Raw genomic sequence first — 51,285 nt, forward strand, 5'->3', positions numbered from 1 at the left:
GTGGGGGCGCGGGTGCGGGCGGCGCGGGAGGCGGGGTGTTTCCAGCGGTGGCAGCGGCAGTTGTCGGGGCGGGGTCCGGGGCCGGGGTGGGGGACGGAGCGGGTGCTGGCCTGGGCGGGGGAGGAGCCGGGGCGGGTGGCGGCGGCGGTGCGGTTGCTGGGTGCGGTGGCCGAGGAGGGCGAGCGCGCTGTGGTGCGGGGGGCGGCGGTGTCGGGGCCGGTGGGGGCGCGGGCGGCGGCGTTGCAGTATCTGGCGGCGGTGGGGGACGGGGCGGTGCTGGAGTTGATCGAGCACGCCTGCGCGGAGGCGGGTCCGGAGGGGGAGGAGGCGGCGTTGGCGGCGGTGGCGCGGCTGCGGGGGGAGGGCGCGTTGGCGCGGATGCGGGTGTGGGCGCAGGGGCGCGCGGATGGGTTGGGGGTGGCGGCGGCGGGGTGGCTGGGCCGCTGGGGCTTGCGGAGGGACGGGGGGTTGGTGGCGTCGGTGTTGCGGGAGCGCGTGCGCACCGCGGGGGTGGATGCGGTGGGGGTGGGGTTGTTGGTGGAGGGGGTGGGGCGGTTGGGGGTGGTGTCGGCGGCGCCGGTGGTGCGGCATGTGTATCGGGAGGCGGTGTCGTCGGTGGTGCGGGGTGGGGCGGCGCAGGCGTTGGCGTTGGTGGATGAGGGGTTTGGGCGGGGGTTGGCGGTGGAGTGTTTGTGGGATTGTGAGGAGGCGACGCGGGAGTTGGGGGCGGTGCGTGCGGTGGGTGGGGATGCGCGGGTGGAGGAGCAGTTGCGGTTGCTGGCGGCGGATCCGGCGGAGCGTGATGGGGTGCAGAGCGCGGTGCGCAGTCGGTTGGCGCCGGGGGCGTCGGCGGGGTGAGGTGGCGGCGTGGGGGGCGGGCCGGGGCCGGTCCGCCCCCTTTTCGCTTGTGCCGGGCCGCCTCTTCGCTTGTGCCGGGCCGGGCGGGCGGCCCGCCCCTTCGCGTGCGCGAGGGGTGCCGGTGACCGGTCCGCCCTTTCGCTTGCGCCGGTCCGGGCGGCGGGTTGTGGTGGGCTGGCACGGCCCCGTCGTCTTCGCGGGTGGGTCGTCGTGAACCGGCTCACCGCCTTTGCCTGTGCGGGCGGGTTGCCGTGGACCGGCTCGCCGCTTCCCTTCGCGGGCAGGTCATCGTGGCCGGTCCGCCCCCTTCGCCTTCGCGGGCGGGCGGCGTGCCGGGCCCGCCCCACTCGTTTTCGTACGGCTGCCCAAGGCCCCTGGAGGGCCCAAGCCTCCAGGACGCGCCCCGGCCCGGCACCCGCCCCGTCCCGGGCGCCGCTGCCACAATGGGCGGATGACCGGACGCTGGGAGTTCTGGATCGACCGCGGCGGGACGTTCACCGACATCGTGGGGCGGCGGCCGGACGGCCGGCTGGTCACCGGAAAGCTGTTGTCGCACCATCCGGAGCGCTACCGGGACGCGGCGGTCGCCGGTATCCGCGGGATGCTGGGGCTGGCGCCCGGCGAGCCGGTGCCGGCCGACCGCGTCACCGTCGTCAAGATGGGCACCACCGTCGCCACCAACGCCCTGCTGGAGCGCACGGGCGAGCGGACCGTGCTGGTGATCACCGAGGGGTTCCGGGATGCGCTGCGCATCGCCTACCAGAACCGGCCGCGGATCTTCGACCGGCGGATCGTTCTTCCCGAGGCGCTGTACGAGCGGGTGATCGAGGTCCCGGAGCGGGTGGACGCGCGCGGCGGGGTGGTCCGGCCGCTGGAGACCGAGGAGCTGTACGCGTCCCTCGTACGGGCCCGGCGGGACGGCCTGCGGAGCGCGGCTGTCGTCCTGTTGCACGGCTACCGCCACGCCGCGCACGAGAAGGCCGTCGCGGAGCTGGCACGGCGGGCCGGTTTCGCGCAGGTGAGCTGTTCGCACGAGGTCAGTCCGCTGATGAAGCTCGTCCCGCGCGGGGACACCACCGTCGTGGACGCCTACCTGTCGCCGATCCTGCGCCGGTACGTGGACGAGGTGGCGGCCGAGCTGCCCGGTATCCGGCTGATGTTCATGCAGTCCAACGGGGGGCTGCGGCGGGCCGAGCGGTTCCGGGGGAAGGACGCGGTGCTGTCGGGACCCGCGGGCGGGGTGGTGGGCATGGTCCGGTCGGCCGCCGAGGTGCGTACGGCGGACGGGTCCGGGCACGACCGGGTGATCGGCTTCGACATGGGCGGCACGTCCACCGACGTGTCGCACTACGCCGGGGAGTTCGAACGCCTCTTCGGCAACGAGGTGGCGGGCGTCCGGATGCGCGCGCCCATGATGAACATCCACACCGTCGCGGCGGGCGGCGGTTCCGTCCTGCACTTCGACGGGCGGCGCTACCGGGTCGGCCCCGACTCGGCGGGCGCGGTGCCCGGCCCCGCCTGCTACCGGCGCGGCGGCCCGCTCACCGTCACGGACGCCAACGTCATGCTCGGCCGCGTCCAGCCGGACCACTTCCCCGCCGTCTTCGGGCCGCACGGCGACCAGCCGCTGGACGCGGAGGCCGTCCGGGCCGGGTTCGCGCGGCTCGCCGAGGAGACGGCCGCGGCGGCGGGGGACCGGCGCGGTCCCGAGGAGGTGGCGGCCGGGTTCCTGGACATCGCCGTGCTGAACATGGCCAACGCCGTCAAGAAGATCTCCGTGCAGCGCGGCTACGACGTCACGCGCTACGCGCTGACCAGCTTCGGTGGCGCCGGCGGGCAGCACGCCTGCGCGGTCGCCGACGCGCTGGGCATCGGCACGGTCATCGTCCCGCCGCTGGCCGGTGTGCTGTCCGCGTACGGCATCGGCGTCGCCGACGCCACCGCCATGCGGGAGGAGGCGGTCGAGGTGGAGCTGAGCGCGGCCACCGAGGGCCGGATCCGCGAGGTCTGCGACCGGCTGGCGGCGCGGACCCGGAGCGAACTGGTGGCGGAGGGCGTGCCCGAGGAGAGCGTCACCGTCCGCGCGCGCGTCCTGCTGCGGTACGCGGGCACCGACTCCGCCCTCGCGGTGCCGCTGGACGGCGCCGGGGCGATGGCGGCGGAGTTCGAACGGGCGCACCGGGCGCGCTACGCCTTCACGATGGACAAGCCGCTGGTGGCGGAGGCGGCCTCGGTCGAGGCGAGCGGCGCGGCGGGGGGCGTCTCCGGCCACGAGGCGCCGACCGGCGCCCGCGAGGGCGCGCTGCGGCCGGTGGCGACGGTCCGGATGTTCGCCCAGGGCCGGTGGCAGGACACCCACCTGTACGAGCGGGCCGGGCTGTGCCCCGGCGACACGCTCACCGGTCCCGCGATCGTCGCGGAGGACGACGCGACCACGGTCGTGGACCCGGGCTGGCGGGCGACGGCGGGCGAGCGGGGCCACCTGCTGCTGACGCGGGTGCGGGAGCGGACGGGGAAACCGGCGGTGGGCACGGACGCCGACCCGGTGATGCTGGAGGTGTTCAACAGCCTCTTCATGGCCATCGCCGAGCAGATGGGCGTCCGTCTGGAGAACACCGCGCACTCCGTCAACATCAAGGAGCGGCTGGACTTCTCCTGCGCCCTCTTCGACCACGAGGGCAACCTGATCGCCAACGCGCCGCACATGCCCGTCCACCTCGGCTCGATGGGCGAGACGATCAAGGAGGTGCTCCGGCGGCGGCGCGACGCGGGCGAACTGCGGCCGGGCGACGTGTACGCGATCAACGACCCGTACCACGGCGGGACGCACCTGCCGGACGTCACCGTCGTCACGCCCGTCTTCGCCGAGGAGGGTGCTCCGGGGGTGGCGCCCGAGCTGCTGTTCCTCGTCGCCTCGCGCGGGCACCACGCCGAGATCGGCGGGATCACGCCCGGCTCGATGCCCGCCTTCAGCCGCACCATCCAGGAGGAGGGCGTCCTCTTCGACAACTGGCTGCTGGTCCGCGACGGCCGGTTGCGCGAGGAGGAGACGCGCGCGCTGCTGGCGAGCGGCCCGTACCCCTCGCGGGCGCCCGAGGCCAACCTCGCCGACCTGCGCGCCCAGATCGCCGCCAACGAGAAGGGCATCCGCGAACTGCGCCGGATGATCGGCGAGTTCGGGCTCGACGTCGTCCGCGCCTATATGGGGCACGTGCAGGACAACGCCGAGGAGTCGGTGCGGCGGATCATCGAGCGCCTGAAGGATGGCGCCTGCCGGTACGAGACCGACAGCGGCGCGGTCATCCGGGTGGCGCTGACGGTGGACCGCGCCGCGCGCAGCGCCGTTCTCGACTTCGCGGGCACCTCGCCGCAGCAGCCCGGCAACGCCAACGCCCCGAGTTCGGTGGTGATGGCGGCGGTCCTGTACGTCTTCCGGACGCTGGTCGCCGAGGACATCCCGCTCAACAGCGGCTGCCTCAAGCCGGTAGAGGTGCGCATCCCGCCCGGCTCGATGCTGGCGCCCGCCTTCCCGGCCGCCACGGTGGCGGGCAACGTGGAGACCTCGCAGGCGGTCACCGGCGCCCTGTACGCCGCGCTCGGCGTCCAGGCCGAGGGCTCCGGCACGATGAACAACGTGACCTTCGGCAACGACCGGGTGCAGTACTACGAGACGGTGGCCAGCGGCTCCGGCGCGGGCGACGGGTTCGACGGCGCGGACGCCGTGCAGACCCACATGACCAACTCCCGGCTGACCGACCCCGAGGTGCTGGAGTGGCGCTACCCGGTGCGGGTGGACTCCTTCGCCGTACGGGAGGGCAGCGGCGGGCGCGGCCGGTGGCGGGGCGGCAACGGCGTGGAGCGGCGGCTGCGGTTCCTGGAGCCGGTGACGGTGGCCCTGCTGTCCGGTCACCGGAGGGTCCCCCCGTACGGCATGGCGGGCGGCGAGCCGGGGGCGCTCGGCGCCAACCTGCTGGAACGGGCGGGCGGCGGACCGGTGGAGGAACTGGGGGGCTGCGACGCGGCGTCGGCCGAGGTGGACGACGTGCTGGTGATCAGGACGCCGGGGGGCGGGGGGTACGGGGAGCCGAGCGGGGGCTGAGGGGGCGCGTCCGTTCGCTGCCTGCGCTTCCGCGGGCCGGGACGGTGGCCCGCCCGTATGCGAGCCGCCGTCTGCGGATCTTCGTCGCTACGAACCACCGTCGCTACGAACCACCGCCCCTACGAACCACCGCCCCTACGAGTCCGCGCTACCGCCCCCCGCCCCGCGCCCTCCGGGGGACGAACCGCACCGGTGTGCCCGGGACCGCCTGGGCGGTGGCGGGCAGGAAGCGGGGCGGGACCACGCCGATGACCGGGTAACCGCCGGTCGTCGGGTGGTCGTTGAGGAAGAGGACGGGGCGGCCGTCCGGTGGGACCTGGAGGGCGCCCAGGGGCATTCCCTCGCTCGGCAGCTCGCCGTCCTTCAGGCGCTCCAGGGACGGGCCCTCGGTGCGCAGGCCGATGCGGTTGCTCGCGGGGGAGACGCGGAAGCGGCCGGTGGCCAGGGTGCGCAGACCCGTCGGGGTGAACCAGTCGTCGCGCGGGCCGAGCACCACAGGGAGGACCAGTTCCGTCACCGGGCCCGGGTGGGGGACGGCGTCCACCGCCGGCGGCGGCCCGTACGGCCGGCCGAGCGGCAGCACCGCGCCCTCGGTCAGCGGCGCGGGCCCCAGGCCGGAGAGCAGGTCGCCGGCCCGGCTGCCGAGCACCGGGTCGACCGCGACGCCGCCCGCGAACGCCAGGTGGGAGCGGAGGCCGTGGGTGGCGGGGCCCGCTTCCAGGACGGCGCCGGCGGGGACCCGTACCGCCGTTCCCCAGGGCGCCGGACGGCCGTCGACCGTCACCGGGCAGGGCGCGCCGGTGACCGAGGCGAGCGTGGCCGTGCGCACCCGTACGGCGCAGCCGTTCACCGTGGTCTCCAGGGTGGCGGCGTGCTCCGGGTTGCCGACGAGGCGATTGGCGAGGCGGTGCGCTGGCTCGTCCAGCGCGCCCGCGCGCGGCACCCCGACGTGGGCGTGCCCGGGACGGCCCAGGTCCTGGACGGTGGTCAGGGCGCCCGCCCGGACGACGTGGACGGCGCGGTCGGTCATCGCGCGTCTCCCGAGGGGCGCGGCTCCACCGGGACGAAGCGCACGGTGGTACCCGGGGCGAGCAGGGCCGCCGGGTCGCGCTCCGGGTCCCACAGGACCGCGTCGCTGGTGCCGATCAGTTGCCAGCCGCCGGGGGAGGAACGCGGGTAGACGCCGGTGTACGGGCCCGCGAGGGCGACCGCGCCGGCCGGGACCTTGGTGCGCGGGGTCGCCCGGCGCGGGACGTGGTAGCGCTCGGGGAGGCCGGTCAGGTAGCCGAAGCCCGGGGCGAAGCCGCAGAAGGCGACGTGGAAGACGGTGCCGGAGTGGAGCCCGGCGACCTCTTCGGGGCGCACGCCCCACAGGGCCGCGACGTCGGCGAGGTCCGGGCCGTCGTAGCGGACGGGGATCTCCACGGTGGGCCGGTCCCCGGCGGCGGGCGGCGCGAGGTGCCAGGACGGCAGCTCGGCGGCCAGCCGCGCCGGGTCCGCCAGGCCGTCGAGCAGGACGGTGCGGGCGGCCGGGACGATCTCGCGGACGGGCGGCAGGGTGCCGGCCGCGGCGCGGCGCAGCAGTTCGGCGTGCAGCGCCTCGACGGCCGGGGCGTCGTCCAGTTCGATCAGCAGGCCGTGGTCGCCGACGGGGAGCGGTCTCATACGGGGGATACGGGGGAGGGCGCGGGTGCCGGGGGCCCCTTCCGTACGCGTCACGCGAAGCTCCGGACCTCGATGCCCGCGGCCGTCAGTTCGGCGTGCACCCGGCGGGCCAGGGCGACCGCGCCGGGCGTGTCCCCGTGGAGGCACAGGGAGCGGGCGGCGATCTCCACGCTGCTGCCGTCGACGGCGGTGACGACGTGGTCGCGGGCCATGCTCAGGGCGCGCTTGACGACCTCGTCGGGGTCGTGGACGACGGCGCCCGGCTCGGTGCGGGGGACGAGGGTGCCCTCGGGGGTGTACGCGCGGTCCGCGAACGCCTCGGTGACGACGGGGAGTCCGGCCCCGGCGGCGGCCTCGTGGAGGCGGGAACCGGGCAGGCCGAGGACGGGGAGCGGGGTGCCGAAGGCCAGGACGCCCTCGATGACGGCGGCGGCCTGGGACGCGTCGCGCACGCAGCGGTTGTAGAGGGCGCCGTGCGGCTTCACGTAGGACACCCGGGTGCCGGCGGCCCGCGCGAAGGCCTCCAGGGCGCCGATCTGGTACGTCACCTCGTCGGCGAGCTCGCGCGGCGGGACGTCCATCGCGCGGCGGCCGAAGCCCGCCAGGTCGCGGTAGGAGACCTGGGCGCCGACGGTGACCCCGCGCTCGGCGGCGGTCTCGCACACCCGCCGCATCGTGCTCGGGTCGCCCGCGTGGAAGCCGCAGGCCACGTTGGCGCTGGTGACGACGGACAGCAGGGCCTCGTCCTCGGTGAGCCGCCAGTGGCCGAAGCCCTCTCCGAGATCGGCGTTCAGGTCGACGGGGGCAGGGCTCACCGGTTGGCTCATGCGGTTCCGTTCCAGGGGGTTCCGGGAGGGACGACGGCGCGTACGACGTGCCACGCGCACGGGTGCGGGACCGGTCGGCCCGTATCCGTAGTGGCTCTCCTCATGAAGGGCACTCGGGCCGACCGGCGTTGCGCACAACGTACGGGATCGTTGAACGATCCGACAAGAGGTGTGTTGTCTCGTCCTCTCATCTGAGATTGACTTCCGCTGACAACCAGGGGCGGGGCGCCTGAACCAGGGCGGGCGGGACCCGAACCGAAGCGCGCGAGGACGAGGTGCGGGATGACGGGCGGAATGACGCGGGACGGCCGGCGGCGGCCCCCCGAGTTCGCGGTGCTGGAGGCGGACCGGGCGCTGCTGAACCGCGCCAGTACGGCGGAGCGGGTCGCCGACATCCTGCGGGACCGCATCACCGAAGGCCACTTCCCGCCCGGCGCCCGGCTGTCCGAGGAGAGCATCGGCGGCGCGCTGAAGGTCTCCCGCAACACGCTGCGCGAGGCGTTCCGGCTGCTCACGCACGAGCGGTTGCTGGTGCACGAGCTCAACCGCGGGGTGTTCGTCCGCGTCGTGACGGTGGCGGACCTGGACGACATCTACCGGGTGCGCACGCTCGTGGAGTGCGCGGCCGTACGGAACCTGGGCGAACCGCCCTACGACGTGGCGGCGCTGGAAGCCGCGGTGTTCGCGGGGGAGCAGGCGGGACTGGAGCGCTCCTGGCGCGACATGGGGACCGCGAACCTCCGCTTCCACCAGGCCCTGGTGGCCCTGGTGGGCAGCCCGCGCACGGACGAGCTGATGCGCGGGGTCCTGGCCGAACTGCGGCTGGTCTTCCATGTGATGGACGATCCACGCCGGTTCCACGCGCCGTACCTGACGCGCAACCGGCAGATCGTCGAGGCGCTCCAGGCCGGGGACCCGGTGGAGGCCGAGACGCTGCTCCGGGCCTACCTGGAGGACTCGCGGGCGCAGTTGTCCGGGGCGTACGCGCAGCGCATGTCGGAGGGGTGAGGTCCGCCTTCGCCGCCGGGCGGTAGGCCCCGGCCCGGGCGGTGTCTTCACAGGGCGCGCGGGCGTGTCTTCGGGGGTGCGCGCGGGCCTTGGCCGGGCCGTCTCTTCGCGGGTGCGGGCGGGCCTCGTTCGGGCTGTGCCTTACGGGCCCAGGCCGGGCCGCTGCCCCGCGAGCCCTGGGCCCGGTGCGCGCCCGCCTCCCCGCCGCCTCGTGCCTCAAGTGACCCCGGAACATGCGCCCCAACCCTTGTCGGATCGTTGAACAATCCTCTAAGGTCCACGGCATTCTCCTCACGGTCCCCGTGGGGTCCCGGAGGTGAAGGCGGACCCATGATCGTGCTTCTCGGTGTGCTCCTCGTGGTGGTGGGTTTCGCCACCAAACGTCATCCACTGCTGGTGGTGGGCGTGGCGGGCATCGTGACCGGCCTGCTCGGCGGGCTGTCGCCCGGCGAGATCCTGGCGGCGTTCGGCAACGGCTTCGCGGGCAGCCGGGCGGTGACGATCTTCGCCATCACCCTGCCCGTCATCGGCCTGCTGGAGCGCTACGGCCTCCAGGAACAGGCCCGCAACCTGATCGCCCGCTTCGGCCGGCTCACCACCGGCCGGTTCCTCGCCCTGTACCTGGGACTGCGCCAGCTCGGCGCGGCGGCCGGGCTGACCACCGTCTTCGGGCACGCCCAGACCGTGCGTCCGCTGGCCGTCCCGATGGCCGAGGGCGCGGCCGAGCGCAAGCACGGGGCGCTGCCCGCCCCGGTGCGCGAGCGCGTCCGGTCCTTCTCCGCCAGCGCGGACAACGTCGGGCTGTTCTTCGGCGAGGACGTCTTCCTGGCCGTCGGCTCGATCCTGCTGATCACCGGGTTCGTCAACACCACGTACGGCACGCACCTGGAACCGTTGCACCTCGCCCTGTGGGCCATCCCCACCGCGGTCTGCGCCTTCCTGGCGCACGGCTGGCGGCTGCTGCGGCTGGACCGCCGTCTGGAGCGGGAACTGCTCATCGCCGGCGTCGAGCCGGCCGTCGCCCCGGAGGCAGCCAAGTGATCAAGGCGGAGTGGTTCTACTGGCTCGTCGGCCTGAGCTTCCTGGTCATGGCCGCGCAGATGTACACCGACCGCGGCAACCCCCGGCGCCGGGGCACCGCCGCCTTCTGGGGGCTGATCGGCGCCGGTTTCATCTACAGCACCTGGGTGGTGGAGAAGAAGGCGCCGGCCGAACCGCTGGGCGCCGCCGTCCTGGTGATGGCCGCGCTGGCCGGGTTCGGCCGCACCGGACGCGGCACGCCGCGCACCACCACGCCCGAGGAGCGCGCGGCGAGCGCCCGGCGGCTGGGCAACCGGCTGTTCGTCCCCGCTCTGACGATCCCCGTCGTGGCGATGGCGTGCGCCGTCGGAGTCAAGCACCTCTCCATCGGCGGCCAACCCGTCCTCCAGGAAGGCAGCGAGACCATCCTGGGGCTCGGCATCGGCGCGGTCTGCGCGCTGGTCGTCGGCATGGTGATGCTGCGGGAGAGGCGGGTCTCGGTGCCCGTGCAGGCGGGGCGTTCGATGCTGGAGGCGATGGGCTGGGCGATGCTGCTGCCGCAGATGCTCGCCACCCTGGGCAACATCTTCCAGGTCTCCGGCGTCGGCGACCAGGTGGGCCGGATCGCCACCGCCGTCCTCCCGGAGGACTCCCGCGTCGTCGCGGTCCTCGTCTACTGCGTCGGCATGTTCGCGTTCACGACCGTGATGGGCAACGCGTTCGCCGCCTTCCCCGTGATGACGGCGGCGGTCGGCTGGCCGGTGCTGATCGAGCACTTCGGGGGCAACCCCGCGGCCGTCCTCGCCGTCGGGATGCTGGCCGGGTTCTGCGGGACGCTGGTGACCCCGATGGCCGCCAACTACAACATCGTCCCGGCGGCGCTGCTGGAGCTGAAGGACCAGTACGGGCCCATCAAGGCCCAGGCCCCCACGGCGGTGGTGCTGCTCGGTTGCAACGTGGCCATCATGGCGTTCTTCGCGTTCTGACCACGCCGCGTGACCCGGATTCCGGGGCCCGGCAAGCCGCGACGGCCCACCCCTTGACTCGACTTGGGCCAGCCGCGTAAGTGTGGGACAGCGGTGTCGTCGACTGCGTCGTCACTCTCCGTGCGCGGCGCAGGAGTCGTTCCGGTCGCAGTCGCCTCCCACCGGGAACTGCCATGCGGGAATCAGCAACCGTAGGTGAAGCGGGATTACGCGCGGCCGTACGCGAACTCTTCGACGCACCCTTCGTCCGCGAGGAACTGGCGCGCGTCTGGGCGGTGCGGGATGACGAGTGCCCCCACCCGGCCGCCGTCTACCAGGCGCTCGGCGCCCGCCGCTGGCTCGCCCCGCACTGGCCGCGCCACTACGGCGGGCTGGGCCTGAGCGCCTACGCGTCCGCCGTGGTGGCCGAGGAAATGGGGTTGCACGGCATTCCGGACAGCGTCCGGGTCAACACGATCGACAACGCCGGAGCCACCCTCCTCAAGGCGGGCACCCCGGAACAACGTGCCCGGTTCCTCCCCGGAATGGCGCGCGGCGAGACAGTGTTCGCCGTCCTCTACACGGAACCCGACGTCGGCAGCGACCTCGGCGGCATGAGCACCCGGGCCGTGCCGGTGCCCGGCGGGTGGCGCGTGGACGGGACGAAGGAATGGAACGCGCGGACCGGACTGGCGGAATTCGGCGTGCTGGCCGCGCGCACGGGCGGTGGCGGTGACGGCGGTGACGGCGGTGGCGGCAAGAAATTCGCCGGCATCGGTTTGTTCGTGCTGCCCCTGCACGTCCCCGGAGTGGTCGTCGAACCGCTCGGCACCCTCAATCACGAGCGTCTGTACCGCGTGCGGCTGAGTGACGTCCGGCTGCCCGGCGACGCTCTGGTGGGGCGGCCCGGGCAGGGCTGGTCGCTGGTCACCGAGGCGCTCGGTCTGGAACGCACGGGCGTCAACTACGCGGGGAAGGCCCGGCGCTGGTTCGACCGGATGACGGCCGAACTGGCCGCGCGGGGTCTGCTGGCCGACGCCTGCCGGGACCACGGCCTGCGGCGGCTGGACGCCGAGATCGAAGCCGCCCGCCTGCTGGCCTGGCGGGCCGTCCGGGACGTGGAACTGGGTCGGCGCAACGCCGCCGCGGCGGCCGGCGCCAAATGGTGGACCAGCGAACTCGCCCAGCGGGTGGCATGGCTGGCCTGGCGGCTCCTGGGACCGCTGGCGGCCTCCCCGCGCCACCCGTCCACGGGCTTCCCCGACCTGGTGCCGGCGGTGCGCGAGGCGCCGGGACTGACCCTGGCCGCCGGGACGTCCGAGGTGCTGCTGACCACCGTGGCCACGGACCTGCTCGACGGCAGCGACCCCTGGGAGGCGCCCTGAGATGCCTGCGACCACGGCGTGGCGGCAGCAACTGGTCCGCGACTTCGCCGACGCGTGGGCCCCCTGCGGCGGCGGTGCGCCGGTGACCGGCGTGCGGCGGATCATGGCGCGGCACGGCTGGTTCGGGCTGTGCGTGCCCGCCGAACGGGGTGGGCTGGGCCTGGGCTGGTACGAGGCCGCGCTGCTGGCCGAGGAACTGGGGCGGGCGCTGCTGCCCGGCGACGCGCTGGACGGCGTGGCCGCCGCGCCGTGGGTGGCCGTCGGGGCACCGGACGCGCTGGGCGCCGTACTGCGGGGAGAGGTGGCGGTGGGCCTCTGGTGGCCGGGGCCGGTGCCCGGGGCGGCGTGGTTCACCGACGGTCTGCCGGATCTCGTCGTGGTGCCGGGGGCGGACGACGGGGGAGGCTCACCCGCCGGTCCGTCAGGTCGTCCGTGTGACGCCGCGCCATCGGGCGCGCGGATCGTCCGCACGGCGGGGATGCGCACCGAGGAGCGGTGCGTTCCTGGGGGGACGGTCGTGGAACTGCGGCTCCCTGAGGACGAGGTCGCGTCGCGGGTCTCTGAGGGCGGCGTCGCGTCGCGGCCCCTTGAGGACGGCCTTGCGTCGCGGGTCCGTGAGGACGGCGCTGCATCGCGGCTTCTTGAGAGCGGCCTTTCGGCGGAGGGTGCTCCCGGGCCTTCCGCCGCAATGCCATGGGCCGGTGCGGCGCTGCTGCGGGCCGCTCACCTCGTGGGGCTGGGCCGCACCGCCCTGCGGGCGGCAGCCGACCGCGCCGGGAGGCGGCGGCAGTTCGGCAAGCTCATCGGCGCCTATCAGGCCGTCGCCTTCCCGTTGGCCACGCAGCGCGCCCGCCTGGAAGGGCTGCGGTTGTCCATCGGCGCCTTGGCGCTGATGCTCGACGGCCTGGTGACCGGGGAACGGTCCGCCCCGGGCCTTGGGGACGAGGCCGGGGCTGGGGAACAGCCCGCCTGGGGCCGTCGATACGAGGCCGAGGCCGGGGGACAGCCCATCGGGTACCCCGGAACGGCCCCGGCCCCCGCCCCCCGGGACGGCACCGACCCTCTGTACGGCACCGGCGCGCTGCTCGACGCCGTGCGCCCCGTCGCGGAGGAGTGCGCCGCGCACGCGCTGCACGTCTCCGGGGCCGCCGGGCTCGCCGACGAGACGACCGCGGCCCGCTGCTATCTGCGCCTCCTCGCGGAGCAGACGCGCGACGGAACCGGTGCCACGGCGCGCCCCGGCCACGTCCAGAACCCCGGCCACGCCCAGCACCCCGACCGGGACCCGGACCTCGGCCACCTCCCCCGCGTCGCCGAGCCGCGCGCCCTGTGGGACGCCGTGCCCGAGGCGGCGCTCGTCCCCCTGCTGCGCAGGCGGGTGCCGTCCTCGCTGAACGACACGGCGGCCCGCTACCCGGACGGCCCGTGTCTGCACCGGTTCGTCGAACGGGCCGCCGCGCGGCACCCGGAGCGGCCCGCCGTGCGCGACGGGTCCACCGTCCTGACCTACCGGGAACTGGACGAACGGGCCGACCGGCTCGCGCACGTCCTGCGGGGCCGCGGCACCGGTCCGGACGACGCGGTCGGCATCTGCATGGAACGCTCGGCCGACGCGGTGGCCGCCATCCTGGCCGTGCTCAAGGCCGGCGGGGCGTGCCTGCTGCTGGACCCCGCCGACCCGCCTGAACGGCTGGCGTTCCTGCTGCGCGACAGCGGCGCCGTCACGGTGCTCACGCACGACTGGCTGACCGACTGGCTGCCCGAGGGTGCGCCGGTGCTGGCCGTCGACCGGCTGGGCCCGCTGCTCGACCGGCAGCCGGCCGGGCTGGTGCCCCCGCGCGCCCAACCGCGCGACCTCGCGTACCTCGTCTACACCTCGGGTTCCACCGGCATGCCCAAGGGCGTCGAGGTCGAGCACCGCAACCTCGCCAACCGGTTGCACTGGGACGCGCGGATGTTCCCGCTGGGCCCGGGGGACGCGGTGCTCCAGCACACGGCGCTCGGATTCGACGCCTCCATATGGGAGGTCTTCGCCCCCCTGATGTCGGGCGCGACCCTCGTCCTGGCCGCCCCCAGGGCGGCGGCCGATCCGCGCGGCCTGCTGGAGACGATGCTGACGAACCGGGTCACCGCCTTCACCTGCGTGCCCTCCGTCCTGGACCTGCTGCTGGAGGAGAAGGACCCGGGGCTGGGCGCGGTGACCGGCCTGCGGCACGTCTTCTGCGGCGGCGAGGTCCTGCCGCCCGGCCTGGTCCGGCGGTTTCACGCGTCCGGGACGCGCGCCGTGCTGCACAACCTCTACGGGCCCAGCGAGTGCGCCATCGACGTCACCCACTGGCGCTGCGGCCCCCAGGACGCCGACGGGCCCGTCCCGATCGGCCGGCCGCTGGCCAACGTCCGCGTGTACGTCCTGGACGAGTCCGGCGCCCCGGTCCCGGCCGGCCGCCCCGGCGAGCTGTACGTGGCGGGTGCCGGCGTCACCCGCGGCTACCGGCACCGGCCGGCGCTCACCCAGGAGCGCTTCGTCCCCGACCCGTTCACCGAGGAGCCCGGAGGGCGGCTCTACCGGACGGGCGACATGGTGCGGCTTCGTCCGGACGGCTCGCTGGACTTCCTCGGGCGCGCCGACGACCAGGTCAAGATCCACGGCCACCGGATCGAACTCGGCGAGATCCGCAACGCGCTGGAGCTCCATCCCCAGGTGCGCACGGCGGTCCTGCGCGCCGACGCGGACCGCATCGACGCGTACGTCGTCGCGGCCCTCCCGTACGTCCCCGACACCCGCACGCTCCGGCGCCACCTGCGCGAGAGGCTGCCGGAGTACATGGTGCCCGCGGGCATCGGCCTCATCCCGTTCGTCCCCTTGACGGCCAACGGGAAGGTCGACCACGGCGCGCTGCCCGCCCTCTCCGCGAACGGCGGCCCGGACCGGCCCGTCTCCGGCGACGCCGGTCACCACGACGGCGCGGACGACAGCGCCGCCCCCGGCGACCTCTCCCCGACCGAGCGGGCGCTGGCCTCCCTGGCCGCCCGGGTGCTCGGCCTGGAACGCCTGGGCGTGGCCGAGGACTTCTTCGCCGCCGGGGGGAGTTCGCTGCACGCGGCGCGCTACGTCACCCAGGTGCGCAACGAACTGGGTCTGGGCGCCGACCTGGAGACGTTCCTCGCCGCCCCCACGGTCAAGGACCTGGCCGCCGCGCTGGCGAACGGCGGACCACCGGAGCGCCGCCCCCGTGCCTGACACCGGCGCGCCCCGCGTCCGCCTGGTCTGCTTCCCGCACGCGGGCGGCAGCGCCGCCGGCTACCGGGCGTGGGCCGCCGCGCTGGCCCCGGCGGTCGAGGTCGTCCCGGCCGAACTCCCCGGGCGCGACGGCCGTGTGAGGGAGACCCCGTTGCGGGACATGGACGCCCTGGCGGCCGACGCGGCCGACCGGCTCGTCGGCAGGGAGGGCCGCCACCCGCCCGCGTACGCGTTCTTCGGGCACAGCATGGGCGCCGTCCTCGCCTATGAGACGGCGCGCGAACTGCGGCGGCGGGCGCGCGTCCCGGTGCTCCTCGTCGCCTCGGGCAGCGACCCGCCGCACCGCGTGGCCGAGGCGTCCCGGGACCGCCACCTGCTGCCGGAGCCGGAGTTCCTGCGCGAGGTGCTGCGGCTGGGCGGCACGTCCGCGCACGTCCTGGCGGAGCCCGAGCTGCTGCGCGTCCTGCTGCCCCGGCTGCGGGCCGACTACGCCGCCGCCGAGACCTACGCCCACCGGGACGGCGAGCCGCTTGCGTGCCCCGTCACCGTGTACGCGGGCGCGGCCGACCCCACCGTCCGGCCGGAACTCCTGGCGGACTGGGCGCGGATCCGGGCCACCCCGGGGGAGCCGGTCGTCGTCCGGCGGTTCCCGGGCGGTCACTTCTATCTGGACGACGCACGGCCCTACGTGCTGCGGGCCATCGCCAAGGACGTGCACACCGCCCTGCACACCGCCGCCCTGCGCGCCCCCGACCGTAAGGAGACCCCGTGAGCCCTACGGCGCCCCCGCACCCGCTGGCCCCGCTGACCGCGGACGAGATCCGCACGGCCGTGGCGATCGCCAGGAGGCGCCCGGAGATTACGCCGAACGTCCGCTTCGTCCTCATCTCGCTCCGTGAACCGGACAAGCGGCTGCCGCACGACGCCGGACGGCCGGTGCCCCGGGAGGTCTCCATGGTGCTGCGCGACCGGAAGGAGCGACGCACCTATGAGGCCGTCGTCTCGCTCACCAGGGCCGAGGTGATCCGCTGGGAACACGTGCCGGGGGCGCGCACGCCCATCACCGAGGAGGACTTCGTCCAGTGCGGCGAGGCGGTGCGCGCGGACCCGCGCTGGCGGCGGGCGATGCGACGCCGAGGGGTGACGGACTTCTCCCTGGCGATGATCGACGCCTGGCCCGCCGAGGCCGTCGACGCCCCCGGGGAGCCGGACCGGAGGCTGGCCCACCCGCTGACCTTCGTCCGCGCGTACCCGGGCGACAACGGGTACGCGCGGCCGGTGGAGAACCTGGTGGTGCTCGTGGACCTCGACTCCCTGGAGGTGCTGGAGGTCACCGACGACGAGGCGGTGCCGCTGCCGCCGATGGCGGGGAACTACGACCCGGAGGTGCGCGGGGGCGAGGCCGGCCTTTCGTCCCCGGTGCGGGACACCGGCCCCCCGGATCACCCCCCGCTCCCAGATGTCCGCCCCGCCGCCGACTGGCCCCCCGATGTCCGGACGCGGCAAGACCTCCGCCCCATCGACATCACCCAGCCGGAAGGCCCCAGCTTCACCGTGGACGGGTACGCCGTCCGCTGGCAGAAGTGGCGGTTCCGGATCGGGTTCACCGTGCGCGAGGGCCTGGTGCTGCATCAGGTGGCGTACGAGGACGGGGGACGGCCGCGGCCGGTCCTGCACCGGGCGGCCCTGTCCGAGATCTACACGCCCTATGGCGACCCCGGGCTCACCCACCGCCGCAAGAACGCCTTCGACCAGGGCGAATACGGGGCCGGATTCCTGCTGAACTCCCTGGAACCGGGGTGCGACTGCCTCGGGGACATCCACTACTTCGACGTGACGTCCCATGATCAGGACGGGAATCCGGTCGTCCAGAAGAACGCCGTCTGCATGCACGAAGAAGACACCGGAATCATCTGGAAACACACCGACTTCCGCACCGGGAAAGCGGTCACCCGGCGCGGACGCCGCCTGGTCGTCTCCACCTTCGCCGTGCTGGGGAATTACCAGTACGGATACTTCTGGTACTTCTCCGTGGACGGCACCATCAGGTTCGAGGTGAAACTCACCGGAATGATTTCCACGGGGGCGTTCTCCGGCGCCCGCCCCCGCTCCGGAACGGCCGTCGCCCCCGGCCTCTACGGACCGCACCACCAGCACTTCTTCAACATGCGGCTGGACGTCTCCGTCGACGGTGACCGCAATTCCGTCTACGAGGTGGATTCCGTCCCCCTGCCCGCCGGCGACCGCAATCCGCACGGCAACGGATGGCGCACCGAAGCGACCCTCCTGGATTCCGAGAAGAACGCCGCCCGGCGCGTCGCCCACGCGCCCACCGGCCGTTTCTGGCGCGTGGTCAATCCCCGCGCCCGCAACGGGCTGGGCGAGCCCACCGGCTACCGGCTCGTCCCGGAATCCGGCCTGCTGCCCATCGAGCCCGAAGGCGGCAAGGCCTGGCACCGGGCCCGCTTCGTCTACGGGCACCTGTGGGTGACCGCCTACGACCCGCGGCAGACATACGCGGCGGGCGACTACCCCTGGCAGCGGCGCGCGGACACCGGGCTCCCCGCCTACACCGCCGCCGACCGCCCGCTGGCGGACACCGACGTGGTCCTCTGGCACACCTTCGGCGAGCACCACGTCGTACGGCCCGAGGACTGGCCCGCGATGCCCGTGGTGACCACCGGCTTCAGCCTGCGGCCGGACGGGTTCTTCGACGGCAACCCGGCGCTGGACCTGCCGGCGCCCACCGGGCACTGCACGGTGGTGAGCGACCCGGACGGGGACGAGGCCGGGATGCCGGGGGAGCACCGTGGCCGGTCCGGCTCCGGGGAGCCCGACGACCCCAAGGAGACGACATGACCAGGACGAACCGGACGACGGGGGAGACGCGAGCGACGAAGGGAACAGGGACGGCGAAGGAGATGAAGGCGACGAAGGGAATAAAGACGGCGAAGGAGACGGGGGCGGCAGGCACGCCCCATCGGACGCCCCGGACCGACCGCTACCCCACCCGGCTGCCCGCTCCGTCCGGGCTCCGTCCCCGCCCGGACCCGGTGGTCTGGGGCGCTCCGGGGGACGGGCCCCTGGACGCGGACGCGCTGCGGGCGTACGACCGGGACGGCTTCCACGTAGAGCCGGCGCTGCTGACCCCGGACGAGGTCGCCGGGCTCACCCGGGAGATCGCCGCCCTCGCCACCGACCCGGCGTTGAAGGACGACGACCGGAGGGTGTCCGAAGAGGGTTCGCGGGAACTGCGCTCGATCTTCGAGGTGCACCGCATCAGTCCGGCCTTCGACCGCCTGGTGCGCGATCCGCGCATCCTCGGCATCGCCCGCCAGATCCTGGGCTCCCCGGTGTACGTCCACCAAAGCCGGGTCAATTACAAACCCGGCTTCAAGGGCGGCCCGTTCCACTGGCACGCGGATTTCGAGACCTGGCACGCGGAGGACGGAATGCCCGCGCCCCGGGCCCTGAGTTTCTCCATCGCACTGACGGAGAATCTGCACTGCAACGGCAGCCTGATGATCGTTCCGGGTTCCCACCACACCTTCGTCCCGTGCGCGGGGGAAACCCCGCCCGACCACTTCCGGCATTCCCTGCGCACCCACGGCGCGGCGGTGGGCACGCCGGACGACGCGGCGGTGGCGGAACTGGCCCGCGAGAGGGGGATCGAGAGTTGCGTCGGGGCGGCGGGATCGGCCGTCGTCTTCGACTCCAATTGCCTGCACGGGTCCAACGGCAACATCACTCCGTATCCGCGCTCCAATGTCTTCGTCGTCTACAACAGCGTGCACAACGCCCCCGGCGAGCCGTTCGCCGCGCCCGCGCCCCGGCCGCCGTTCCTCGCCGCGCGCGATGTCACGCCGCTGGAAACGGAGGAGGAACGGGAGCGCGGGGAGGAACGGGAACGCGGCGTGGAATGAGAACGGGGGGAGGGACGGGAACGCAGCGAGGAATGAGAACGGGGGGAAGCGCGGGAACGCGGGGAGGGACGGGAAAGCGGCGAGCGGGAGGGGGCGGTCGGATGAACAGCAGGGGGGAGGGGACCGGGGCCGGGCAGGGGCCTCGCCGCTGACCGGCCCCCCTCCCGTTCCCGTTCCGAACGCGTCCCGTATGCTCCCGGGCGGGTGTCCCCACCGTCCCGTCCCTCACTCCCGGTGAGCATCGCCACGGCGGCGCGACGGGGTGCCCCGTCGCCACCGGGCAGGTGAAGGACGGGGCGAAAGCCGACGTCAGCGCTGTGGGAGGCGCCACCCGCCGACGCGGTGGCCGGGTGCCGTTTCGTCCGTTGTCAGTGGGAGCGCCTACTCTGTGCGACGTGACATTTCCTGCCCCGGGGGCCGTCGCGCCCCAGCTCAACGGGCCCTCCCGGCCCGCACCGGGCCCGGCCGCCGACGAGGGCCTGGCCCGCCGGCTGCGCGCCCTGGCGTGCACCGCGCCGCTGCACGACCTCGACGTGCGCAAGGCCAACCTCGCGGGCGAGTACGGGGTGTACGCCATGGCGGAGGTCGCGCTCGCGGCCATCGACCTGGTGACGCTCAACATGGACTTCGACACCGGCGCCGACCACGAGCAGATAGTGGCCCGGCTCCTGCCGCGCGTCGCCGCGCAGACGCCGGATCGGCCCGCAGCGGAGCACGAGCGGGTGGCCCGCTGGGTGCTGGACAACCTCATCAACGTCGGCAGCGTGGACCGCGGCTTCCGCGCGGTGTACGGCACCTTCGGGCCCGAGGGCGAGTACGTCCGCCGGGACTACGACTTCAAGCTCGTCGAGGAGGTGCCGGGCCCGGGCGGCGGCGTGTACCTGCGCACCACGGACGAGGCGGTCAACGTCCTGGTCGGCGCGCTGGACACGGACGTCACCAGCGCGCAGATCGCCGCCGAGGTCAAGCTGGAGGTGCTCATCGCCCGCGGCCGGCTGGCGGACGCCCAGCTCGCCGCCGAGCAGGCCCGCTACCGCACGGTCCAGTACGCCGAGACGCTGCGCCGCACCCTGGAGGCCACCCGGCGCAACGTCCGCGCGGTGGACTGGCTGCACGCCGTCCCCGACATGATCGCCGAGGCGCTGGACCACGTCGCCGACCGCTACCGCCACGAGAACGCCATCCTCACCAACATCCGCCGGGTGCGGGACGACGCCGAGGCGGTCGGCGAGAAGGCGGGCGAGCACAAGCGGCGCGCCGCCGAGCTGGTCGACATCGTCAAGGACTGCATCCGCCGGCACACCCAGCTCCAGTCCCGGCTGCTGGAGGCGGGCCCCCTCTTCCGCGCCGAGCAGGACCGGCAGGCGTTCGCGCCACCGGCCGGCCGCGCCGGTCTGGATCTGTACGGCCAGCTCGTCGCCCCGGTGCTGCCGCTGCCCGTCGAGAGCGCCCTCCGCGTCACCGACGCCTTCTTCGCGCGCGGCACGGGCCTGCGCACCCCCTCGTCCGTACGGGTCGGGGACCTGGTGGACCTGCTCCTGACGCCCCCCATGGAGCGCGAGCACCTGGGCGCCGAGATGCCCGAGCCGGATCTGATAGCGACGCCGGACGACAGCCGGTTCAGCGAGGAGCAGTTGGCGGCGGCGATGGAGCTGCTCGACCTGCCCGCCGACGCGCCCCGCCGGCTCTCCGGCCTGCTCGCCGACGCCCGCCGCCAGGACCCGGAACTGCCCTATCTGGTGGCCCTGCTGGCGGTGCACGCGGCCAGCCCGCCGGTCGGCACGGCCTACCGGCAGGGCGAGCAGCGCCTGCTGTTCGCGGTGGACGACGGGACGCGGTTGGACGACCCCGAGTTCGGCGGCGCCGACCTCATCGTCGGCACGGCGCTGCTCGACGCGGCCGGCATGGCGGCGGACCGGTCGGAGGCGGCATGAGAAGACCGAGGGTGACGACCGTGTGGACGCCGGTGGCGTGGACGCCGCCGACCGGACCGACGTGGCCCGCGGGCGGGCCGACGTCGACGACGCCGCGGTGGGCGCGGCGTGAGAGGAACGAGACGGGCCTCCCCGGAGGCCGCGAGGAGTGGGGACCGTGAGCGAGTACGACGCCGACGACGCGGCGCGGCCGGAGGACGCCGCGACCGCCGGAGGCGGTGCGGACGGCACCGGCTCCACCGTTCCGGCGGGCGCGCCGGACGGCCCGGGGCCGGACGGACACCCGGCCGCCGCCTCCCACGAAGCACCGTTGGACGCCCCCGCAGGGGACGCCGCGGACCCGCACCCGTCCGGCTCCGCGACCCCGGACCCGCACCTGTCCGGCTTCGCGACCCCGGACCCGTACCCGTCCGTCTCCGCGTCCCCCGACCCGTACCGCCCCGCCCGCCCGGCATCCGACGCCGACGCCCGCCCTGCTGCGGTCACCCCCGCCGACGCGGCGGACGCCGCCCGCCTGGTGTCCTTCGGGCTCCAGCCCAAGCTGCTGCCCGCCCGCGACGCCGAGTACGGCGACCTGCTGCGCCGCTACCGCGAGGACCCGGCCTTCGCCCGGCTCGCCGACGCGGTGGCCACCGGCCTGGGCCTGGTCGTCCTGGAGGTGTCCACGCGCGCGGGCATGGCGGTCACGGCCGCCGAGGACTCCGTCTTCGCCGTCCGCATGGGCGACTACGCGCGGCGCGCCTCGGCGGACTCCGCCGACCGGTTCCTGCACGGGCTGGCGCACCTGGCCGTCGCGGCGCTGGCCTTCCCCCGCCCGGAGGACCTGGCCGACGACGGGTACATCGGCCGCATCACCGTCAACGGCGTGGACGCCTTCATACGGCAGGCCTGCCGCCGCCTGGAGGAGCGCGCCGAGGAGCAGGGCGAGAACACCGACCCGGTCAGCGACGCGCCCGGCCTGGAGGCCGCCTGGCGGGTCTACGCCCGGCGCAGCGCCACCGGCGCCACCAAGGACGCCCGGCGGCTGGCCGGTTCGACGACCGGCATCATCGCCAAGGCCGTCTCCTTCCTCGTCGACTCCGGCTTCCTCCAGCGCACCGGCGACGACGCCGGAGGCACCTACCGCACCACCGCCCGCTACCAGCTCCAGGTGCGCGACATGGCGGGCAGCGCCGCCATGGCCGAGCTGCTGGAGCTGGGCGTCGTCCCGGTCGGCGACGGCAGCGCCTCGCTGCTGCCGCCTGAGGACACCGACGCCCTCGACCTGGTCTCCGACGCGGGGCTCCCCTTCCACGCGTCCTGACCGGCACCGCCGATCCTGATCCACACGACCGGTCCTGATCGGCAACCACCGGTCCCGACCGGCACCACCGGTCCCGACCGGCCCACCCGTCCGTCTTCCCGTCCACCCCGACAACGAGAGTCCGCCATGTACGAGCTGTCCCGGGTCCGCCTCTACTCCATCGGGCCCGCCGGCGCGCGCTACGCCGACACCGTGCTGGATCTGCGCGGCGTCGGCGAGCCGGTCCCCGACCCGGCCCCCGCGCAGGCGGACTTCTTCGAGGACGAGCCGGTCGGCCCGCCGCGCCGGCCCGCCCCGGCGGGCGTGCTGTTCCTGGAGAACGGCGGCGGCAAGTCCGTCCTGCTCAAGCTGATCTTCTCGGTCATGCTGCCCGGCCACCGCAACACCCTGGGCGGCGCCAGCTCCGGCGTGCTGCGCAAGTTCCTGCTCGCCGACGACTGCGGGCACGTCGCGCTGGAGTGGCAGCACACCCTGACGGGCGAGTCCATCGTGGTGGGCAAGGTCAGCGAGTGGCGCGGGCGGCAGGTCTCCAACGACCCGCGGAAGTTCGCCGAGGCCTGGTACAGCTTCCGGCCGGGCCCCGGCATGAGCCTGGACTCGCTGCCGGTGGCCGAGTCCACCCTCGTCCGGGCCTCCGGGGAAGGCGCCTCCGGGGCGCGCGGGCGGCGCCGCACCATGAAGGGCTTCCGCGACGCCCTCATGGAGGCCGGCAAGAACTACCCCAACCTGGACGTCGTCTGGGAAGAGGTCCACGAGCGCTGGAACGAGCACCTCGGCGACCTGGGCCTGGACCCCGAGCTCTTCCGGTACCAGCGGGAGATGAACGCCGACGAGGGCGAGGCCGCGGGCCTGTTCGCCGTCAAGAACGACTCCGACTTCACCGACCTGCTGCTCCGCGCGGTCACCGACACCCGCGACACCGACGGGCTGGCCGACCTCGTCCACGGCTTCGCCCACAAGCTGGGCCGACGCGCCGAGCTGACCGCCGAACGCGACTTCACCGCCGGGTCGCTGGACCTCCTCACCCGCATCGCCGAGGCCGCCGAGCACCGCGAGCGCGCCCGCGAGGTGCACGCCGGGGCCGAGCGCCGCACCCGCGCGCTCGCCCAGCGGCTGCACGCCCGCGCCACCGAGGAGCGGGGCCGCGCCGCCGAGCTGGCCGAGCAGGTCGCCGGCGCCGCGCACGCGGTCACCGACGCCGAGGGCGCCCGCGAGCGGCACGCCCTCATCGCCGCCGAGATCGCCTACCGGCACGCCTCCCTGGCGCTCGCCGCCGCCGAGAAGGGCGCCGCCGCCCAGCGCCGCGAGCTCAACGACGCCCGCACCCTGCATTCCGCCTGGCAGGCCGCCGAGACCGTGCTGCGGCACCGCGCCGCCGCCGACCGCTCCGCCCGCGTCGCCGCCGCCATCCGCGAGGCCGAGCGCGACGCCGCCCCGGCGCTCGCGGCCCGCGCCCGCGCCGCGTCCGCGCTGGTCCGCGCCCTGGAGGGGGCGGCGGAGGCGAGCGAGCGGATCGCCGCCGAGCAGGACGAGCGCTCCGCCGCCCTCCAGGAAGCCGCCGAGAGCGCCCACCGGGACGCCACCGCCGCCGCCACCCAGGCCCAGCGCGCCCGCAGCGAGACCGGCCACCTCCAGCAGCGGCTCGCCGAGGTCGAGCAGGAGACAGCCGAGGCGGTACAGGCCGGCTGGCTGGACGACTCCGCCCCGGACGCCGACCCGGCGCGCGCCGCGCTGGCCGCCGCCGACGCCGAGAAGACCACCGTCGACGCCTACGACGAGGCCCGCGAGCGCGCCCGGGAGACCGCCGAGCGGGCACGCGAGGCCGCCGCCCGTCACTCCGCCGCCGAACTGGCCGCCGCCCGTGCCGAGGACGCCGCGCAGGCCGCCGAACGGGCGTACGACGCCGAGCGCCGCGCCGCCGCGTCCATCGGCGCCGAGCAGCGCCTCGCCGACCTGCTGGGCCTCCCGCAGCGCCGCACCGCCGGAGGTGTCCCCGCCCCCCGCAGCGGCGAGGCGAACGGCGACGACCGCGCGCCCGCCGGGCTGGACGCCGAGGAACTGGACCGCAACGCCGACGCCCTCCAGGAGCTGCTGGAGGAGCAGGTGTCCGCCGCCGAGCGGCAGCTGTTCGACCTGCGCACCGCCGCCGCCGACGACGCCCGCATCCTCGGCGCGCTCGGTGACGGCGGCCTGCTGCCGCCCGGCCCCGACGTGCTGGCCACGGTGGAGTACCTGGGCGAGCACGGCGTGCCCGCGCTGCCCGGCTGGCGCTACCTAGCCCAGTCCGTCGCCCCCGAGGACCACGCCCGGGTGCTGGCCGCCCGCCCCGAACTCGTCGACGGTGTGATCATCACCGACCCCGACACCCACGCCCGGGCCCGCGAGGTGCTGTCCCAGGCCGCGCTGCTGCCCCGGTCCGCCGTCGCCGTCGGCACCGCCGCCGCCCTGCTCGCCCCCACCCCGGCGCCCGACGCCCAGGACACCGGCGTCTTCCTCGTCCCGCCGAACCCGGCCATGCACGACGAGTCCGCCGCCGACGAGGAGCGCCAGGCACTGCGCGCCCGCGCCACCGAGCGCGACGAGGAGATCCGGCGGCTGGCCGGCCGGCTCGCCGGGGACCGCACGCTGGCCGCCCGGCTGTCCTCCTGGCGCACCGGCTGCCCGGCCGGCCGCCTCGCCGAACTCGCCGCCGAGGCCGAGCGGACCGCCGCCGCCGCGGAGGCCGCCGCCGAGGAGCTGACCGAGGCCCGCGCGCGGCGCGCCGAGGCCGACGAGGCCGCGGCCGAGGCCGCCCGGGTGCGCGACGAGCGGCAGGAGGCCGCGCAGCGCGCCCGCCGGGTCGCCGACGCGCTCGCGGGCCTGGCCCACCGGCTGCGCGAGCGCGCCGGCTGGCAGCTCCGCCTGCGTGAACTGGCCGACGAGGGCGCCGAGTTCGAGGCCCGCGCCGAGGAGTGCGTGGACCGGGCACGCGCCGCCGACGAGGACCGTCGGGCCGCCCAGCGGGCCGCCGACGACGCCCGCCGCACCGCGCACGCCCTGCGCGCCGAACGCGCCGAGATCGCCGGCGTCCGCGACGAGGCCGACGACACCGGAGAGGAGGCCGACGCCGAACAGGCCCGCCCGACCTCGCTGCCCGCACTGCGCGAGGCCTACCGCGCCGCCTCCCAGCTCTACGAGAAGGTGGGCGTCGGCGCCGACCTGCGCGCCGAACAGGCCCGCGCCGAGGGCGACGAGTCCGCCGCCCTGGCCGAACTGAACCGCCTCACCAACAAGGTCCGCACCCGCGCCGAAAACCTCCTGGACACCCCGGACGCGGCCGACGGCCCCTCCCGGCAGGCCGCCGCCGACCGCGCCGAGTCCCTTGTCCACATGCTGGAGACCCGCGCCTCGGCCGCCAGCGAACAGCTCGGCCGGCTGCGCGGCGAGGCCGAACGGCTGGCCCCGGCCGACGGCGAGGCGCACACCGACCTGCCCGAGGAGATGGTCCCCGCCGACGCCGACAGCGCCAAGGACCTGCTGCGCACCGCCGGCGCCACCCTCGCCACCGCCACCGACGCCCTGGAGACCGCCCGCGCCACACACGGCGAGCTGCTGCGCGCACACCGCGCCGCCGAGGAGGCCGCGGCCGGGTTCGACGAGACCGCCACCCTCCTGCGGGACCTGCTGCGCGATCACGAGGACGAGGACGGGGAGCGGCCCGCGCCCTACCCGGGCCGCCTGGAGGAGGCGCGGCAGGCCGCCGCCGAGTCCCGCCGCTCGCTGCGCGGCTGCGCGAGCGACCTGTCGGCGGCCGAGGCGGCGGTGCGCGAGGCCAGCGACGTCCTGATCCGGCACGCCAACGCCACCCGCTACGAGCAGGTGCGCACCCCGGCCCGGCAGCAGATCCGCGAGCTGCCCGCCGCGGCGCTGCCCGACCACGCCGCCAAGTGGGCGGACGCGTTCGCGCCCCGCCTGCGGGTGCTCACCGACGAGCTGGCGCAGCTGGAGCGCAACCGCGACAGCATCGTGGACCGGCTGCGCGGCCTGGTGGAGTCCTCGCTGACCACCCTGCGCTCCGCGCAGCGGCTCTCCCGGCTGCCGGAGGGGCTGGGGGAGTGGTCCGGCCAGGAGTTCCTGCGCATCCGCTTCGACGACCCGGACCAGGCCACGCTCACCGAACGGCTCGGCGAGGTCATCGACGAGGCCACCCGCGCGGCCGTCAAGAAGAACAGCGACCTGCGCCGGGACGGCATGTCCCTGCTGCTGCGCGGCGTCGCCGCCGCCCTCCAGCCGCGCGGCGTGGCCGTGGAGATCCTCAAGCCGGACGCGGTGCTGCGCGCCGAGCGGGTGCCCGTCGGGCAGATGGGCGACGTGTTCTCCGGCGGCCAGCTCCTCACCGCCGCCATCGCCCTGTACTGCACGATGGCCGCGCTGCGCAGCAACGACCGGGGCCGCGACAAGCAGCGGCACGCCGGCACGCTGTTCCTGGACAACCCCATCGGCCGCGCCAACGCGACGTACCTGCTGGAGCTCCAGCGCGCCGTCGCGGACGCGCTGGGCGTCCAGCTCCTTTACACCACGGGCCTGTTCGACACCACGGCGCTCGCCGAGTTCCCGCTGGTCATCCGGCTGCGCAACGACGCGGACCTGCGCGCGGGCCTGAAGTACATCAGCGTCGAGGAGCACCTGCGGCCGGGCCTGCCGCAGCGCGACCCGGACTCCGAGCCGGTGCACGGCGAGATCACGGCGACCCGGATGTACCGGCGGCCACAGGAGGCGGCGGAGGCGCGTTGACGGGGGCGTGGGGCCCTTTCGCCGGGGTGCCCTCCGCTCGTCGGCACCGCTGACGGGTGGCACGGGTGCCCCTGACGGTCTTTCATCGGGGCGCCCTTGGCCCGTCGGGAGGCGGACCGCCGACCGCAGGAGACCGCGGAGGCGCGCTGACGGGGGGCGTGGGGGCCGGGCCTTGGACGGGGCGGCGCGGGCCCCCGACGACCTTCCCTCAGGACGCTCCCGGCCCGGTTCCGGCGTCCGCGTCCCCCGGCGCCGGGACGCGGGCCGCCACCCACCGGTGGAAGTCGCCGATGTGGTGCTCGCTGGGGACGAGCACCCCGCCGGTCCGGTAGGCGCGCGAGCCCATCGACAACTGGGTGCGCTCGCAGGCCGCGAAGTCCTGGGTGTTGACCCGGTGGAAGAGGTCCGCGGACCGCTCCAGGTCGGCGCCCGAGGCCGGTACCTCCGGCGCGTACAGCCAGTCGCACTCCACCACCGTGCGGTCCGCGTCCACCGGGAACATCCGGTGCCAGATGACGTGGTCCGGCACCAGGTTGACGAACACCTGGGGCCGCACGGTCACCGCGTAGTACCGGCGGTCCTGCTCCGCCGTCAGCCCCGGCAATCGGCCGAACCCGGCGCCGCCGTCCACGGTGAACCCCCGCGCGTCCCGCGCGAACGCGGCCCCGTGCCCCACGAAGTACTGCGCGGCGTAGCCCTCCGCGAACTCCGGCAGCAGCCCGGTCAGTTCGGGGTGGATGACGGCGCAGTGGTAGCACTCCATGAAGTTCTCGACGAGCAGCTTCCAGTTGGCGCGCACGTCATAGGTGACCCGCCGGCCGAGCGCCAGCCGTTCGATGTCCCAGCGCTCCACGGCCGCCGGGTCGCCCAGCCGCTCGGTGACCGCCGCGATCACCGTGTCCTCGAACGACGGCGGCTCGTCGGCCAGGCACAGCCACACGTACCCCAGCCACTCGCGCAGCCGCACCGGGACCAGTCCGCGCCCGGCCCGCACCGCCTCCGGCATCCTCGGGAAGTGCGGGGCCGCCACCAACCGCCCCTCCAGGTCGTAGCTCCAGGCGTGGTACGGGCACCGCAGGGTGCGCCGCACCGTGCCCGACTCCTCGGTGCACAGGCGGGCGCCCCGGTGCCGGCACACGTTCAGAAAGGCGCCGAGGCCACCGTCCCGATCGCGGACGACCAGGACGCTTTCGCGCCCCACCTGGACGGTGCGGAAGGCGCCGGGCCCCTCCAGGTCGGCGGCGCGCACCGCGCAGATCCACAGTGCTTCGAAGAGGTGCTCCCGCTCCCGGGCGAAGACCCGAGAGTCGGTGTACCAGGACCCGGGGAGCGTGGGGAGCAGGTCGTCGGCGCTCCCCGCCGGGCGGGGGACGGCGGTCGTACGGGCAGGGGTCATCGGGCGCCTCCGGGGGACGGGGCGGATGGTCCGCGGGGTGCGGTGGGGGAGGGGCGGCCGGGGGTGTGCCCGTTGCCGCCGCCGGGTGCGGAGGACGGAGCGGATGCGGAGGGCGGCGCGCCGGGCGCGTGCCGCGGTGGCTCCGGAACGGTGGTGTGGTTCGCCGCCGGTCGATCGGAGGGGGAGGCGGGGCGGCCGGGCACGTGCCCGTTGCCGTGGGATGCGGGAGACGGAGTATGAAGCGCGTGCCCGTTGCCGTGGGGCGAGGGCCGCGTCCCGGTGCCGCCACCCCCACCAGGCACCAGCCCCGGCCGATCGGGCGCGAACAGTCCGATGGGGTGCGCGGTCCGCCCCGTCAGCGCCAGGTCCGCCAGGATCTCGCCCACCACCGGCGCGAACTTGAAGCCGTGCCCGGAGAACCCGCAGGCGACCACGGCCGCCTCGGGGTGCGCCGGGTGCGGCGCGATCACGAAGTGCTGGTCGGCCGTGTTGGTGTACATGCAGGTCGTGGCCCGCAGGTAGGTGCCGGGGACGGCGGGCAGCAGCCGGGCGGTGCGCGTGGCCATGGCCCGGACCTCGTCCTCGTGCACCTCCCGGTCGATGGTGTCGGGTGTGCAGACCGTGCCCTTGCGGAAGAACGCGACCTTCACCCCGCCGTCCGGCCCGTCGACGGCGGGGAACCCGTAGCTCTGCACGCCCGCCCGGTCCTCCCAGATGTGCACCGGGTGCCGGTCCGGCGTGTACGGGCCGGTCCCGCCCTTGGGCCGGAACCAGTACGTGACCTGCCGCTCGACGGTGAACGGCACCCCGAGGCCGGCCAGCAGCCCCGGCGCCCAGGCCCCCGGGCAGATCACCAGCCGGCCCGCCGCGTACGTCCCCCGCGCGGTGCGCACCCGCACGCCGCGCCCGCCCGGCAGCGCCGCCCAGCGGACGACCGGCTCGTGGAAGCGCAGGTCGGCGCCGTCCCGGTCGGCGAGCCGCAGGTGCGCGGCGACGGTCTCCTCCGGGCGCAGCAGCCCGGCCCGGCGCTCGTACAGGGCCACCTCGTCCGGGGCCGGGGTGAACTCGGGGAAGCGGCGGCGGATCTCGGCGGCGTCGAGCATCTCGTGCGGCAGGTCCCAGGTGAGGGCCGAACGGAGCGCGCCGGCGACCGTACGGCTCTCCGGCGGCCCCAGCATCAGCCCGCCGCACAGCGTGGCCACGCGCCGGCCGGTCTCCCGCTCCAGGCGCGCGTACCCCTCATAGGCGCGCAGCAGCAGCGGGACGTAGGCGGGGTCCTCGAAGTAGGACTGGCGGGTGATGCGCGACCCGCCGTGGCTGGAGCCGCGCGCGTGCGCCGGGCCGAACTTCTCCAGGCCCAGCACCCGGGCCCCGCGCGCCGCCAGGTGGCGGGCGGCGGCGCTGCCCATGCCGCCGAGGCCGAGCACGATCACGTCGTAGGTGGGGGACAAGCGGGCCTCCCGGGTGGGTCCGGCGGTGGGGCGGGGAGCGTTCGTGAGGTGTGGGGGCTTCTGGACGGGGTGCGTCCGTGGGATCCGGGCGTGCCGGGCCGACGGGGTCAGATCCCGGCGCGGGCGTCGCCGACGATCGTCGCCGGCAGTTTCTCGCCGAAGTACGCGACGTGGACGACGGCGCCCGGCGCGCTCGCCCGGGCGGGCAGCCAGGCGTACGCGACGGTGCGCCCGAGGGTGTACCCGTACGCCGCGGTGGTCACGTGGCCCGCGGGTTCCCCGTCGGCGTACACGGGTTCGGAGCCGAGCACCACGGCCGCCGGGTCGTCGAGCGTCAGCCGGACCAGGCGGCGCGCCGCCGGCCGTCCGCGGCGTGCCGTCAGGGCGGCCCGTCCGGCGAAGTCGCCGCCGTCCTGCCGGACGAGGTGCCCCAGCCCGGCCGCGTACGGGTCGTGCTCGCAGGTCACGTCGCGGCCCCAGGCGGGGTGGCCGTCCTCCAGGCGCAGGCTCTCCAGCGCGCTGTCCCCGGCCGCGACCAGACCGTGCGCCCGGCCCGCCGTCCACAGCGTGTCCCACAGCCGCAGCCCGAGATCGGCGGTGGTGTGCAGCTCCCAGTGCGGCCCCGGCCGCGCCTCGCCGCTCCGGGACCACCGCAGCGCGGTCACCGGCACCTCGCCGACGAACACCTCGCGGGCCGTGCGGGCGTCGAAGGACGCGAACGAGAGATCCGTACGGGTGAGGGAGCGCAGCAGATCGTCGGCGCGCGGGCCCCGCAGGCCGACGCGGCAGGTCCCCGGGGTGAGGTCGCGGACCAGGACGGAGGCGGGCACCTGCCGCAGCAGCCGGTCCATCTCCACGCCGTCGGCCAGGCCGACCAGGAAGCGCGCGCCGCCGCGCGGGTCGTCGGGGAGGCGGGTGACGGAGACCTCGCCCCACACCCCGCCCGCCGGGTCCAGCAGCAGCCCGGAGCCCACCGCTCCGGGCGCGTCCCCGAGGCGCGCGGTCGTCAGATGCCGCAGGAAGTCCGCCGCGCCGGTCCCGGCGACCTCCAGGTGCCGTACGGGCGTGAGGTCGTACAGGACGGCGCTCTCCCGGGCGGCGCGCGCCTCGACCGCCGCGGCCGGCGACCAGTGGCGCGCCGACCAGGCGTCCCGCTCCGGGAGCGCGATGCTGCCGGCGGGCGGCACGTTGGCCTCGTACCAGTAGGGACGCTCCCAGCCACCGGCCTCCAGGAAGTACGCGCCGAGCTCCCGCTGCCGCCCGTACCAGGGGCTGACCCGCAGCGGACGCGGCCCGGCCGGCGGCTGGAGCGGATGCAGGACGTCGTACACCTCGACGTACTGCCGCTCGCCGCGCTCGGCCACGAAGGACGGGGAGAGCTGCGCCCCTTCGAAGCGGGAGGGAACGAAGGCGTGGAGGTCGGTCGCCGGGTGGCCGTCCGTCAGCCACTGGGCGAGCGCCCGGGCGACGCCCGCGGAGTGGGTGACCCACACCGCCTCCGCCAGCCAGAAGCCGGGCAGCTCCCGGGACTCGCCCAGCAGCGGCAGGCCGTCCGGCGTGAAGCAGAACACCCCGTTGAACCCCTCGGCGATCCGAGCCCGCTCCAGGGCGGGCAGCAGCCAGGCGGCGTCCCGTGCGCTCGGCGCGAAGTCGTCCGGCGTGAAGGGGAGGGTGGACGCGGTACGCGCGAGGGAGGCGCCGGGGCCTTCCACGGCGGGCGATCCGGGTGCGTCCGGCCCTTTCGCAGTGGCCGCCCGAGGCTCGTCCGCCCCTTCCGTGTCGGCCGCCCCGAGCTCGCCCGAAGACGAGCGCTCCGCCGCGTCCGTCCCCCGCGAGAGGGCGAACGGATCGACCGGCAGCGGCCGGTGGGCGTACGAGCCGATGCCGAGCCGGGCCGGGGAGCCCTCCTCCGCGTGTGCGCGGAAGTACAGGTCCCGGTCCTGGAAGCGCAGGGCGGGCCGCCGGCCGTCCAGTCCCTCCAGCGGCGAGGTCTTCGCGTACTGGTGGGCCAGTGGCAGCAGCGGCACCGGCACCCCGGCCAGGGCGCCGATCACCGGCCCCCAACTGCCCGCCGCGCACACCACCACGTCCGCCGGGAAGGCCCCTCGATCGGTGACGACACCGGTGACCCCGCCCGCGCCGCGTTCGATCCCGGTGACGGTGTGCTCGTAGTGGAACGCGGCGCCGCGCGCCCGCGCCCGGTCCGCCTGGGCGCGGGCGGCCGGGAGCGCCCGCGCCAGCCCGTCGCCGGGGGTGTGCAGGCCGCCCCGGACGCGCGCGCCGTCCAGCAGCGGCCACAGCTGGGCGCACCGCCGTGGCCCGACCACCTCCGCCTCGATGCCCCAGGAGGCCGCCAGGTCGGCCCTGCGGTGCAGGTCCGCCCACCGTTCCCGGGTGGTGGCGAGCTCCAGCCCGCCGACCGCCTCGAAGCAGGGCCGCCCGTCGCCGTCCGTCAACTCGGTGTACTTGCGGACCGTGTACGCGGCGAAGCCGGTCATCGTCGCGGAGGGATGGACGCGGAAGACCAGCCCGGGGGCGTGCGAGGTCGCGCCGTCCGGGGCGTCCGGAGGGCCCTGTTCCAGGACGGTGACGTGCCGCCAGCCCCGTTCGGTCAGCTCGTCGGCCAGGGCGCAGCCGACGATCCCCGCACCGATGATCACCAACCGGGCGCGCCGCGGGTCGGCGGGGCCGTGGACGGGGTCGGCGTACGGCATGGCGCACTCCTCACCGGCGCCGCCGGGCGCCGCGCAGGGGGTGGGGCAGGGATGCGGCGACGCGCGGCCACGGCGCCCGGGTGATCGGGTTCCGCTGCGTGGGGGCGCTCCGGGATCCGCGCATGGGGGCCATGCTCGAAGCGCGCCCGGAACCCGTCAAGGTGCGCCCGAAGCCAACCCGGGGTGGACGGGGGAGCACCCGAAGCCCCGGCAAAAGGCGTCTGGCGAGGCGTCAGCAGCCGCCCCAAAGAATCCCCGGCAAAGGGCACCCGGGCCGCCGCCGTCCCAAAGGGCGCCCCGGCCGCCGCCCCTCACGCCGCCGCCCGATCCCTCGGTGAGCCCTGATCGTCCCCCCGCGTCCGGCGTTCGCGGCGGCGGGAGCGGCGCCGGGCGCGGGCCGTGCTGCTCGGCAGCGAGTGCACGCCGTTGCGCTGCACCCACACCTGGCGCGTCACCCACACGTCCAGCACGCCCCAGGTGGCGACCACGGTGCTGGCGACCGTACTGAGGACGGCCGGGAAGGCGAACCACGCGCCCGCCACCGCGCACAGGAACGCCACCATGGCCTGAATGAGCGTCAGCGCGACGATGATGACGGCCCGTACCGCCGACGTGCGGACGGGGTCGGGCATCCGGCGCCTGGCCGCCGGCTCCTCCTGCCACAAGGGACGTCTGCCGGTGTCCATGAACACGTCACTCTCCCCGTGCTTCTCACGTGCCCGGGGCCACGACCGTGCCCAGGCCCACGACGCGGCCCTTCGGCGGGTGCCCGGGCCCGGCTCGCCCTGCGGGCGCGCCGGCCGTGCTCACGGGCCGGTCGCGGGTCTTCCGGCCGCGTCGCGCCGGCCGGTCCGTCGTGCCGGCGGGCCGCGCCGTGCCGTACCGTTCCCCTGGTTTTCCATGGTCACGAACGGCGGCGCGAGCGGGTTCCCGGGGACCGTGGTTTTTCGGCCACCCGTCGTCGTGGACGGCGGTGCGGGCCCGAGGTGTTCGAGACCACAGAGGCGGGTGGGTTGTCCCGGAATCAACGGACAACTCGTGACGTTCCACCCCTGACCTGCGGCTCAGTCAACCCCCTGGCGCTCGGACACGTCTTCGAGTTGTTCCCCCGACAGTAGTAGGCTCGGCGCCGTTTGTTGACGGAACACCGTCCCCGTGCGCCGGGGTTGACGTAGGGGAGGCCATGCGCTTTCGAGGGAAGTCGATCCGTCGGAAGATCGTGGCGCTGCTGCTCGTGCCGCTGGTGTCGCTCACCGCCATGTGGGCGTTCGCCACCTACATCACCGGCCGCGAGGCCGACCAGCTGCTCGACGTCGCCAACGTCGTCAACCGGCTCGGCTACCCGGCCGAGGAGGCCGTCCAGGCCCTCCAGAAGGAACGCCGGCAAAGCCTCCTCTACCTGGCCGACCGCCGCGGCGCCGACGCGCTGGACAGCCTGCGCAAGCGCGCACAGGCCACCGACCGGGCCGTCGACCGGCTGCGGACCAACGCCCAGGACCCGGACGTGCGCGAGGACCTGAACGGCGAGGCCGGGGTCCGCATACGCACCGTCCTCCAGGGCGCCGACGGCCTCTCCGCGCTGCGCACCCGCATCGAGCACAACACCATCACCCGCGGCGAGGTCTTCGAGGCCTACAACGCGCTGGTCGATCCGCACTACCAGTTCCTGGCCTCCCTGTACGGCCTGGAGAACGTGGCGATGGACAAGCAGGGCCGGGCCCTGATCAACGTCACCCGCGCCCGCGAGGCCCTGGCCCGTGAGGACGCGCTGCTCGCCGCCGGGCTGGCCGCCGGCGGCATGGACAAGGCGGACGTGCGGCGGTTCTCCGACCGCGTCGCCGAACGCCGGGTGCTCTACGACACCGCCCTCCCCGTGCTGCCCGCCTCCGAGCGCGCGATCTTCCAGGACTACTGGCGCACGGCCGGGGCCCGCGAACTCGTCTCCTACGAGGACCAGGTGATCGCGGCCGGCAGCCCGCGCGCCGTCGACGCCGAACGCTGGAACGCCGCCTCCACCAAGGTGCTGGGCGACCTGGAACGCATGGGCCGGGAAGCCGGCGAGCGCTTCAAAGAGCGCGTCGCGCCGGTCGCCCGCTCCGTTCTGCTCAAGGCGGCCGGCGCCGGTGTGCTCGGCTTCCTGACCCTGCTGGTCTCCGTGGCGATCTCGCTGCGCATCGGCCGCCGGCTCGTCAAGGACCTCACCCGCCTGCGCAAGAGCGCCCTGGAGGTCTCCGCCGTCCGCCTGCCGAGCGTGATGCGCCGGCTGGCCGCGGGGGAGCAGGTGGACGTGGAGACCGAGGCGCCGCGCCTGGAGTTCGGACCGGACGAGATGGGGCAGGTCGGACAGGCGCTCAACACCCTCCAGCGCGCCGCCGTCGAGGCCGCCGTCAAACAGGCCGAGATGCGGCACGGCGTCTCGGAGGTGTTCGTCAACCTCGCCCGCCGCAGTCAGGTGCTGCTGCACCGTCAGCTGACGCTGCTGGACGCCATGGAGCGCCGCACCGAGGACACCGACGAGCTCGCCGACCTGTTCCGGCTCGACCACCTCACCACCCGCATGCGGCGGCACGCCGAGGGCCTGGTCATCCTCTCCGGCGCGGCGCCCTCCCGGCAGTGGCGCAAGCCCGTCCAGCTCATGGACGTGGTCCGCGCCGCGGTCGCGGAGGTGGAGGACTACGAACGCATCGAGGTACGCCGCCTCCCGCGGCTCGCCGTCGACGGACCCGCCGTCTCCGACCTCACCCACCTGATCGCCGAGCTGCTGGAGAACGCCACCGTCTTCTCGCCGCCGCACACCGCCGTCCACGTGGTCGGCGAGCGGGTCTCCAACGGCTTCACCCTGGAGATCCACGACCGCGGCCTGGGCATGAGCCCGGACGACATGCTGGACGCCAACCTCCGGCTCGCCGAGACCCCCGAGTTCGAACTGTCCGACACCGACCGGCTCGGCCTCTTCGTCGTCAGCCGCCTGGCCCGGCGGCAGCACGTCCGGGTGTCGCTCCAGCCCTCCCCGTACGGCGGCACCACCGCGGTCGTCTTCGTGCCCGGCACCATCCTCACCGACGCGCCGGAACGGGACGGGAAGGACACCGACGGCGCCGGGATCCCGCTCACCGCGAAGCTCGGCGCCCTGCCGCCGGAGCGCGCCGCGGGCGCCGGGGCCGTCCTGGACGGGCCGGTGGAGCTGGAAGCGCCGCTGGTGGCGGACGAGCCGGGCGGCTGGGGCGGCCCTCGGCCCGGGAGGCGCCCGCACGGGGGAACGTCCTGGGGCGAGGAGCGCCGCTTCACCGGCGGGGAGCACGACCGCTTCCCCGTCGGTGAGCACGACCGGGGGCCGGTGCGCGGCCCGGTACCCGTACCGTCCGCCCTTGAGCAGCATCAGCCGGCTCCTGACCAGGTGCCCGACGCGCCCGCGCGGCTGCCGCGCCGCAGGCGCCCGGCCGACCACGCCGGGGACCACGGCCACCCGGCCGAGCACACCCCGCCGCACGCCGCCCCGGCTCCCACCACGCCGGGCGGGCTGCCCCGCCGCGTCCGGCAGGCCAGCCTCGCCCCGCAGCTCAAGGCCGAGCCCGCCTGGCGGGCCGAGGCGGAGCAGCCGGGCGGCGTCACCGAGGTCGACGACCGCGACGCCGAAGAGGTGCGCGCCCGCATGGCCTCCCTCCAGCGCGGCTGGCAGCGGGGCCGCCGGGAGAACGGCGAGGACGGCCCCCGGGCCGCACGCGGCACCTCCGTACAGGCGGACCCGCGCGAGGCACCGGCCTCCTACGACGCACCGGAGACGTACGGCACCCCAGGGACCCACGTCCCGCCGGACGCCCGCGGCACACGAGACCACCAGGGCAACACAGCACCAGGGAACACATCAGGAGGCGACGGTCGATGACCGCACGGAACGCAGCAGCGGCCAGTGCCGGGGCGCGGGGATCGGGTTCGGGATCGGGCGAGCTCGGCTGGCTCCTCGACGAGCTGGTCGGGCGGGTGGGCAGCATCCGCAAGGCGCTGATCCTCTCCAGCGACGGCCTGCCCACCGGGGCCTCCGCCGACCTCTCCCGCGAGGACAGCGAGCACCTCGCGGCGGTCGCGTCCGGCTTCCACAGCCTGGCCAAGGGCGTCGGACGGCACTTCGACGCCGGCCGGGTCCGGCAGACCCTGGTCGAGCTGGACGACGCGTTCCTGTTCGTCAGCGCGGCGGGCGACGGGAGCTGTCTGGCCGTGCTCGCCGACGCCGAGTCCGATGTCGGGCTGATCGCCTACGAGATGACGCTGCTCGTCAAGCGCGTGGGCACCCACCTGGGCACCGCGCCCCGGTCGGGGCAGCCCGCCGGGGGATGACGGCGGTGACGCCATGAGCGGAGACGGCGCGGCGGCGTTCGGACGGGGGACGCGGCACTGGTACGACGACGAGGCGGGCCCCGTCGTCCGCCCGTACGCGATGACCCGCGGACGCACCCGCAGCGCCGCCGAGGCGCGGCTCGACCTGATCGCGGTGGTGATCGCCGAGGACCGGGCGGAGGGGCCGGTCACCGACCAGACGCTCTCCCCGGAGCACGTGGAGATCGTCGACCGGTGCCGGGCGGCCCCGCTGTCGGTCGCCGAGCTCGCGGCCGGGCTCGACCTGCCGGTCGGGGTCGTCCGCGTGCTCATCGGCGATCTGCTGGACGCCGAACTGGTGCGGGTCAGCAGGCCGGTGCCGCCGGCCGAGCTGCCGGACGCGAGCGTCCTGCGCGAGGTCATCGACGGGCTGCGGGCGCTGTGAACCGCGGTGCCGGGCGGTCCGGCACCGCGTCCGTCCCCCGTCCGCCCGGAAACGGACCCCGGTCGCGCTCCCTAGAGGCGCGCCGGGCTCCCCGGACCCTTCGGACCTTCCCGACCCTTCCGGATCTTCCCGGCCCTCCGGACCCGGGAATTCCCGAACTCCGTACCGCGACGAGCACCAGGTGATCGACGTTGTACGGTTCCCATGCAGAAGCTGACCGTTTGTGAACTCCGAGGATCGACAATGCATTTGATCTGCACGAGCGGCGGAACGGGGGAGGAGCCCCATGGTCTTCGGACGCGCTGAACACCGCTCCACCCGCCGCGCCGAGCGCCGTGCCGCCCGCCGTCACGACCCCGCCCCCGACCCCGTCACGCTCAAGATCCTGGTGGCGGGCGGCTTCGGCGTCGGCAAGACGACGCTGGTGGGCGCGGTCAGCGAGATCAAGCCGCTGCGCACCGAGGAGCGGCTGACCGAGGCCGGCCGCCCGGTCGACCGCCTCGACGGGGTGGAGGGCAAACGGACCACCACCGTGGCCATGGACTTCGGGCGGATCACCCTCCGCGAGGACCTGGTGCTCTACCTCTTCGGCACCCCGGGACAGCACCGCTTCTGGTTCCTGTGGGACGAGCTGGCGCTCGGGGCGCTGGGCGCGGTGGTCCTCGCCGACACCCGGCGCCTGGAGGACTCCTTCGCCGCCGTCGACTACTTCGAACGGCGCGACATCCCGTTCGTCGTCGGCGTCAACTGCTTCGAGGGCGCCACCGCCTACCCCGCCGAAACCGTGCGCGAGGCCCTGGACCTGGACCCCGGCGTGCCGCTGCTGCTGTGCGACGCGCGGGAGAAGGAATCCGTGAAGGACGTGCTGATCGCCGTCGTGAAACACGCGATGGACAGCGGCCCCCAACGGCGCGAACCCGCGCTGCCCTGAGGGGACGACCCCGAGGAGACAGCCCTGAGGGACTTGCCTCAAGGGGACGGCCCCTCAGGTGACGCGGAAGCGCGGCCCGTACCCCGCCGTCCGGGGCACGGGCCGTCGCGCGTACGGGCGGGCCGGTCCGGGGTTGGAGGCCGCCCCGGAGCCCGCCCCTGAAGGCGGGCCGCGAGCCCACCCCGGCCTCCCGCCGTTTACCCCTCCCGCCCCTCCGCCTGCCACCCGAAGCTGCGCTCCACGGCCCGGCGCCAGTTGCCGTACTCGCGGTCCCGCGTCGCCCCGTCCATGTGCGGCGTCCACTCGGTGTCCCGCTGCCAGTGGGCGCGCAGCTCGTCCAGGTCCTGCCAGACGCCGGTGGCCAGCCCGGCCGCGTACGCCGCGCCCAGGCAGGTGGTCTCCGAGATCACCGGGCGGATCACCGGCACCCCCAGCACGTCCGCCTGGTGCTGCATCAGCAGGCCGTTGGCCGTCATCCCGCCGTCGACCTTCAGGGAGGTGATCCGCACGCCCGAGTCCTCGTACATGGCGTCCACCACCTCCCGCGTCTGCCAGCTCGTGGCCTCCAGCACGGCGCGCGCCAGGTGCGCCTTGGTGACGTACGCGGTCAGACCGGTGATCACCCCGCGGGCGTCCGCGCGCCAATAGGGCGCGAACAGGCCCGAGAACGCCGGGACGATGTACGCGCCGCCGTTGTCCTCGACGCTCGCCGCCAGGCTCTCGATCTCCGCCGCCGAGCCGATCAGCCCGAGCTGGTCGCGGAACCACTGCACCAGGGAGCCGGTGACCGCGATGGAGCCCTCCAGGCAGTAGACCGGCGCCTCGCCGCCGAGCTGGTACCCGAGCGTCGTCAGCAGTCCGCTCTTGGACGGCACGGGGCGGGTGCCCGTGTTCATGAGCAGGAACGAACCCGTCCCGTAGGTGTTCTTGGCCTCGCCCACCCCGTAACAGGTCTGGCCGAACACGGCCGCCTGCTGGTCGCCGAGCGCGCCCGCCACCGGCACCCCCGCCAGCGGCCCGACGGCCGTCCCGTACACCTCGGCCGACGACCTGATCTCCGGCAGCACCGACTCCGGCACGCCCATGGCCGACAGGATCGAGGCGTCCCACTGGAGGGTGGTCAGGTTCATCAGCATCGTGCGCCCGGCGTTGGTCACGTCGGTGACGTGCGTGCCGCCGTCCACGCCGCCCGTCAGGTTCCAGATCAGCCAGGAGTCCACGGTGCCGAAGGCGATCTCGCCGCGCTCGGCGCGGGCCCGCAGCCCGGGGACGTTCTCCAGCAGCCAGGCCACCTTGGGACCGGAGAAATAGCTGGCCAGCGGCAGCCCGGTGGCGTCCCGGAACCGGTCCTGGCCCACCTCGCCGCCCAGCTCCGCGCACAGCGGCGCGGTCCGGGTGTCCTGCCAGACGATCGCGTTGTGCACCGGCTTCCCCGTGAACCGGTCCCACAGGACGGTGGTCTCGCGCTGATTGGTGATGCCCACCGCGCCGAGCTGCTCCGCCCGCAGCCCCGCCTTCGCGAGCGCGCCGGTGACCACGGCCTGCACCTTGGCCCAGATCTCGGTGGCGTCGTGCTCCACCCACCCCGGCTTGGGGAAGATCTGGCGGTGCTCCCGCTGGTCCACGGCGACGATCGCGCCGTCCCGGTTGAAGATGATGCAACGGGTGGAGGTGGTGCCCTGGTCGATCGCGGCGACGTACCCGCCGGCCGCGCCGGTGCTCTCCGTCATGAACGTCTCCTGGTCCGTGGCTGGAAGCTGCGCGTGGTACGTGTGCGTCCGACGCCCGGGACGCCCGGCCCCGGGGAAGAACCGCCGGTGTTGCTAGAAGACCGCCCGGTACACGAGCCCCGAGAGCGCCGCCCCGATCAACGGACCGGCCACCGGGATCCACGCGTACGCCCAGTCGCTGGAGCCCTTGCGCGGGATCGGCAGCAGCGCGTGCGCCAGCCGCGGCCCCAGGTCGCGGGCCGGGTTGATGGCGTACCCGGTGGGGCCGCCCAGCGACAGGCCGATCCCCACCACCAGCAGGGCGACCAGCAGGACGTTGATCCCCGACCCGTAGACCCCGGCCTCCTCACCGGGCACCCGCCCCAGACCGATCCCCTTGTTCTGCCCGAAGAACAGCAGCGGCAGCACCAGCCCCATGGTGGCGATGACCTCGGTGACGAGGTTGGCGGCGGGGTTGCGGACCTCCGGGGCGGTGGCGAAGACCCCCAGCGTCGGCTGAGCCTTGTCCTCCTCCGCGTTGGCGGCGAACTGCGCGTAGTACAGCGCCCACGCCAGGACGGCGCCGAGCACCGCGCCCACCATCTGCGCCGCCATGTACAGCGGCACCTTGGACCACTCCGTGCCGTCCGCGATCGCCGACCCCAGCGTCACGGCCGGGTTCAGGTGCCCGCCGGACAGCGGTGCCGCGGTGTACGCCCCGGCGAGTACACCGAAACCCCAGCCGAAGGCGATCACGACCCAGCCCGCGGCCCGCGCCTTGGAGTAGTGCAGGGTGACGGCGGCGCACACGCCGGCGCCGAACAGGATGAGGATCGCCGTGCCGATGACCTCACCGACGAAGATGTCCCCGTTGGAATACATGGCGGCTCCCTTGGCCCTCGCCCGAGGGGACGCCCCCTCGGTCCTCCGTGCAGGGTGCGCGTCCACAGGGTGCGTACGCCCTGTCCCGCCTGCGGAGCCGGTGGCGGACGCGTGGCCCCTCGCGTCCGTGCCCCACCCGGTGCTCCTGTCGAGCGTGCCGGTGCCGGGCGTCGAGCCGGCGCCGGCGGTGTAGAGCGGGCGGCGCGGTGCCGCCGGGTGGCCGGGCCCGTCCGCGTACGGCGGTGCCGACCGACACCGGAAGTGTTCACCGGCCGTGATGGAGCGTCAAGGTCACCGGCCCTCCGAGGAGACGCACCGGGCCGAAAGGGCCGCCCCTCCCGAAGCGGCGGCACCTCGACGCCCGCCGCGCCCGGGAGCCCGAGCGCTCCGGGGCTGAACCCTCCGCGGCACCGCGGCGTCCCTGTGGGCGGGCCGTGCGCACGGGACCGACGGGGGTGGATCCGTGCCCTGCCCCTCGTGTTGGAAGGGGCTCTCCCGGCCGCCACCGGGCGGGCCCCTGCGGACGGGGCTGTCGGCTTCCTCGCGGGACAGGACTTCCGCGGATCTCCCGGACGACGCGGGTCCTCCTTACGGGACGGGTGACGAGCACCGGCAGGCGGCCGAAGCGTTTCGACGCTCCTCAGCGAGCCCGGATTTCCTCAGCCGACCCCGCCCCCACCCCGCACCCGCACCGGATACCCGACCCCGCCCCCCTCCCGCCGCTCCACGACCACCCGCCCGTCCTCCCACCGCGTCGCGAACCGCTCGACCTCCGGACGAGCCCAGCCGTCCCCGGCGTCCGGCATCACCACACCACCGCCGGCCTGCCCGGGAGCCGGCGCCCACACCTCCAGCTCCGTCCGCCCGTCCGCCCCCGCGACCGGCAGCACGGCGCCCGCCCGCGCCAGCACCGGGATCCGCGCGAGCGGCGTGTCCAGCACCACCTGCCCCGGTCCTTCGTGGGCGCGCCCGGTGGCCGTGTCGTACCACCGCCCCCGGGGCAGCGGTACGGAGCGCCGCTCCACCCCGGGCCCCATGACGGGCGCCACCAGCAGCGCGTCCCCCAGGAGGAAGGCGTCCTCGCGGTCGCGCAGCGCGCGGTCCTCGGGGGAGGCCCACCACAGCGGGCGCACATAGGGCGCCCCGGTGAGCCGCGCGAGCTGCGCCAGGGTGACGAAGTACGGCAGCAGCCGCTCCCGCTCCCGCAGCGCCGCCCGGGCGTGCTCCAGGACCACGGGCCCGTACTCCCACGGCTCCCGCCGCCCCGCGGAGAGGGCCGAATGGGTCCGGAACAACGGTAGGTACGCCGCCAGCTGGAACCACCGCAGGTACAGCTCGCCCGAGGGCACCCCGGAGAAGCCGCCGATGTCCGGCCCGCTGTAGGGCACCCCGCACAGCCCCATCCCCAGCACGAGCGACAGCGACGCCCGCAGCCCCGGCCACCCGGTCGCCACGTCCCCGGACCAGGTCCCCCCGTACCGCTGCATCCCGGCCCACCCGGACCGCGAGAAGAGGAACGGGCGCTCGTCGGGCCGCAGCCGGACGAGCGCCTCGTAACCGGCCCGCGCCATCGCCAGGGCGTACACGTTGTGGGCCTCGCGGTGGTCGCCGCCGCGGCCTTCGAGCGCGTGCCGGGCCGACCGGGGCAGCGTCGTGTCACCGAACGCGGCGAAGGACACCGGCTCGTTCATGTCGTGCCAGACCCCCGCGAACCCCTGCGCCAGCCGCTCCGCGTACAGCCCGCCCCACCAGGCGCGCACCCGCGCGTCCGTGAAGTCGGGGAAGACCGCCTCGCCCGGCCACACCACCCCCCGCACCACCCGGCCCCGGGCGTCCCGCACGAACGCGTCGGCCGCCGCCCCGCTCGCGTACACCGCGCTGCCCTGCCCGGCCTTGACCCCGGGATCGACGATGGACACCAGCCGTACCCCCGCCTCCCGCAACTCCCGGGCCAGCCCGGGCAGGTCGGGGAAGGCGGACCGGTCCACGGTGAAGACCTGGTGGCGGTCGAGGTGGTCGATGTCCAGGTGGACGGCGGACAGCGGCAGCCCCCGTTCCCGGTAGCCGTCCACCACCCGCCGCACCTCGGTCGCGCTGCCGAACCCCCAGCGGGAGTGGTGGTACCCCAGCGCCCACCGGGGCGGCAGCGCCGGCGCGCCGGTCAGCGCCGTCCAGCCGCGCAGCACCCGGGAGGGCGTGCCGACGACCACCCAGTAGCGCAGCGGCCCGCCCTCCATCCGCACCTCGCAGGTGCCGGGCCGGTCGTGTCCGGAACCCGCGCCCTCCACGCCCTCGCGGAGCAGGACCCGGCCGTCCCAGGAGTTGTCGTGGAACACCAGGTGCGTACCGGCGTCCGCCACCACCATGTGGACGGGCATGGTGACGGACAGCGGATCGTCCCCCGGCACGAAGGCGCCGCCGGGATCGGTGTTCCACAGCCGGTACGCGCCCCGGCGCAGCCGCGGGCCGTCCGCCCGCCCGCCGAGCCCGAAGAACCGGGCGTCCGCCGGCACCTCGGAACGTTGCACCCAGCGCGCGCCACCCCCCGCCTCCGCCACCCGGTCCCACCAGCGCGGCGGCAGCTCCCGCCGCAGCACCACACCACCCGGCGTCCGCACCTCCACCGCGCCGTGCCGGGACACCGTCACCGTCACCCGCTCCGACACCACCCGCCAGCCGCCCTCGGTGTCCGGCTCCAGCACCGCCCGCCCGTCCGCCTCCGGACCCGCCCCGCACAGCGCGTACGAGGGCTCGGGCCCGGCCCCGTCCCAGCCGCAGAACACCGCGCCACCGGACGCCACCCGCACCCGCAGCGACGACCGGGCGAAGTGCACGATCCCACCGCCCGGCCTCGGCTCGGCGCCGCGCGCCGGTCCCGGCACCCGCGCCCGCTCCGGGCCGCGGCGCGGCAGCCCCACCGCGTCCGCGCGCCGCCGGCGCCACGCCGACCGCACGGCCCGCAGCCCCTGGGCCGTCCCCAGCGCCCTGACCACCTTGATCACCCGCACCGACCGCACCAGCTCCCGCGCGTCCATGCGGCTCACCATGCCACCGTCGCCTCCGGGTGCGGGCGCCGTTCAGCCGCCGTTCACCTGGGGTCGGCCAGGCCAGTGCGGCACGGCCGTGCCGATCGTGGCGCGAGGGGCGGCCTTGCGCCCGGGGGCACCGCCCGTCCGCCCCACAGGACCGAGGCCCAGCGCCTCGCTTGCCGGAGTGCTGTGTGTGCGGCTCGCTGTGCCGGGAACTCACGGGGGCGGAGATCCGGAAATTCCGGCCTGCCTTTCCACTCCGCCCCTCGGCGATCACGGGCCCGACAAGGCGTCCGCACACACCGGCACGGCATCGGAATGCCTGCCGACCGGCAATGTCGTTAGCATGTCCCGAAGAGATCTTGATCTCGGCGATATACGCGACGGGTCCGGACGCCACATTCGTCCACACGAACCCGGCTGAAACACCAAAACCCAATGGAGGAAAGAAACTTGACCATCAGGAAGGCCCTCGCCGGTTCCCTCGGAGCCGCCGTTCTCGCGATAGCCGCCACCACCGCGACCACCGGCACCGCCCACGCCGCCGGCAGCGCCAAAGGCCGGTGGGACTGCACCAAGGGCTGGTTCTGCGGGTGGGACGCCACCAACTACCGCCAGAACGTGACCTGGACGGAGGTCCGCGCCTTCCCGGAGGAAAAGTGCGGCAAGGGCTCCTGGAAACCCCGCAACAATGCCAAGCTCCGCTCCGCGTGGAACCGCGACTCCAAGCACACGTGGTACGGGCTGGACAAGAACAACAAGACCCACCAGATCCTGCGGAAGTACGGACAGGTGGGCTCTCTCGTTCCCAACATCTCGTCCTGGAAGTCGATTACCAAATGGTGCTGGCGGTAATCGGCCTCCCGGCACACGTGCCACCTTTTCCGGTCCGGCATTGAGCCACTGAGCCCCGGCCGGAGGTCGGCTGATCACCACCCGCGGGACGGCTCGGAGCGCGTCCGGCGGGCCCGGTGATCAGCCGACGGCGTCCTTCGCGCGGTGGTCCACCCGCACCACACCCTCCCGCCCCGGAATATGGGGGGACAGCCCTGGTGCCGGAGTCGATCACATGGCATCGTCCTGCCAAGCCGTGTCACGCGCACACCCCCGCCGTGCGCGGAGCCACGCACACGACGCGTACAGCCGGGAGCCGCATCATGACCACCGCACCGCAGTCCGCCGCCCAACCGGAGCCCCTGTGGCGGCCCGGCCCGGACCGTATCGCCGGAGCCCGCATCACCCGCTTCCACCGGTGGGCGGCCGAACGCCACGGCGCCCCCGCCCCCGCCTCCGGCGACCCGGTGGCCGACTACGCCGCGCTGCACCAGTGGTCCGTGGACGACCTCGGGGTCTTCTGGAAGGCCGTCACCGAGTGGTTCGACGTGCGCTTCGGGACGCCGTACGACACCGTCCTGGCGGACACCTCGATGCCCGGCGCCCGCTGGTTCCCCGGCGCCACGCTCAACTACGCGGAGCACGCCCTGCGCGCCGGCCAGGACCCGGACCGCGCCGACCGACCGGCGCTCCTGTATGTGGACGAGACCCACGACCCGGCCCCCGTCACCTGGTCCGAGCTGCGCTCCCAGGTCGGCTCGCTCGCCGCCGAGCTGCGCCGGATCGGCGTGTGCCCCGGCGACCGCGTCAGCGGCTACGTCCCCAACATCCCGCAGGCCGTCGTCGCCCTCCTGGCCACCGCCGCGGTCGGCGCGGTGTGGACCTCCTGCGCCCCGGACTTCGGCGCCCGCAGCGTCCTGGACCGCTTCCAGCAGGTGGAACCGGTCGTCCTGTTCACGGTGGACGGCTACCGCTACGGAGGCAAGGAACACGACCGGCGCGAGACCGTCGCCGAACTCCGCCGCGAACTCCCCACCCTGCGCGCCGTCGTCCACATCCCCCTCCTGGGCACCCCCGCACCCGAAGGCGCGCTGGAGTGGTCGGACCTGACCTCCGCCGACACCGAACCGGTCTTCGAACAGGTCCCCTTCGATCACCCCCTCTGGGTCCTGTACTCCTCCGGGACCACCGGCCTCCCCAAGGCCATCGTCCAGTCCCAGGGCGGCATCCTGATCGAACACCTCAAGCAGGCCGGCCTGCACTGCGACCTCGGTCCGGAGGACCGGTTCTTCTGGTACACCTCCACCGGCTGGATGATGTGGAACTTCCTCGTCTCCGGCCTCCTCGTGGGCGCCACCGTCGTCCTGTACGACGGCAGCCCCGGCCACCCGGACACCGCCGCCCAGTGGCGGATCGCCGAACGCACCGGCACCACCGTCTTCGGCACCTCCGCCGCCTACGTCATGGCCTGCCGTAAGGCGGGCCTCCACCCCGCCCGCGACCTGGACCTGTCCGCCGTCAAGTGCGTCGCGACCACCGGCTCCCCGCTGCCGCCGGACGGCTTCCGCTGGCTGCACGAGGAGGCCGCGGGCCCGGACGGCGACCTGTGGATCGCCTCCGTCAGCGGCGGCACCGACGTGTGCAGCTGCTTCGCCGGCGCCGTCCCCACCCTCCCCGTCCACATAGGCGAGCTCCAGGCACCCTGCCTCGGTACGGACCTCCAGGCGTGGGACCCGAACGGCAAGCCCGTCACCGACGAGGTCGGCGAGCTGGTGATCACCAACCCGATGCCCTCCATGCCCGTCCGCTTCTGGAACGACCCGGACGGCAGCCGCTACCACGACAGCTACTTCGACATGTACCCGGGCGTCTGGCGGCACGGGGACTGGATCACCCGCACCTCCCGCGGCAGCGTCGTCATCCACGGCCGCTCCGACTCCACCCTCAACCGGCAGGGCGTCCGCATGGGCTCCGCCGACATCTACGAAACCGTCGAGCGCCTGCCGGAGATCAAGGAATCCCTGGTCATCGGGCTCGAACTGCCCAACGGCGGCTACTGGATGCCGCTGTTCGTGCACCTCGCCCCCGGAGCCGTCCTGGACGACGCGCTGCGCGACCGCATCAAGCGGACCATCCGCGAGCAGCTCTCCCCGCGCCACGTCCCCGACGACATCATCGAGGCCCCCGGCGTGCCGCACACCCTCACCGGCAAGCGCATCGAAGTCCCCGTCAAGCGCCTCCTCCAGGGCACCCCGCTCGACAAGGCCGTCAACCCCGGTTCGGTCGACGATCTCGGCCTGCTCCGCTTCTACGAGCGCGTCGCCAACGAACGCGTCGCCAACGAACGCCTGGCCACCGACCGAGCGGAATGACGTCCGGGACGCCGTTGTCAGACCCTCCGGCTACTCTCCGTCACAAGAACTGTTCGTGCAGCGATGCTGCCGCACTGACCAGGGGGAGTCATGACATCAGCGTCCCGACGCAACGACACCGACCACGCACAGGACCGGACTCCGGGAACCGACCGTCCGCCCGGAGCACCACCCGGCCCTCCGGCGGACGTCGAGGGAGCCCACGGTCCCGGACGTCCACAACGACTCGGACGGCCGGAGGCCCGGGTGCGGACCGGCGATCCGGGGAACGAGGATCAGCGGCCCGCTGATCCCGGGCCCGCTGATCCGGGGGCCGCGGAGCCCGGCCGGACGGCGTGGGCGGACGAGCCGGCGCGGGGCCGGACACCGGCCCCGCGGCAGTCCGACGCCCCACCCGAAGCCCCGCCCGACCTCCGGACCGACTCCCGGACCAGCTTTCGGCCCATCGAAAGCCATCCGCTGCGCTGCGAAGTCCCCAGCACCGCAGCCCTCCTGGCGGACGCGCGGGACTTCGCGGCCATGCGCCGCTACGACACCTTCCCGTTCGACGACCACACCGCCTACCTCCAGCAGATGGAGTGCCTGCTGCGCACCCTGTCCGCACAGGGCGTCCACACCACCGTCACCCTCTTCGACCCCGCCGCCTACGCGGCGTTCTGCGCGGAACACCACCTGGACCCGGACGCCCCCGGCAGCCGCAGCCGCTACACCGCCGAACGGGCCTGCACCGGCGCCGCACTGCCCTACTCCGGCCAGCCCCTGCACCAGCTCCTGCCCGTCCTGATCGAGGCATCGGAACACCGGGCGACCTGGGAGTACGCCTCCTCGCTCCTCTCCGTCACCGGCGCCTGCCCCGACTGCGGGGAGGACCTGGCCCACGCCGCCTTCGCCCGCGCGTCACTGATGGTGACGCGTCTCCTGGAAGCCCTCGGCCCGGGCACCCACCACCTGGTGTGCAGCGTCCCCGCGGACGGCATCCCGCTCCTCGCCGCCTTGCACACCACCTCCGACGACGGCACGACCGCCCGCCTCTCCGAGCCCCAGACCCGCTTCTTCTGCACGGTCCTGGCCGCCGGGATCGCCCTGAAGAGCCCCGGCGGGATCGTGTCGCGCACCACGACCACCGCCCCTCCGGACGCGCCGCCGGGCACGGAACGCGAGACGGTGCGGGGCTGGTCCCTGCGCGACTCCTGGCCGCGGCCCCTCAGCGCCGCCGAGGTCTTCACCGCCTACTGCACCGACGCCGAAACCGGCGCCCCCGTCCCGCCAGAGCCCGGCGTCGACCACCACCCCGGCATCCCGCTGCCGCCCCCACCGGAGGAACCCCACCACCACTGACCGACCCGCCCCGGACACCGCGAACCCCGGGACCCCACGGCACCGAAACCTCACCGGCAGAGGGGAGGAACGACGGATGGCCGCCCTGCCTCACGGCAGGACGGCCATCCGGAAACCGAGCCATCGCCCGCACACCACGGTCTCGCCCGTGGTCGTGCTCACCGGCGACCGCCGGGGATCACTCCCCGGACAGCACCGCCTGCGCGGCGGTCCGCGCCTCCTCGGCGGTGTCCGCGGCGCGCGCGGCAGCCGCGGCCCGCTCGCACTGCGCCAGCGTGTGCTTGGCCAGCGTGGCGCGCACGTACGGAATCGACGCCGCACCCATCGACAGGCTCGTCACGCCCAGGCCCGTCAGCACACAGGCCAGCAGCGGATCGGAGGCCGCCTCACCACACACGCCACAGCTCTTGCCCTCGGCCTTCGCGGCCTCGGCCGAAGCCGCCACGAGGTCCAGCAGCGCCGGCTGCCACGGGTCCTGGAGCCGCGAGACGGCACCTACCTGACGGTCCGCGGCGAAGGTGTACTGCGCCAGGTCGTTGGTGCCCAGCGACAGGAACTCGACCTCCTGGAGGATCGAGCGCGCGCGCAGCGCGGCGGACGGGATCTCCACCATCGCGCCGAACTTCGCCCGCAGCCCGGCCTCCCGGCACGCGTCCGCGAACGCCTTGGCGTCGATCCGGTCCGCGACCATGGGGGCCATGACCTCAAGGTAGACCGGCAGCCCCTCGGCGGCCTTGGCCAGCGCCGTCAGCTGCGTCCGGAGCACCTCCGGGTGGTCCAGCAGCGTCCGCAGGCCCCGCACGCCCAGCGCCGGGTTCGGCTCGTCGGCCGGCGTCAGGAAGTCCAGCGGCTTGTCCGCGCCCGCGTCCAGCACCCGCACCACGACCCGGCCCTCGGGGAAGGCTTCGAGCACCTTGCGGTACGCCTCGACCTGCTTCTCCTCGGACGGCGCCTTCTTGCTGTCGTCCAGGAACAGGAACTCGGTCCGGAACAGACCGACGCCCTCCGCACCCGCCTCGACCGCGGCCGGGACGTCGGCCGGTCCGCCGACGTTGGCCAGCAGCGGCACCTTGTGCCCGTCCGAGGTCGCCCCCGGACCGGAGGACGCGGCCAGCGCGGCCTTGCGCTCCTCGGCCGCCCGCTCCAGCTCCGCGCGCTTCTCCGCGCTCGGGTTGACGAAGATCTCGCCGGTGCTGCCGTCCACGGCCACCAGCGTGCCCTCGGGCAGCTCGCCCGCACCCGGCAGCGCGACCACGGCCGGCACACCCAGCGCCCGCGCGAGGATCGCGCTGTGGCTGGTCGGCCCGCCCTCCTCGGTGACGAACCCGAGCACCAGCGACGGGTCCAGCAGAGCGGTGTCCGCCGGCGCCAGGTCCCGCGCGATCAGCACGTACGGCTCGTCGCTGTCCGGCACGCCCGGCATCGGGACGCCCAGCAGGCGGGCGACGATACGGTTCCGCACGTCGTCCAGGTCGGCGACCCGGCCCGCGAGGTACTCGCCGGCCCCGGCCAGCAGCGCCCGGTAGGCGGCGAACGCGTCGTACACACCGCGCTCGGCGGTGCTGCCCACGGCGATGCGCCGCTCGACGTCCGCCATCAGCTCAGGGTCCTGAGCCATCATCGCCTGCGCCTCAAGCACGGCCTGGGCCTCGCCACCGGCCAGGTTGCCCCGCGCGATGAGGTCGGCGGCCACCGCTTCCACGGCCTGACGGGCGCGCCCCTGTTCGCGCTCCGCCTCCTCGGCCGGAATCTGCTTGGCCGGCGGCTCCAGAACCGCCGTGCCCATGTGCCGCACCTCGCCGATCGCCACACCGTGGCTCACGCCGACGCCTCGCAGCGTTGTCTCCATCTCACCCGTCTCCGGTTGGTGCGACGGCTCCTGCCGCCGCGGTGAATGTCGTACCGGCCGTCAAGGACGGCGCAGGCTCACTGCCAGCCGAACAGCGCGTCGCCGGCCTTCACATCGCCGTCCTCACGGACCTCGGCGAGCGAATCGGCGGTGGCCTCCAGGGCGACGACCGGGCAGACCGGGGACTTGCCGGCCTCTTCGACGGCGGCCGGGTTCCAGCGCACGACTTCCTGGCCGCGCACGACGGTGTCGCCCTTGTTGACGAGCAGCTCGAAGCCCTCGCCGTTGAGCTGCACGGTGTCGATGCCCAGGTGCGTCAGAACGCCGTGACCTTCGGAGTCGACGACGACGAACGCGTGCGGGTGCAGGGAAACAACGACACCATCGACGGGCGAGACAGCCGCGGACGGTTCACGAACCGGGTCGATAGCGGTGCCGGGACCCACCATCGCGCCGGAGAACACCGGGTCGGGCACTGCCGCGAGTCCGATGGCGCGTCCAGCCAGAGGGGACGTCACGGTGGTCATGGGATACCTCCCAGGGGTGGAGATTCATCAGGCCGCCGTCACTACCTGTCCTGGACGGCGCACCGTTGAGAAGACTAAGTCATGAGAAGTACCGGTTCCGCACGAGACACCAGGTGGGAAGCCCTCTCGGAACACCAGGTGAGGGGCCCTCTCGGACCCCACGCCGACACTGCAGATTCGATTTGCCACCACCGGGCCGGCGCTGTACTGTCTAACCCCTGCCCCGGCTGCCCGGACGCACTGAGCTGCGTCGCAACCGAGGGCGGCCTCCACGAAAAGCCGATCAAGCTTTACGGAACGACGTCCGCATGTCCGCGGATTTCGGATTCGGAATGCGATCGGGTTTACTGGAGGGGAACGACCGGAAGGCGAATGCCGGATGGTTGCCCCGTTCCACAGGGGCCGGAAACGGAAAGCGGAAACGCGAAACGGATCTGGTAAAGTGGAAACCGCGAGAAAGGCGGCCGAAAGGCAGCCCGGACCGCGAACCGGC

The 51,285-nt window shown here is 74.7% G+C and carries 31 protein-coding genes and 2 pseudogenes; 20 read left to right on the top strand and 13 right to left on the bottom strand.

The features are described from left to right. Together ABZX96_RS30905 and ABZX96_RS30910 are read left to right on the top strand one after the other, a co-directional pair. A pseudogene (locus tag ABZX96_RS30905) lies at window positions 1-858 on the top strand (HEAT repeat domain-containing protein); the annotation flags it as partial. A gap of 451 nt (window positions 859-1,309) precedes the next feature. Further along, complete coding sequence (locus ABZX96_RS30910) at window positions 1,310-4,957, top strand: hydantoinase B/oxoprolinase family protein (protein ID WP_355550761.1); 3,648 nt, start codon at window positions 1,310-1,312, stop codon at window positions 4,955-4,957. Window positions 4,958-5,105: 148 nt separating this feature from the next. Here ABZX96_RS30910 and ABZX96_RS30915 read toward each other — a convergent pair whose 3' ends face one another. From ABZX96_RS30915 to ABZX96_RS30925, 3 genes are read right to left on the bottom strand one after another with little or no spacing between them, the layout of a single operon-like run. Further along, window positions 5,106-5,987, bottom strand: a complete 882-nt coding sequence (locus ABZX96_RS30915) for a biotin-dependent carboxyltransferase family protein (RefSeq protein WP_355550763.1) — start codon at window positions 5,985-5,987, stop codon at window positions 5,106-5,108. Then, window positions 5,984-6,622 carry a 5-oxoprolinase subunit PxpB gene (gene pxpB, locus ABZX96_RS30920; protein ID WP_355550813.1) on the bottom strand — a complete coding sequence of 213 codons (639 nt, stop codon included), beginning with the start codon at window positions 6,620-6,622 and terminating at the stop codon, window positions 5,984-5,986. Before pxpB ends, ABZX96_RS30915 begins: the two co-directional genes overlap by 4 nt. A gap of 50 nt (window positions 6,623-6,672) precedes the next feature. Beyond that, window positions 6,673-7,449 (bottom strand): 5-oxoprolinase subunit PxpA, encoded by a 777-nt coding sequence (locus ABZX96_RS30925; protein ID WP_355550765.1) that lies wholly within the window; start codon window positions 7,447-7,449, stop codon window positions 6,673-6,675. 282 nt (window positions 7,450-7,731) lie between these two features. Between ABZX96_RS30925 and ABZX96_RS30930 the strand changes: the two genes are divergently transcribed. From ABZX96_RS30930 to ABZX96_RS30980, 11 genes are all read left to right on the top strand, one after another. Continuing rightward, the gene (locus tag ABZX96_RS30930) at window positions 7,732-8,457 is read left to right on the top strand and encodes a GntR family transcriptional regulator (protein WP_355550767.1); all 726 of its coding nucleotides are present in this window, start codon (window positions 7,732-7,734) and stop codon (window positions 8,455-8,457) included. Between the two features lie 330 nt (window positions 8,458-8,787). Beyond that, a complete protein-coding gene (locus tag ABZX96_RS30935; protein WP_355550768.1) occupies window positions 8,788-9,498 on the top strand; it encodes a DUF969 domain-containing protein in 711 nt (236 codons plus the stop codon). Then, complete coding sequence (locus ABZX96_RS30940) at window positions 9,495-10,463, top strand: DUF979 domain-containing protein (RefSeq protein WP_355550770.1); 969 nt, start codon at window positions 9,495-9,497, stop codon at window positions 10,461-10,463. The genes ABZX96_RS30935 and ABZX96_RS30940 overlap by 4 nt, the downstream gene beginning before the upstream one ends. 173 nt (window positions 10,464-10,636) lie before the next feature. Then, window positions 10,637-11,827 (top strand): acyl-CoA dehydrogenase family protein, encoded by a 1,191-nt coding sequence (locus ABZX96_RS30945; protein WP_355550772.1) that lies wholly within the window; start codon window positions 10,637-10,639, stop codon window positions 11,825-11,827. A gap of 1 nt (window position 11,828) precedes the next feature. Beyond that, window positions 11,829-15,068: an amino acid adenylation domain-containing protein gene (locus ABZX96_RS30950; RefSeq protein ID WP_355550774.1), complete on the top strand. Its 3,240-nt coding sequence runs from the start codon at window positions 11,829-11,831 to the stop codon at window positions 15,066-15,068. Next, the gene (locus ABZX96_RS30955; protein WP_355550776.1) at window positions 15,061-15,840 is read left to right on the top strand and encodes an alpha/beta fold hydrolase; all 780 of its coding nucleotides are present in this window, start codon (window positions 15,061-15,063) and stop codon (window positions 15,838-15,840) included. Before ABZX96_RS30950 ends, ABZX96_RS30955 begins: the two co-directional genes overlap by 8 nt. Next, complete coding sequence (locus tag ABZX96_RS30960; protein WP_355550778.1) at window positions 15,837-17,927, top strand: primary-amine oxidase; 2,091 nt, start codon at window positions 15,837-15,839, stop codon at window positions 17,925-17,927. Before ABZX96_RS30955 ends, ABZX96_RS30960 begins: the two co-directional genes overlap by 4 nt. Next, window positions 17,924-18,991 (top strand): ectoine hydroxylase, encoded by a 1,068-nt coding sequence (gene thpD / locus ABZX96_RS30965; RefSeq protein ID WP_355550780.1) that lies wholly within the window; start codon window positions 17,924-17,926, stop codon window positions 18,989-18,991. The genes ABZX96_RS30960 and thpD overlap by 4 nt, the downstream gene beginning before the upstream one ends. 395 nt (window positions 18,992-19,386) lie before the next feature. Further along, on the top strand, window positions 19,387-20,925 hold the full coding sequence (locus ABZX96_RS30970; RefSeq protein WP_355550782.1) for a hypothetical protein: 1,539 nt from the start codon (window positions 19,387-19,389) through the stop codon (window positions 20,923-20,925). Between the two features lie 157 nt (window positions 20,926-21,082). Then, complete coding sequence (locus ABZX96_RS30975; RefSeq protein ID WP_355550783.1) at window positions 21,083-22,228, top strand: hypothetical protein; 1,146 nt, start codon at window positions 21,083-21,085, stop codon at window positions 22,226-22,228. Window positions 22,229-22,354: 126 nt separating this feature from the next. Then, window positions 22,355-27,001, top strand: a complete 4,647-nt coding sequence (locus ABZX96_RS30980; RefSeq protein WP_355550785.1) for a hypothetical protein — start codon at window positions 22,355-22,357, stop codon at window positions 26,999-27,001. A gap of 208 nt (window positions 27,002-27,209) precedes the next feature. On the opposite strand, the gene ABZX96_RS30985 is transcribed toward ABZX96_RS30980, so the two are convergent. From ABZX96_RS30985 to ABZX96_RS31000, 4 genes and pseudogenes are all read right to left on the bottom strand, one after another. Beyond that, the gene (locus tag ABZX96_RS30985; RefSeq protein WP_355550787.1) at window positions 27,210-28,397 is read right to left on the bottom strand and encodes an aromatic ring-hydroxylating dioxygenase subunit alpha; all 1,188 of its coding nucleotides are present in this window, start codon (window positions 28,395-28,397) and stop codon (window positions 27,210-27,212) included. 311 nt (window positions 28,398-28,708) lie between these two features. Continuing rightward, window positions 28,709-29,848, bottom strand: a pseudogene (gene solA, locus ABZX96_RS30990) (N-methyl-L-tryptophan oxidase); the annotation flags it as partial. A gap of 107 nt (window positions 29,849-29,955) precedes the next feature. After that, window positions 29,956-32,475 (bottom strand): FAD-dependent oxidoreductase, encoded by a 2,520-nt coding sequence (locus ABZX96_RS30995; protein ID WP_355550815.1) that lies wholly within the window; start codon window positions 32,473-32,475, stop codon window positions 29,956-29,958. Between the two features lie 398 nt (window positions 32,476-32,873). Continuing rightward, the gene (locus ABZX96_RS31000) at window positions 32,874-33,248 is read right to left on the bottom strand and encodes a hypothetical protein (protein WP_355550789.1); all 375 of its coding nucleotides are present in this window, start codon (window positions 33,246-33,248) and stop codon (window positions 32,874-32,876) included. Window positions 33,249-33,745: 497 nt separating this feature from the next. Here ABZX96_RS31000 and ABZX96_RS31005 point away from each other — a divergent pair, with 497 nt between their 5' ends. From ABZX96_RS31005 to ABZX96_RS31020, 4 genes are all read left to right on the top strand, one after another. After that, a complete protein-coding gene (locus ABZX96_RS31005; RefSeq protein ID WP_355550791.1) occupies window positions 33,746-36,448 on the top strand; it encodes a nitrate- and nitrite sensing domain-containing protein in 2,703 nt (900 codons plus the stop codon). Then, the gene (locus ABZX96_RS31010; RefSeq protein WP_355550793.1) at window positions 36,445-36,897 is read left to right on the top strand and encodes a roadblock/LC7 domain-containing protein; all 453 of its coding nucleotides are present in this window, start codon (window positions 36,445-36,447) and stop codon (window positions 36,895-36,897) included. The genes ABZX96_RS31005 and ABZX96_RS31010 overlap by 4 nt, the downstream gene beginning before the upstream one ends. A 13-nt stretch (window positions 36,898-36,910) precedes the next feature. Further along, window positions 36,911-37,321: a DUF742 domain-containing protein gene (locus ABZX96_RS31015; RefSeq protein WP_355550795.1), complete on the top strand. Its 411-nt coding sequence runs from the start codon at window positions 36,911-36,913 to the stop codon at window positions 37,319-37,321. A 286-nt stretch (window positions 37,322-37,607) separates the two neighbouring features. Further along, complete coding sequence (locus ABZX96_RS31020) at window positions 37,608-38,252, top strand: ATP/GTP-binding protein (protein ID WP_355550797.1); 645 nt, start codon at window positions 37,608-37,610, stop codon at window positions 38,250-38,252. A gap of 197 nt (window positions 38,253-38,449) precedes the next feature. Here ABZX96_RS31020 and glpK read toward each other — a convergent pair whose 3' ends face one another. The 3 genes from glpK to ABZX96_RS31035 all read right to left on the bottom strand — a co-directional run bounded on the left by glpK (window position 38,450) and on the right by ABZX96_RS31035 (window position 43,878). Further along, window positions 38,450-39,982 carry a glycerol kinase GlpK gene (glpK, locus tag ABZX96_RS31025; protein WP_355550799.1) on the bottom strand — a complete coding sequence of 511 codons (1,533 nt, stop codon included), beginning with the start codon at window positions 39,980-39,982 and terminating at the stop codon, window positions 38,450-38,452. Between the two features lie 93 nt (window positions 39,983-40,075). Beyond that, window positions 40,076-40,843, bottom strand: a complete 768-nt coding sequence (locus tag ABZX96_RS31030) for an MIP/aquaporin family protein (protein ID WP_355550800.1) — start codon at window positions 40,841-40,843, stop codon at window positions 40,076-40,078. A 659-nt stretch (window positions 40,844-41,502) separates the two neighbouring features. Then, window positions 41,503-43,878: a glycoside hydrolase family 31 protein gene (locus ABZX96_RS31035; RefSeq protein ID WP_355550817.1), complete on the bottom strand. Its 2,376-nt coding sequence runs from the start codon at window positions 43,876-43,878 to the stop codon at window positions 41,503-41,505. A gap of 447 nt (window positions 43,879-44,325) precedes the next feature. Here ABZX96_RS31035 and ABZX96_RS31040 point away from each other — a divergent pair, with 447 nt between their 5' ends. The 3 genes from ABZX96_RS31040 (at window position 44,326) to ABZX96_RS31050 (ending at window position 48,416) form a co-directional block, all read left to right on the top strand. After that, the gene (locus ABZX96_RS31040) at window positions 44,326-44,727 is read left to right on the top strand and encodes a hypothetical protein (protein WP_355550802.1); all 402 of its coding nucleotides are present in this window, start codon (window positions 44,326-44,328) and stop codon (window positions 44,725-44,727) included. A 302-nt stretch (window positions 44,728-45,029) separates the two neighbouring features. Continuing rightward, window positions 45,030-47,078, top strand: a complete 2,049-nt coding sequence (locus ABZX96_RS31045) for an acetoacetate--CoA ligase (protein WP_355550804.1) — start codon at window positions 45,030-45,032, stop codon at window positions 47,076-47,078. A 519-nt stretch (window positions 47,079-47,597) separates the two neighbouring features. Beyond that, the gene (locus ABZX96_RS31050) at window positions 47,598-48,416 is read left to right on the top strand and encodes a hypothetical protein (protein WP_355550805.1); all 819 of its coding nucleotides are present in this window, start codon (window positions 47,598-47,600) and stop codon (window positions 48,414-48,416) included. Window positions 48,417-48,594: 178 nt separating this feature from the next. On the opposite strand, the gene ptsP is transcribed toward ABZX96_RS31050, so the two are convergent. From ptsP to ABZX96_RS31065, 3 genes are all read right to left on the bottom strand, one after another. Next, a complete protein-coding gene (gene ptsP, locus ABZX96_RS31055) occupies window positions 48,595-50,265 on the bottom strand; it encodes a phosphoenolpyruvate--protein phosphotransferase (protein WP_355550807.1) in 1,671 nt (556 codons plus the stop codon). 77 nt (window positions 50,266-50,342) lie between these two features. Then, window positions 50,343-50,792 carry a PTS glucose transporter subunit IIA gene (locus ABZX96_RS31060; RefSeq protein WP_355550809.1) on the bottom strand — a complete coding sequence of 150 codons (450 nt, stop codon included), beginning with the start codon at window positions 50,790-50,792 and terminating at the stop codon, window positions 50,343-50,345. Window positions 50,793-51,075: 283 nt separating this feature from the next. Next, a partial coding sequence (locus ABZX96_RS31065; protein ID WP_355550811.1) for a hypothetical protein occupies window positions 51,076-51,285 on the bottom strand: 210 nt, incomplete at its 5' end.

Origin of the sequence: Streptomyces sp. NPDC003077 (genome assembly GCF_040611095.1) — a bacterium.
Classification (GTDB): domain Bacteria; phylum Actinomycetota; class Actinomycetes; order Streptomycetales; family Streptomycetaceae; genus Streptomyces.

Coding starts and splice junctions, on each gene's coding strand:
- ABZX96_RS30910 (WP_355550761.1), top strand. CDS start 1,310: ATGACCGGACGCTGGGAGTTCTGGATCGACCGCGGCGGGACGTTCACC.
- ABZX96_RS30915 (WP_355550763.1), bottom strand. CDS start 5,987: ATGACCGACCGCGCCGTCCACGTCGTCCGGGCGGGCGCCCTGACCACC.
- pxpB (WP_355550813.1), bottom strand. CDS start 6,622: ATGAGACCGCTCCCCGTCGGCGACCACGGCCTGCTGATCGAACTGGAC.
- ABZX96_RS30925 (WP_355550765.1), bottom strand. CDS start 7,449: ATGAGCCAACCGGTGAGCCCTGCCCCCGTCGACCTGAACGCCGATCTC.
- ABZX96_RS30930 (WP_355550767.1), top strand. CDS start 7,732: ATGACGGGCGGAATGACGCGGGACGGCCGGCGGCGGCCCCCCGAGTTC.
- ABZX96_RS30935 (WP_355550768.1), top strand. CDS start 8,788: ATGATCGTGCTTCTCGGTGTGCTCCTCGTGGTGGTGGGTTTCGCCACC.
- ABZX96_RS30945 (WP_355550772.1), top strand. CDS start 10,637: ATGCGGGAATCAGCAACCGTAGGTGAAGCGGGATTACGCGCGGCCGTA.
- ABZX96_RS30950 (WP_355550774.1), top strand. CDS start 11,829: ATGCCTGCGACCACGGCGTGGCGGCAGCAACTGGTCCGCGACTTCGCC.
- thpD (WP_355550780.1), top strand. CDS start 17,924: ATGACCAGGACGAACCGGACGACGGGGGAGACGCGAGCGACGAAGGGA.
- ABZX96_RS30980 (WP_355550785.1), top strand. CDS start 22,355: ATGTACGAGCTGTCCCGGGTCCGCCTCTACTCCATCGGGCCCGCCGGC.
- ABZX96_RS30985 (WP_355550787.1), bottom strand. CDS start 28,397: ATGACCCCTGCCCGTACGACCGCCGTCCCCCGCCCGGCGGGGAGCGCC.
- ABZX96_RS31000 (WP_355550789.1), bottom strand. CDS start 33,248: ATGGACACCGGCAGACGTCCCTTGTGGCAGGAGGAGCCGGCGGCCAGG.
- ABZX96_RS31005 (WP_355550791.1), top strand. CDS start 33,746: ATGCGCTTTCGAGGGAAGTCGATCCGTCGGAAGATCGTGGCGCTGCTG.
- ABZX96_RS31010 (WP_355550793.1), top strand. CDS start 36,445: ATGACCGCACGGAACGCAGCAGCGGCCAGTGCCGGGGCGCGGGGATCG.
- ABZX96_RS31015 (WP_355550795.1), top strand. CDS start 36,911: ATGAGCGGAGACGGCGCGGCGGCGTTCGGACGGGGGACGCGGCACTGG.
- ABZX96_RS31020 (WP_355550797.1), top strand. CDS start 37,608: ATGGTCTTCGGACGCGCTGAACACCGCTCCACCCGCCGCGCCGAGCGC.
- glpK (WP_355550799.1), bottom strand. CDS start 39,982: ATGACGGAGAGCACCGGCGCGGCCGGCGGGTACGTCGCCGCGATCGAC.
- ABZX96_RS31030 (WP_355550800.1), bottom strand. CDS start 40,843: ATGTATTCCAACGGGGACATCTTCGTCGGTGAGGTCATCGGCACGGCG.
- ABZX96_RS31035 (WP_355550817.1), bottom strand. CDS start 43,878: ATGGACGCGCGGGAGCTGGTGCGGTCGGTGCGGGTGATCAAGGTGGTC.
- ABZX96_RS31045 (WP_355550804.1), top strand. CDS start 45,030: ATGACCACCGCACCGCAGTCCGCCGCCCAACCGGAGCCCCTGTGGCGG.
- ABZX96_RS31050 (WP_355550805.1), top strand. CDS start 47,598: ATGCGCCGCTACGACACCTTCCCGTTCGACGACCACACCGCCTACCTC.
- ptsP (WP_355550807.1), bottom strand. CDS start 50,265: ATGGAGACAACGCTGCGAGGCGTCGGCGTGAGCCACGGTGTGGCGATC.
- ABZX96_RS31060 (WP_355550809.1), bottom strand. CDS start 50,792: ATGACCACCGTGACGTCCCCTCTGGCTGGACGCGCCATCGGACTCGCG.